Below are 57,671 nucleotides of genomic sequence, written 5' to 3' on the forward strand. Positions count from 1 at the left end.
GGCCGGGACCGTGGGGGTCCGGGCCGGCCGCGGGGCCGGTGCCGTGGGTGCTACAGCGCCGGGTAGGCGTTCTTCAGGAGTTCCTGGAACTGGGCCGAGAACCACTGGCCCGAGAGCGGTGCGTTCGGCAGTGAGCCCGACATGCTGTTCCCGTTGCGGGCGTTGCCCGTGTACGTCGGGTCGCACATCCGGTCGAAGCCCTTGCCCTCGTTGTTCGGGATCTCCATGGAGGCGCCGTCGGACTCGCCCGGGGGCTTCATCCAGACGTACGCGTCGATGCCCGCGGCGGGGGCCGCCTGCGGCCGTTCGCCGAGGCCCGCGCCGGACTGGTTGCACCAGTTGCCGAGGTGGATGCGGCGGTCGTACCGCCCGCCGTTGACGTAGGTGTCGACGCTGGTCAGGGCTCCCGGGCCGGTGGGCCGGGCGGTGCCGCCCCAGCCGTTGCGGGAGGTGTCGATCAGCATGCCGAGGTTGCTGTCGAAGCCGATGGAGACCAGCTTGGCGCGCATGGCCTGGGCGTACGAGAGCTCGTCGGTGTAGCGGTTCCAGTCGACCCACTTCGACTGGCGCACGGAGGTGCCGTTCACGCTGTCGTTGATCGTGAAGTGGTCCTCCTTGAGGGCGCTGTAGTTGGCGGTGTTGACGATGAAGCCGGTCACGTTGGAGAGCGTGGAGCCCTCGGCCGTGGCGGCCTGCTTGAACAGCTCGGCGGACGGGCCGAAGTTGTCGTCCCAGCCCAGCCAGCCGTGGTGACCGGCGTCGATGTAGTTGTAGACGTTGCCGATCGCGCCGAGCTTCTTGAGCGCGTAGCCGACGCCGGTGATGTAGTTGCCGTTGGCCTTCATGACGTCGCAGTTGGCGGTGGCCGTCGGACGCCCGGAGACGTTGGTGACCAGGTTGGGCAGCGAGTCGATCTCGACGGTGGTGACGATCCGCAGGCCCGCGTACTTCGCGTCGGCGAGGATCGCGGCGATCGGGTCGATGTACTCGGTCTTGTAGCGGTTGATCTCGGTCGGGCCCAGCTCGCCGTTGGAGGCGAGCGCGGCACAGTCGCGGCCGGGCAGGTTGTAGATGACGAGCTGGACGACGAGTTCGCCGGAGCCCTTCTGCTCCAGGGCCTTGTCGAGGTGGGCGCGCAGGCCCATCGAGGTGCCGGAGCCGTTGATGGCGGCGATCCGGTCCAGCCAGACACCGGTGGGCTGGTTGGAGACCTTGGTGCCGCCCGGCTCGGCCGCGGCCTTCGCGGACCACTCCGGGTTCACGTACACCTTGGCGCCGGCGTACGGGTTGTCGGCCTTGGTCCCGGCCGGTGGCGTGGTGGGCGGAGTGGTCGGGGGAGTGGTGGGCGGGGTGGTCGGCGGCGTCGTGGGAGGTGTCGTGGGCGGGGTCGTCGGCTCGGTGGCGCCGTTGCAGACGACCCCGTTCAGCTTGAAGGTGGCCGGCACGGCGTTGGTGCCGCTGTAGGAGCCGTTGAAGCCGAAGGAGGTGGAGCCGCCGGTGGCCAGCGTCCCGTTGTAGGAGACGTTCTTGGCGGTGACGTTCGCGCCGGACTGGGTGATGGTGGCGTTCCAGCCCTGGGTGACCTGCTGGTTGCCGCCGTAGGTCCACTCGACGGTCCACGCGGCGACCGGGTCACCGGTGTTGGTGACGGTCACGTTGGCGCCGAAGCCGGTGTTCCACTGGTTGGTGATCTGGTAGTCGACCTTGCAGCCGGGGGTGGCGGCGCCCGCGGTGGTGCCGAAGACGGTGGCGGTGGCCCCGGTGGCGGTGATCAGGCCGAGTGCCGCCAGGAGGGCGGTGCGACTGGTGCTTCTGGTGCGGCTCATGCGGGTGGGATTCCTTTCAGGGGGTGAGGTCGCGCAGGTGGTCGCGCAGCCCGATGCCGAATGCGGTGGGGGTGCCGTCGTACGAACTGATCAGCGCGGGACCGGAGTTGCAGTTCCAGGTGTTCCAGGTCCAGCCCAGGTACGAGAGGCCGCGGTCGTCGAACCACTTCATGACGCGGTCGATGAAAGCGTGTCCGCAGGTGTTCTCACCGATCTCGCCCGCGAGGAGGGGAACCTTGGCGGCTACCGGGGCGAGGGTGTTGTTCCAGCACGTCTCGTCGGAACAGGTGTTGAAGTTGTAGACGTGCCAGGCGGCGGCCAGATTGCCCGCCGGGTCCGTGGGGGCGTACGTGAGCCACTGGCTGAGGTCGTTGGAGTACGCGATGCCCGGGACGAGGACGAGGTTCTTCGATCCCGTGGCGCGGACCGCGTCCACCAGGTCCTGCATGCCGGCGACCTCGTAGCCGATGCCGGGGCAGGTGCCGCCGTCGCGCCAGCAGGACCAGGCCTGTGCCGCGGTGGAGGTCGCCCGGTCCGGATAGGGCTCGTTGAACAGGTCGAAGACGACCCGCCGGTCGTTCTTGAAGGTGTTCGCGACCGACGTCCAGAACGCCGGGGTGTACTGGGCGTCGGGCATCGGCTTCTGGCAGGAGGCGTGCACGTCGGCGCAGCCCGAGGAGTTGCCGGTGTACTGGCCGTGGGTCCAGTGCAGTTCGACCACGGGGGTCATGCCGTGGGCGAGCACCTTGGCCACCAGGTCCTTGACCGCGGCGACGTAGTTCGCGCCGCGGTACTCGGGCTTGATGTTGTCCAGGCCCAGCCAGCACTCCTCGTTGAGGGGAATGCGGACCGTGTTGGCCTTCCAGTCGGCGATGGCCTTGACCGAGGCGTCGTCGACGGGACCGTCGAAGAAGCCGTAGCCCTGGACGCACATGAACTCGCCGCCGGAGCGGTTGACGCCGAGGAGGCGGCGGGCCGCGCCGTTCTGGTCGGTGAACTTGTTGCCGGTCACGCCGAGTTCGGGTGCGCCGGAGGCGGGTGTCGGGGGAGGGGTGGTCGGGGGTGTGGTCGGGTCGGTGGGGGTCGGTGTGGGTGTCGTGGTCGACGGGGTCGGCGTCGGGGTGGGCGTGGGCCCGTCGGTGTTGCAGGGCGTGCCGTTGAGCGTGAACGCGGTGGGCGCCGTGTTGGTGCCCGTCCAGGAGGCGATGAAGCCGCCCGTGACCTTGCCGCCCGTGGCGAGGGCGGCGTTCCAGCTCTCGTTCACGACGGTGACGGACGCACCGGACTGGGACCACTTCCCGCCCCAGCCCTGACTGACGACCTGGCCGGCGGGGAAAGCGAAGCCGAGGCTCCAACCGTTGAGCGCGGCACCGTTGTTGGTGACGGTGACGGCGCCCTGGTAGCCGCCGGCCCACTGGCCGGCGACCGAGTACTCCACGGTGCAGACGGGTGCGGCCGCTGCTCCTGAGGCCGTACCCGTGACGGCGAGTGCGGTACTCGCCATCGTGAGCGCCGCTCCTGCGAGCAGCGCGGACAGACGCGGGGGATGTCGCATGAGCGAGTCCTCACAGCGAGGGCACGCCCTGATGGCGTGCCGACTGGATGGAACCGCTCCCACTGGTCGGGCAGACCGTAGCGCCAACAGCCGCCAAGGAAAAGAGGTGTTGGGTAAATTTCCCCGTCATCTGCCTTCGACTCTTCACACACCTTGACGCCGTTGCGGCTCAACTGCACAGTGGGAGCGCTCCCACTGGTTCAGGGCTTGTCCCCGCAGGCCCTTCTCGCTCTTCGCACCCCCATCCTTCCGAGCCGCGAGGAGAACCACCCGCATGCCACGACCATCCGTACGACGACCACGCCGGCAGCTGACCGCGCTGGCCGCGGCGCTCTCCCTGCCCCTCGGCCTCACGGCCGTCGGGGCCACCACGGCCCAGGCCGCCGCCGTGCAGTGCAGCGTCGACTACAAGACGAACGACTGGGGTTCCGGCTTCACCGCCGAACTCACGCTCACCAACCGGGCCACCACCGCGCTCAACGGCTGGACCCTCACCTACTCCTACGCCGGAGACCAGAAGCTCACCAACGGGTGGAGCGGCGTCTGGTCCCAGTCCGGCAGGAACGTCACCGTGACCAACGCGGCCTGGAACGGCACCCTCGCCGCCGGCGCCGCCACCACCACCGGCGCCCAGTTCACGTACAGCGGGACCAACGCCGCCCCGACCGGCTTCGCGGTCAACGGCACCACCTGCGCCGGCGCCCACCAGCCCCCGGTCGCCGTCCTGACCAGCCCCACCGCGGGCGCCGTCTACACCGAGGGCGACGCGGTGCCGCTGGCCGCCACCGCCGCCGCGGCCGACAGCGCGACCGTGAGCAAGGTGGAGTTCTACAGCGACACCACGCTCCTCGGCACCGACACCACCGCGCCCTTCGCCTACAGCGCCGCGGGCCTCGCCACCGGTGCCCACTCCCTCTACGCCAAGGCCTACGACAGCCTCGGCGCCTCCGCCGAGTCCGCCCCCGTCGGCATCACCGTCGCCGCCGGACCCGCGCTCGTCGCCTCCCCGAGTCAGCTCGGCGTCCGCCAGGGCACGACGGGCACCTTCGACCTGAAGCTGTCCACCGCGCCCACCGCGAACGTCACGGTGAGCGTCGCCCGTACCTCGGGCAACACCAGTCTCACCGCGACCCCCGCGACCCTCACCTTCACCCCGGCGAACTGGAACACCGCCCAGAAGGTGACCGTCGCCGCCGCGGCCACCGGCACCGGCTCGGCCGTCTTCACCGCGACCGCCCCCGGCCACGCCAAGGCCGAGGTCACCGTCGCCCAGCTGGCCGCGAACTCCACGTACGACGCCCGCTTCCTCGACCTGCACGGGAAGATCACCAACCCGGCCAACGGCTACTTCTCGCCCGAGGGCATCCCGTACCACTCCGTCGAGACCCTGATCGTCGAGGCCCCCGACCACGGGCACGAGACGACCTCGGAGGCGTACAGCTACCTCATCTGGCTCCAGGCCATGTACGGGAAGATCACCGGCGACTGGACCAAGTTCAACGGCGCCTGGGACACCATGGAGAAATTCATGATCCCCACCCACGCCGACCAGCCCACCTCCTCCTCCTACAACGCCTCCAAGCCGGCGACGTACGCACCCGAGTGGGACCTCCCGTCGCAGTACCCGGCGAAGCTGGACTCCGGCGTGACCTCCGGCTCCGACCCGATCGCCGCCGAGCTCAAGAGCGCCTACGGCACCGACGACATCTACGGCATGCACTGGATCCAGGACGTCGACAACGTCTACGGCTTCGGCAACGAGCCGGGGAAGTGCTCCACCGGACCGACGGCGACCGGCCCCTCGTACATCAACACCTTCCAGCGCGGCCCCCAGGAGTCCGTCTGGGAGACCGTCACCCACCCCACCTGCGACAAGTTCGCCTACGGCGGCAGGAACGGCTACCTGGACCTCTTCACCGGGGACTCCTCCTACGCCAAGCAGTGGAAGTACACCAACGCCCCGGACGCCGACGCCCGCGCCGTCCAGGCCGCCTACTGGGCCGACCTCTGGGCCAAGCAGCAGGGCAAGGGGAGCCAGGTCACCGCGACCGTCGGCAAGGCCGCCAAGATGGGCGACTACCTGCGGTACGCGATGTTCGACAAGTACTTCAAGAAGGTCGGCGACTGCGTCGGCCCCACCGTCTGCCCGGCCGGCACCGGCAAGGACAGCGCGCACTACCTGATGTCCTGGTACTACGCCTGGGGCGGCGCCGCCGACACCTCCGCCGGCTGGTCCTGGCGGATCGGCTCCAGCCACGCCCACGGCGGCTATCAGAACCCGCTCGCCGCGTACGCGCTCAGCACGTACGCCCCGCTCAAGCCCAAGTCGACGACGGGCGCGGCGGACTGGGCGACCAGCCTCGACCGGCAGCTGGAGTTCTACCGCTGGCTCCAGTCGGACGAGGGCGCCATCGCGGGCGGCGCCACCAACAGCTGGCAGGGCCGCTACGCCGTCCCGCCGGCCGGCACGCCCACCTTCCACGGCATGTACTACGACGAGAAGCCCGTCTACCACGACCCCGCGTCCAACCAGTGGTTCGGCTTCCAGGCCTGGTCCATGGAGCGCGTCGCCGAGTACTACCAGCAGACGGGTGACGCCGAGGCGAAGACCGTCCTCGACAAGTGGGTCTCCTGGGCGCTGTCCAAGACCACGATCAACCCGGACGGCACCTACCGCATACCCTCCACCCTCCAGTGGTCGGGCGCGCCCGACACCTGGAACGCGACGAGCCCCGGCGCCAACGCCGGCCTGCACGTCACCGTCGCCGACTACACCGACGACGTCGGCGTGGCCGCCGCCTACGCCAAGACGCTCACCTACTACGCGGCCAAGTCCGGCCACGCCGAGGCCAAGCGCGTCGCCAAGGCCCTCCTCGACGGCATGTGGGACCACCACCAGGACCCGCTGGGCATCGCCGTCCCGGAGACCCGCGCCGACTACAACCGCTTCGACGACCCCGTCTACGTGCCGAGCGGCTGGACCGGCGTCATGCCGAACGGCGACGCGGTGAACTCCTCGTCGACCTTCGCCTCGATCCGCTCCTTCTACGAGGACGACCCGGCCTGGCCCAAGATCGAGGCCTACCTGGCGGGCGGCGCCGCCCCCGTCTTCACCTACCACCGGTTCTGGGCCCAGGCGGACATCGCCCTGGCCATGGGCTCGTACGCGGAGCTGCTCGAATAACAGCCCGCCCCGCATGGAGACGGCTCCGCGTACGACGAGGCCGGGCGGCCCCCCGACGACAGGGGGACCGCCCGGCCTTCGGCCGTCCGGCGACGGCTCAGCTCGGGCTGCCGGCCTCCTCCACGCCCAGGTACATCACCGAGGGGCGGGCGGGGTTGAAGGCGATGGCCGAGACGCCGTCGAAGGCGTTGTGGGTCTTGGTGACCGTTCCCGTCGCCGTGTCGAGGCGGAACAGGTCCGTGCCGTAGCCCATGAAGTACGTGCCGTACTCGAAGTGGAGGACGTTCGGGTCGGTGGGGCTGGGGGCGAGCAGGGTGCTGTTGGTCAGCTTGTGCTCCGCCGTGTCGTCGAGGACCTTCGCGAAGGTGCGGCCCCCGTCGGTCGAGCGGTAGAGGTGGCGGCCCTCGCTGCCGGAGCCCGGGACCGACTCGGCGAGGTCGATGCCGATGCCGTAGACGACCTGGGGGTTCGCGGGGGAGACGGCCGTTCCGAACAGGTTCGCGGAGGCGCCGGAGGTCAGCCCGGTGGAGGCGGTCCAGGTCGCGCCGCCGTCGGTGGTCACCGCGCCGCCGCGCACCATGGCGCCGGCGACGGCGTGGTTCGGGTCGGCCGGGTCGAAGGTCACCGAGTAGACACCGGTTCCCGCGGGGAACGCCGGGGTGCCGGTGGCGGTCCAGGTGGCACCCGCGTTGCGGGAGTCGTACAGGCGGCCGTCGCCGCCCGCGAGGCGGACGTGGTTCGGGTCGGCCGGGTCGGTGCCCACGCCCACGACGGACGCGGTGGGCGAGGTCAGCGTGGTGACGGTGGAGCCGTCGATCCGGGCGAGGTAGCCGCCGTTCGGCTCCCAGGCGAAGGCGCGGGTCCCGCTGCCCGCGGTGAGTCTCGCGGACGCGCTGCCCAGTGAGGCGGCGCGGGTCCACGAACAGCCCGCGTCGGTGGAGCGCTGGAGCTCGCTGTTGTGGGTGGCGAGGAGCGTGTCGGGGGCACCGAGCGCGACCAGGCCGTGGGTGTAGCTCACGGGCTTGAGCGTGCCGGTGGTGCCGGCGAGGCTCGCTCCGAGGTCCGTGGTGAAGGTGACCGCACCGTCGCCGACGACGCGGTTGCAGGTCGGGGCCGTCCAGGCGGTGCTCGTGGCCGCGGTGGCGGCGGACGGCTGGACGAGGGCGAGGGCAGCGGCGGCCGTGATGACGGCGGTACCGGCTCGCTTCATGGGTTGCCTCCCTTGTGGGGTGGGGCGCACTAGCGCTTGTCGATCTTGTTTCTATCGACAGAAGGTGATCTTGGTCAGCATGATCATTTGCCAAATTTCTTGACTGGAAAGCTTATTGACGAAGGGTTTGCGTGAAGAGTCGGTGTATGCGGGAAGAACTTCAGGAGATCTGGCCGCCGTTCCGCCCTCGGCGCTGTCGGTCCGTTGACGCCCGGGGCCACCGCACAACCCCGCCGGGCCGCCGGACCCTTGGACCCTTCGCGACCCGCCTGGACAGCTCGTCGAACCGCCGCTTAGGGTCGGGAGCCGAATCGTCGGGCGGTCGCCCGGAACACCGGGAACCGTCCAGGAGCGCGCACGTGGTCACCCTCGCCGATGTCGCCCGCCACGCCGGGGTCTCGGCCAGCACCGTCAGCTACGTGCTCAGCGGCAAGCGCTCCATATCCGGCCCCACCCGCGAGCGCATCCAGCACAGCATCGACACCCTCGGCTACCGGCCGCACGCCGGCGCCCGCGCGCTCGCCAGCAGCCGCACCGACGTCCTCGCCCTGATGATGCCGCTGCGCACCGGCCTCTACGTGCCCGTCATGATGGAGATCGCGATGGCCGTCACCACCACGGCCCGCACCCACGGCTACGACGTCCTGCTGCTCACCGGCGAGGAGGGCCCCGAGGCCGTCCGCCGCGTCGAGGGCAGCGCCGTCGCCGACGCCATGATCGTCATGGACGTCGGCCTCGACGACCCGCGGATCCCCCTCCTCCAGGCCGCCGAACGGCCCGCCGTCCTCATCGGCCTGCCCGCAGAGAGCGCCGAGGCCGCCGACGCCACCGGACTCGACTGCGTCGACCTCGACTTCGAGGCCGCCGGAGCCCGCTGCGTCGAACACCTCGCCGCCCTCGGCCACACCGGCGTCGCCGTCCTCGGCGAACCCCCCGCCGTCCACGAGCGCGGCACCGGTTTCGCCGCCCGCACCCTCACCGGGCTGCGCGCCGCCGCCGAGGCCCACGGCGTCGGCCTGCTCCACCGGCCCGTCGACGGCACCTACGCGGCCGTCGCCGCCGCCGTCACCCGCGTCTTCGAGGAACGCCCCGGCACCACGGCCCTCGTCGTCCAGAACGAGGCCGCCGTCGAGCCCCTCCTCGCCCTCCTGCGCCACCAGGGCCGCGCCGTCCCCGAGGACGTCTCCGTCGTCGCCGTCTGCCCCGACCAGGTCGCCGTGCACGCCTCCGTGCCGCTCACCGCCGTCTCCGTACCCGCCCAGGAGATGGGCCGGCGGGCCGTCGAACGGCTCGTCGCCCGCCTCGCCGGACAGGACGCGCGCGGTACGGAACTCATCGCGCCCCGGCTGACCGCGCGCGCCAGCACCGGCTCCGCCGCACCCGCCCCCCGCGCCGAGGACCGCCGTGGTCACGACGGACGCTGACACCGGCGACAGCGCGACGGAGTTCCGGGCCTTCTTCGAGCGCCACTACGCCGAACTCGCGCGCCTCGCCCACCTGCTGACCGGCGAGACCGACGCCGCCGACGACCTCGCCGCCGACGCCATGCTCGCGCTCTGGCACCGCTGGGACCGGGTCCGCGCCGCCGAGCACCCCGCCGCCTACGCCCGGGGCGTCGTCGCCAACCTCGTCCGCACCCGCATCCGCGGCACCGTGCGCGAACGGCGCCGCATCGCCGCCTTCTGGGACCGGCGGCCCGAGCACACCGAGGACCCGGACGTGCCCGCCGTCGTCGACGTCAGGGCGGCGCTGCGCGCCCTGCCGTTCCGCAAGCGCGCCTGCGTCGTGCTCCGGCACGCCTTCGACCTCTCCGAACGCGACACCGCCCTCGCCCTGGGCATCTCGGTCGGTACGGTCAAGAGCCAGACCGCCAAGGGCATGGCCGAACTCCAGCGCCTGCTCGGCCCCCGGGCCGCCACCGAACTCGCCGCGGGGAGGCGCTGATGGACGAGACCCGGCTCCGCCGCGAACTGAAGGACGCGGCGCTCGCGCACCGGCCCGACCACGCCCGCATCCTCGCCCGGGTCGAACGGGGCATGGCCGAACCGTCCCCGGCCGGCCGGCGCACCCGGCCGCCCCGCCGGTGGACCGGCCGCCGCTGGGCCGTGGCCGTCGCCGTCACCGCGGCCGTCGCCGGGGTCGCGGGCATCGGCGGCCTCGCGGCGACCACCCTGGGCGACCGGCCGCCCGGACCCGCCGCCACGCTGCCCGCGCCCGGTCCGACCGCCCGCGCCGCCGGCACGATCGACCCCGGCAGCAACCGCTGGTGGGCCCAGAACGACCTCGCCCTCACGACGGACTCGAACGTCTCCGGGCTCACCGTCGAACTGCGCGTCGCCCGCACGCCCGGCGTGGTGAGCACCGGCCACTGGCGCACCCGCCCCGCCGAGGACTTCACGGTCACCGTGACCGAGGAGCCCCGCGCCCTCGTCTACCGCTGGGCCCTCAAGCCGGGCCGCGCGGTGCCGCCCGGTCCCCACACCTTCGCCGCCCAGTACAACCACGCCGAGGGCGTGCGCGACGCCTCGGCCGACACGTACACCGTCCTCCTGACCGGCCCCGACGGCGGCCGCACCACCCTCCGGGGCGGCTTCGGGAGCCCGGGCGGTTCCTGACCGACTTGCGGTTGACGCGGCGTCAACTCCTACGGTCCTCGTACGGGGTCGGAGACACCGGCCCCCGGCGAAGGAAGGACACCGTCATGGCCTGGTCGATCGCCGAGGTGGCCCGCCTGTCCGGGGTGACGTCCCGGACGCTGCGGCACTACGACGAGATCGGCCTCCTCGCACCCGCGTGGACCGCGAGCGACGGGCACCGTCACTACGAGGAGCCCCAGTTGCTGCGCCTCCAGCAGATCCTGCTCATGCGGGAGCTGGACCTCGGTCTGCGCGAGATCCGGGACGTCCTGGACAGCGGGGCCGACCGCGTGGCCGTCCTGCGCGAGCACCACGCCCGGCTGCTCGCCGAGCGGGACCGGCTCGGCACACTGGCCCGCACGGTCGCCCGCACCATCGCCGAACTCCAGGAGAGCGAGGACCAGGACATGGTGAGCGTCAACCGCCCCGAGAACCTCTTCGAGGGCTTCCGGCCCGACCCGGAGATCGAGGCCGAGGCACGCGAGAAGTGGCCCGAGGCGTACGAGCAGTCCCGGCGGGCCGTCGAAGGGATGTCCCCCGAGACCACCGAGCAGTGGCAGCGGGAGGCCACCGCGCAGATGATCCGTTTCGCCGAGCACATGGCCGCCGGCACGCCCGTCGCCGACCCGGCGGTCCAGGCCGAGGTGGAGGCCCACCACCAGGGCGTCTGCCGCTTCTGGACCCCGAACGCCGAGGCGTACCGGGGTCTGGCCCGGACCTACGCCGAAGACCCGCGCTTCCGCGCGAACTTCGACAGGATCGCCGAGGGCCTCGCCGCGTACCAGTGCGAGGCGATGACCGTCTACGCGGACACCCGGCTGAGCTGAGGCAGGCCGAGCTGAGGCCGCGCCGAGCCGAGGCTGCGCCGAGCTGAGGCCGGGCCGAGCCGAGGCCGCGCTGAGCCGAGGCCGGGCGGGGCCCGTCGAAAGGCCCGCCCGCGACTCCGGGCCGACCCCCTCTCGCCCGCGCGGCGGAGGGGGTTCGGCCCGGCGGGCGATCCGCGGGCGGTACGCGGACGGGATCGTCGTCGGTGACGGGCCGACCACCGGCCCACCGGCACCGAGGACCGTGCGATGAAGACGCTCTCCCGCACCGAAGACCGGGTACCGGCCGCTCCGGGCCGGCTCCGTGCCGCCTGGCGCGCCGCGCACGCCCCCGTCCCGGGCGTCTCGCGCCGCACCCGGGCCCTCGCCTACGCCGTGCCGTTCACCGTCCTCCCGGCCGGACTCTGGCGCCTCCCGGCGGCCTTCGACGCGGGGATCGGCATCGGCGAGCGGGTGTACATCGTCTTCCTCTCGCTCTTCTCCGAGGCCGTCGCGTTCACCGCGATCGGGCTCGTCGCCCGCTGGGGCGAGGTCGTCCCCTCCTGGGTCCCGGCCCTGCGAGGGCGCAGGATCCCTCCGGCGGTCGTGCTCGTCCCCGCCGCCCTGGGCGCCGCGGCCCTCACGCTCCTGTGGACCGTGCTCGCCCTCGCCACGGAGATCATGGGCACCACCATCAGGGGTGACGCCCTGCCCGCCGACTTCCCCAGCGAGCAGGGCGGTTGGATGGCCTTCTCCTACTACGCCTGCTACGCCCCGCTCGTGCTGTGGGGCCCGCTGCTCGCGGTCCTGACCGTCGCGTACGGCAGACGGCGTGCCCGCGGCGAGACGCCGTGACCAGCCCGGCCCTCACCTCGTGCGACTGCGACTGCGACTGCGACTGCGACTGCCACTACGACTATGTCGACGGCGAGTTCGCCGACCGGGCCGACGACCACGCCCCGCAAGTCGTCCGCCTCGTCCCTGACGGGAGCCGCGAGCGGCAACCCTTCCCCCCGCGGCGGCGACCTAGGGAGAACCAGCCCGCACGCCGTCGAAGGAGCCGCATCCCGATGAGCCCGTACGGCACCCCCACGCCCCCGCTCCGCCGCCGCACCCTCCTCGGTGCGGCGGCCGGAACCGCGCTCGCCGCCGCCGGGGCACTCGCCCCCGCGACCGCCGAGGCCGCCGGGTTCGGCTGGAGCGACGACGGCACGCAGTACGTCCTCGACACCGGCGCCGGACTCGTCCTCTGCCTCGACCTGCTGCCCTGACGCCCCCGGCGACTGCGCCCGGCATTGACACCGGCGGCGTGTGAATCGTCGTGATCCTGGTGTTGGTGCCGGTCGGAGGCGCGGTGAGAAGCTGCGCCCATGGACATCTTCAAGACGACCAGCGGCGCGGTACGCGGCTTCCGGGCGTCCGCCGGCGTCGTCGCCGTACTCGGAATCCCTTACGCGGCACCGCCGTTCGGCGTCCACCGGTTCAGGGAGCCCGCCCCCGCGCCCGCCTGGACCGGGGTGCGGGACGGCACGGCCTTCGGCCCGATCGCCCCGCAGTCGGCGGAGCTGCCCGGCGCGCCCGTGTGGTCGCCCGGCGACGAGGACGTCCTCACCGTCAACGTCTGGACGGCGGCGCCGGACGGCGGCTCCCTGCCCGTCCTCGTCTGGATCCACGGCGGCGCCTACGCCTTCGGCTCCTCGGCCCAGCCCGACTTCGACGGCGACGCCCTCGCCCGCGCCGGGCTCGTCGTCGTCACCCTCAACTACCGCATCGGCTTCGAGGGGTTCGGGCACGTACCGGCGGCCGGGGAGGACGCGTACCCGGACAACCGCGGCCTGCTCGACCAGGTCGCCGCCCTGCGCTGGGTCCGGGACAACATCGCCGGCTTCGGCGGCGACCCCGGCAACGTCACGATCGCCGGCCAGTCCTCCGGAGCCGCGTCCGTCGCCTGCCTGATGGTGGCGGACCGCGCCCGCGGCCTGTTCCGCCGGGCCATCGCCCACAGTCCCGCAAGCCCCTGCCACACACCGGAGATCGCGGCCGCGACGACCCGCGAGGTCGCCGCCGCGGCCGGCCTCCCCGCCACGGCGGCGGGCCTCCGCTCGGCGAGCCCCGAAGCCCTGGTCGCCGCCTCCGACCGCGTGGTCGACGACTACCGGCGCGACCCCGCGTCGGGCTCCCGCCACTACGACCCCTCGCTCTACGCCCCCGTCCTCGACGGCGACGTCCTGCCCGCCGACCCCCTCGCCGAGTCGACCGTCGGAGCCGCCCGGGGCGTGGACCTGCTGGTCTGCCACACCACCGAGGAGTACTGGCTGCTCGACGCCGTCGGCAGCAGCGCGAAGGTCACCACCGAGGAGCGACTGGCCCGGTTCGCCCGGGACTTCGGCCTTCCCGACGGCCTGGTCGCCGGCTACCGCGCCGAACGCCCCGACGCGCCGGTGCTCGACGTCTACCTCGCCGTCTTCGGCGACCTCCTGTTCGGGGCCTACGCCGACCGGCTCGCCGAGCGGCACGCCCGGGGCGGCGGCCGGACGTACCTCTCGCGCTTCGACCGGCGGCGCACCGGTCCCGACGGCCCGGTGCGCGCCTGGCACTGCGCGGACGTCCCCTTCGCCTTCGGCAACCTCGACGAGGACTGCGTGGCCTTCCTCGTCGGCGGCGCCCCCACCCCCGCCGACCACGAGCTCTCCCACCGCATGGTCCGCGCCTGGGCCGGCTTCGCCGCCGACGGCGACCCGGGCTGGCCGCCGTTCGACGAGGCCACCGGCATCGCCAGGGTGTGGAGGACACACGATCACGAGGACGACGATCACGAGGACGACCGCCACGAGGACGACCGCCACCAGGACGCCGAGCCCGGGGCCGCGCCCTCGGACGCCGGCATCGCCGACGAGGGCTCGCGCGACGATCTCACGGCCCACGACCGGGTCGCCGTCCGCGCGCTCTGGGCGCCGGTCCGCTTCCCGCTCCTGCGACCGTGAACGCGGAAGCCACCCGGGCCCCCGACCGGGGCCCGGGCGGTGCGTCCGCCCCGCCCGTCAGGCGCAGGGCCGCCGGGGGGTCCAGTCGCCCAGATACCCCGCCCGGGTCGCGGACGCGGCCTCGGCAGAGGTGAGTCGGGGACGGTTCTCCGGCTCCGTGATCACGGCCCCGGGGCCGGTGTTGCGGTACTCGGCGAACCGCTGCGCCTGCCACGGGTACGCCTCGCGCATGTTCGCGTAGGGGGCTGCGGCGTCGATCCCGGGGCCCAGGACGCTGTCCCGGACGACGAGCGAGGGCCAGGCGGTGGGGTCCGAGCCGGGCACCCAGGGGCGGGCCAGCTTGTAGAAGCCGTCCGGTGCCGCGCTGGTGATCCGGCAGCGGGCGGCGAGGAAGCCGGAGGCGTTGGTGCGGGCCGTGGACGGGGCGAAGACGAAGCCGTGCGGGGCCGCGGCCAGGTCGGGGCGGAGCAGAGTGCGGAAGTGGCAGTGCTCGAAGACCGCCCTGGCCCGGCCGAAGACGAAGTCGACGTCACCTTCCACGTGGCAGTGGGCGAAGTACTGGCGGGCTACGGCGGCCAGGGACGCCGAGTCGGCGTACAGGGTGTCCTGGTGGCCGAGGAAGCGGCAGTGGAAGAACGCCGACCGGTCGCCCTGCACCTTCAGCGCGACGGCCTGCGTGCCCGGGTTCCCCGGGAGGTCGGTGCGCAGGAAGTCGTTGGCGAAGGTGATGCCCTGGGCGGTGAAGCCGTCCGCCTGGACGGTGGTGGTCGCCGAGCCGGTCGTGCCGTAGGTGCCGCCCTCGGGCCGGGGCGTGCCGGCCGCGTTGGCGTACACCACGACGACGTCCCGGGGGTCGCCGGTCGCGCCGATCCACGTCATGTCGGTGCGGGCCGGGCTCACGGCGACCGTCTCGCGGTAGGTGCCGGCGGCGAGGACCAGGGTCCAGCCGGTGCCGGCCGCCGCGGTGACCGCCGCCTGGACGCCGGTGTGGTCGCCGAGACCGCCGGGATGCACGTACAGGGTCCGCTCGGTGAGTCGGCCGGAGGGCGAACCGAACCGGCCGAAGGGAGCCGGGGGAGCGGCGGTCGCGGTCCCGGCCGGCAGCGCCGGGGCGAGGGCGGCGCCGAGGCCGGCGGTGAGCAGGGTGCGGCGTCCGGGGCCTCCGGCCCCGGTGGGGTGTGCGGGCATGCGGGTCCTCCCGGGGGTCTCAGCGGAGGCGGCCTGCGCCCGCGTGGTGGTCGACGAGGGCGGGCACGGCCCTCGGGTGGTCGACCCGGGTGCGCAGGACCGGGGTCCAGCCCGCGTCGGCGCGCAGCGTCTCGGCCGGGTACTGCTCGTTGTGGACGGCGAGCAGGTCGACCGGGGCGCCGTTCACGTGGTTGCCGGCGACCGTGACGGGCGCGTCCTTCCACTTCTTCAGGATCTTCCCGGCGGGGACGCCGGCGGCGAGCGTGAACGCGTTCTTCTCGGCGACCAGCTGGGACTCCTGGCCGATGCCGAGGCTGTACACGTACGACCCGTCCGGCACCACGAAGTGGTTGTTGTACGCGTCGACCCGGCCGAAGCGGACCCGCGGCGCGCGCTCCACGACGTCCTCGAAGAGGTTGTGGTGGAGCGTGACGCGCAGCTTGCCCCGGTCGGTGGCACCGGCGCTGTCGCTGTTGCCGATCATCAGCGTCTTGTCGTGGTCCGTGAAGACGTTCCAGGAGGCGGTGACCAGGTCGGCGCCCCGCACGACGTCGAGCTCGCCGTCGTGCTGCTGGTAGACCTCCCCGTAGTACGAGGGCAGCGAACCGTCCGGGTGGGCCCCGTCGGTGAACGTGTTGTGGTCGATCCAGACGTGGGTGGAGCCGTACACGACGAGGCTGTCGTACTCGGAGTTCCACGCCCCGGTCGCGCCGTCCGTCGGGTCCCACTGCGGGAAGCAGTCGAGCGGGCTCTCCAGGGTGAGGTTGCGGATGATGACGTCGTCCACGCCCTGCACCTGGAGGCTGCCGCCGGTGATGCCCGCGTGCCGGCCGACGCCGGTGATCGTGGTGTTCGCGGGCACCTTCACCTTGATCGCCTCGCCCTGGGCGGTGGCGGAGGCCGCCCGCAGGTCCTCCTGGGGGCCGCTGACCTCGTTCTCGTACCCCCAGACGGCCGGGTCGTAGTCGGCGAGGTAGCGGGCGAAGTCGTAGCCGGGGGCCTCGAAGGCGGCGCAGCCGGCGGCGGTCGCGTCCAGGGTGCCGACCACCCTGACGATCCGCGGCTCGGTGCCGGCGACCGCGAGCGCGGCCCGGAACTCCTCCCAGGTGGTGACGGTGAAGACCCGGGAGGCCGCCGCGGCGGAGCCGCCGGTGGTGCCGGTGCCGTCGGAGGCCCAGCCGTCCCCGGCCGGCAGGGTGGCGCGGGCCGGGTCGGCGCCCGGCCGGTGACCGGCGTGGGCACCCGCCGCAGGGGCGGTGACGGTCAGGGCGAGGGCGGTCGCGGCCACCACTCCCAGTCGCTTGCGTCGGTTCACGGTCAGCTCTCCTCGGAAACGGGCCAGGTGATCCGGTCGGTGGGTATCCCGTCGTCCAGGCGGCGGAGTTCGCGCGGCGCCAGGACACGGGTGCGCAGGAGCTCGGCGGCCACCAGACGGGCCACCTCGATCGCCCCGGGCGGGTTGAAGTGCGTGTTGTCCTGCTCGGTCGCGGTCCAGTTGAAGTACGTCTTCGTCGCCTCGGGGCCCAGTTCCTGCCACAGGGCCAGCGACAGCGCCTCGATGTCCAGCAGCGGCACGTCCGCCTCGGCGGCCGCCTCCCGCATCGCCGCCGGATACGCGCCGTGCGTGCGCAGGGCCGTCCCGTCGGCGGCGAACTTCCGCCGCTCCACGGAGGTGGCCAGCACCGGAAGCGCGCCCCGCGCCCGCGCGCCCTCGACGAACACGCGCAGGTTGTCCTGGTAGGTGGTCCAGGGGTCGGTGTGGCGGGCCGGGTCGGCTGCCTTCTCGTCGTTGTGGCCGAACTGGATCAGGAGCAGGTCGCCGGGGCACAGCGCCGCCGCGATCGGTTCGAGCCGGCCCTCGTCGAGGAAGCTCTTCGTGCTGCGCCCGTCGACCGCGTGGTTGGCGACCGCGATCCCCCGGTGCAGGAAGAACGGCAGGGCCATCCCCCAGCCGGTCTCGGGCGCCGCGTCGGCGTACTTCTGGGCGGCCGTGGAGTCTCCCGCGACGAACAGCGTCCGTTCACGGGGCCGGCCCTGCGCCCGCGCCGCGGGGGCCCCGGCCAGGGCGAGCGCGAGGCCCGCCCCGGCCGTGACGACCGCGCGGCGGCCGAAGCTCACTGGGTCTGCTGCTTCCACTCGGCCTGGGCGGCGTTCAGCTGCTCGGCGAGGTGGTCGAGGAACTCCTTGGCGGTGGACTTGCCGAGGAGGACCTTCTGGAACGCGGGCTCGTTGTCGGCCTTGGAGATGGTGTTCCAGTCGGGCAGGTAGTACGGCAGCTCGACGATGGCGGCCTTGCCGCTGAAGAGGACCTCGGCGCCGAGCTTGGTCGGCTCGGCCTTCGCGAGCCACGGGTCGGAGGCGGCCTCGGTGTTGGCGGGGATGGCGCCGGCCGACTCGTTCCACTTGCTGTTGGACGCGTGGGAGGCGGCGAACTCGATGAACTTCCAGGCGGCGGCCTTGTTCTTGCTCGACGAGAAGAGGCCGAGACCGTCGACGGGGTTGGAGACCTGCACGCGGGTGCCGTCGTCCAGCGTCGGGTTGGGGATGCCGCGGAACTTCTCCGTGCCGAGCGCCTTCACGTGGTCCTTGTACGAGCCCAGGTTGTGGTTCAGCATGCCGATCTGGCCGCTGTCCCACTGGGCGACCATCTTGGTGAAGTCGTTGTTGACGTCGGCGGCCGGGGTGGTCCGCTTGAACAGGCCGGCGTACTTCTCCAGGGCGGCGACGTTCTTCGGGTCGTCGACGGTGGTCCTGTCGCCGTTCCAGAAGGACGTGATGCCGCTCTGGCCGTACATGGCGTCCAGGGCCTGGGCGATGGAGCCCGCGCCGCCGCGGATCGTGTAGCCGAAGCGGTTCTCGTCCGCCGCCGTCAGCTTCTCGGCCGCCGCGTAGAACTTCGACCAGGTGGCGGGCTCCTCCAGACCGGCCGCCGCGAACAGGTCGGTGCGGTAGTACAGCACGCCGTTGCTGGCGGAGGTGGGGACGGTGAACAGCCTGCCCCGGCCGCCGGCCGACTTGACGCTCGCGACCATGCCGGCGTTCAGCTTCCCCTTGAGGGAGCTGCCTTCGATCCGGTCGTCGAGCGGTTCGAGCGCGTCCTGCGCGGCGATTCCGGCGAGCATCGCCGCGCCGACGCCGCCGACGTCCGGCAGCGCGCCGCCCTGGATGGCGGTGTCGTACTTCGACTGGACCTCCTTGGAGGCGATCCCGACGTACTCGACGTCGATGTCGGGGTTCGCCTTCTCGAAGTCCGCGATGATCTCCTTCCAGACCTCGGTGCGGACACCGCCGTTGTTGTCCCAGAAGGTGATCTTTCCCTTGCCCGATCCCTCGGTGCCCTTGTCGCCGCCCGTGCCGCTGCCGTCGTCACCGCAGGCGGTGGCGGTCAGGGCGAGGACGCCGGACAGGGCGAGGGCGAGGGCGGCTCTGCGCCGCCCGCCGGGGAAGATGGTCATCGTCGGCTCTCTTCTCTCGGGGTGTTGCGGGGATGGGGATGTGGGGGAGCTCAGGGGGTGGCCCTCGGCGAGGGCGCCGGGGAGGTGACGCGGAAGGCGGAGAACACGGCCGTCCCGGCCTGCCCCGCGCCCACCGGGGCGCCCGCGAACAGGCCGAGGAGCGCACCGACCCACCGCCAGGGCGTGGCCGCGAACTCGGGGCCGAGCCGGACCGGTTCCGCGGCGTCGCCGGAGGCGTACGAGAAGCGGCAGCGCGCGTCCGCCGTGACCTCGATCCGCAGCCGGACCCGGTCCCCGTCCAGGGGCCGGGAGCGCGCCGCGTCCCGCTCGGCTCCGGCGCCGGCCGGGGCGAAGCGGTGGACCAGGCGGACGGTGCCGTCGGGGGCGCGTTCGAGTCCGATCCACGCATACGCGTCGCCCAGGACGACCAGCCCGGCGCGGGCACCGGGCGCCCCGCTGTCGAGCCGCAGCCCGACCTCGACGACGCGGGCACCGGCGGGCAGCCGCTGGGTGAGGACGTGCGGCACGCTCCGGAGGTCGTCCAGGCGTTCCGTACGGACGCAGCCGAGGCGCAGGCCGTCACCGGCGTGGTGCGTGGCCCACCCCTCGTCCGGGTTGGCGGTCCACTGCCACTGGCGGCCGTAGCGCCCGCCGGGGAAGGTGTCGTCGACCGCCGGACGCGCGACGGGCTGCTCGGGCAGCTCCGGCTTGCGGTGCACGCGGACCGGGGCACCGTCGTCGCCGAGCACCGGCCAGCCGTCCCCGTCCCAGCGCATCGGCTGGAGGTGGACGACCCTGCCGTGCGCGCCCGCCTGCTGGAAGTGCAGGAACCAGTCCTCGCCGTGCTGGGTGCGGACCCAGCCGCCCTGGTGCGGGCCGTTGACGTCGGTGTCGCCCTGCGCCAGGACGATCCGCTCCTCGTACGGGCCGGCGAACGACCGCGACCGGAGCGCGCCCTGCCAGCCGGTGGCCACGCCGCCGGCCGGGGCGAGGATCCAGAACCAGCCGGCGTGCCGGTACAGCTTGGGCCCTTCCAGGGTGAACCAGCCCGGGATCCGGTCGGCGTCCACGAGCACCCGGCCCTCGTCGAGGAGCTTGGTGCCGTCCGGGCTCATCCGGTGCCCGACCAGCCGGTTGCTCACCCCGGCGCGGGACTTGGCGAGGGCGTGCACGAGGTACGCCTCGCCGGAGGCGTCGTCCCACAGCGGGCAGGCGTCGATCAGTCCCCGGCCGGCCTTCACCAGGTGCGGGGTGGTCCACGGGCCGCGCACCGAAGGGGAGTTGACCTGGTAGATCCCGTGGTCCGGGTCGCCCCAGAAGATCCGGAACCGGCCGTCGTGGTGGCGCAGCGACGGCGCCCACACCCCGCGGTCGTGCTGCGGGTCGGTGAACGCGGCGGCCGGTTCGAGCCGTTCCAACGCGTGGCCGACGAGCGTCCAGTTGACCAGGTCCCGGGAGTGCAGCAGCGGCAGCCCGGGGGCGCGGCCGAAGCTGGACGCGGTCAGGTAGTAGTCCTCGCCCACCCGCAGGACGTCCGGGTCCGACCAGTCCGCCGCCAGGACCGGGTTGCGGTACGTGCCGTCGCCCAGGTCGCCGGTGATGGCCGCCCGACCCGCGACCGGGTCCGCCGCGGGGCCGCCGGGCCGACGGCCCCCGCCCGCCCCGGTCACGAGGCCACCGCCTTGCGGACCAGCGCCGCCGCCCCGGACCGGTCGAGCCCGCCGTCGGCGACGACGGTCACCACCCGCCGTACGAAGGTCTCCCCGGCCGGCACCGCGAGGCGCCCGGCGTGGGCGAGCGAGGAACCGACACCGGGGTACTCGGCGGCGCGCACGAACCAGGGGTCGCTGCGGGTCTGCGCGGTCGCCCCGGCGAACACCAGGGTCCAGCCCTCGCCCGCGAGGGCCACCCAGTCCGCGGCGAAGCCGTGCACGGCCGCCTCGCCGTCCGCGCCCGAGCCGCGCTCACCGGCCGCGGCGGGGCCGCTCGCACCGCCTCCGCCGCCCGGGCCGAACACCGTCGGCGTCGTGGCCTCCTTGGGCGCGCGCCAGAAGAAGCCGCCGTACGCGGCGCCGGGACGGCCGTTGGTCGCGGGGCTGCCGAGGGAGAGGTCGCGGCCCGCGGTGTTGGTGAGGGAGAAGGTGAGGTCGAGGGCCCAGGCGGAGTCGGTGAGGGCGGTGGCCGCCACGGTGCGGTGCTCGCGCAGGAGCCGCTCGCCGCCGGCCGTCCAGCTCAGCTCCTCGACGAAGCCGTCCGGGTCGCACAGCTTGAACCCGTCGTGCCGCTGCACGCCGTGGTCGTCGAGCTCGACGGAGCCGCGGTCGCGGACGAAGGTGCGCCCGCCCCAGAAGTTGCGGCCGGCGACGTCGGCGACGGCGATGCCCGCTCCCAGGTGGTGCGGGTGGTCGTCGGGCAGGGCCTCGGTGACCACGCGGCCGGCGAGGGTGGTGACGGGGTGCAGATAGGGGCGCGGCGCGTGGTCGGGGGCGAGATCGGGCCGGGTGGTGTAGCGGGCGACGGTGCGGCCCGCGCAGCGCAGCAGGGTCGGCGGCTCGGTGCTCATCGGACCTCCGCCCGGTGCGACGGCGCCCAGGCGGCGCCGAGTTCGGAGAAGAGCCGCAGCCCGTCGGCGCTGGCGTCGACCAGGGCGTCGACGCCGTCGACGACCCGGCGCGGCGCGCTCTCGCCGGGCTCGGCGTGCCAGTGCGCGTCGGGGATCGCCAGCGGGTCCGGCGCGGTCCGCACCGCCTCGACGACCCGCATGAACGCACCGGTCGCCGCCGGCGGCACCCGCAGCGGCTCGCCGTCCGTGACGTGCGCGACGAGGTTCTCCAGGAGGTCGGTGCGCCCGTATTCGGTCTCCTCGGGGCCGTGCCCCGCGCGCTGGACGAGGACCCGGTCCTGCCGGTACCAGAAGGTGATCCGCCCGCGGGCGCCGTGGACGATCACGTACGGCTCCGAGGACTTCTCGGCGCAGAGCGTGACGGCGACCGTGACCTGGGTGCCGGCCGAGGTCACCACCCGTACCGCGGAGGTGTCGTCGGACTCGATCGCGTGCGCGTGGAGGAGCTCGGTCTCGATGTGCTCGACGTCCTCCGCGCGGGTGGAGCCGGAGAGCGCGAGGGCCGTGGCGACGGCGTGGGCGAGCGGGTTGGTGAGCGCCCCGTCGACGACGTCGGCGCCGTCGAGCCGCCGGTGTCCGGCCCAGGGCACGCGGCGGAAGTAGGCCTCGTCGCGGACCCAGGCGCCGGCCGCGCCGACCCCGAGGAGTTCGCCGATGGCGCCGTCCCCGATCAGGCGGCGGATCGCGGGCACGGCGTGCGAGCCGAGCGACTGGAAGCCGATCTGGCAGGCCACGCCGGCCGCCTGGACGCCGTCGGCCATCCGGCGGAACTCCGCGTACGACGGGGCGGGCGGCTTCTCCAGGAGGACGTGCGCCCCGTGCCGGGCGGCGGCGAGCGTCATGTCGGTGTGGGTCTGGATGGGGGTGGAGAGCACGGCGATCCGGGCGCCGGTGGAGGCGAGGAGCGCCTCGAAGTCGGCGGACTGCTCGGGGTCTCCGATGCCGTCCAGTTCGGCCGCGTCCAGCGGGCGCAGCTCGCAGACGCCGGCGAGCCGGACGAGCCCGCGCTCTTCGAGGCGGCGGATGTTGAGGAGGTGGCTGCGGCCGTGGCCGCGGGCGCCCGCGAGGACGACCGGCAGCGGGGTGCGTGCGGGGTTCATGTCTTCCTTGTCCGTGGGGGTGCCGTTCATCCCTTCACCGCCCCGGCGCTGAAGCCGGTGACCAGCCACTTCTGGATGAAGGCGAACACGACGACGACGGGGACGGCGGCGATGACGCCGCCCGCGGCGAGCGCGCCGAGGTCGACGCTGTCGGCGCCCATGAGGGTGTTGAGGCCGACGGGGATCGTCTGCTTGTCCTGGCTGCTGAGGAACATCAGGGCGAAGAGGAAGTGGTTCCAGGCGTGGACGAAGGCGAACGAGCCGACGGCGACCAGGCCGGGCCGCAGGAGCGGCAGGACGACGATCCTGAAGGCGTGGAACCGGTTGCAGCCGTCGACCCAGGCCGCCTCCTCCAGGGAGTACGGCACGTTCCTGATGAAGCCGCTGATGAGGATCATCGACAGCGGGAGCTGGAAGACCGTCTCGGCGATGATGACGCTGCCGAGCGAGTTGATCATCCGCAGCTCGGCGAAGATCTGGAAGAGCGGCACGAGGAGCAGCGCGCCCGGCACGAACTGGGAGCACAGCAGGGCCAGCATGAAGCCCTTCTTGATCCGGAAGTCGAAGCGGGCGAGGGCGTATCCGCCGGCCAGCGCGACGACCGTCGTCATCACCAGGACCGCGACGCCGATGAGCAGGCTGTTCTGGAAGAAGACGCCGAAGCTGCGCTCGTTCCACACCTTCTCGAAGTGCGCGGTGGTCACCGGCCACGGCACGAGCGAGGTGGAGCCGGCGGGCCGGAGGGCGAAGAGCAGGATCCAGTAGAAGGGGACGAGGGTGAAGAGGAGGTAGATCCCGAGCGGCAGGTAGATCTGCCAGCGGGGCACCTCGTCCCAGGCCCGGCGCCGGCCGCGCGGGGCGGCGGGCGGGGTCCGGTCGGGCGGCGGGGCGGCCGCGGGGGCGGCCGGGGCCGCGCTCAGGGTGGACTCGGCTGTCACTTGCCGTCGCCTCCGAACTTGCTCAGGCGCAGATAGACCATCGAGCAGAAGAGAAGGATCACGAACGCCACCGTGGTGAGGGCGGAGGCGTATCCGAAGTTGTGGGCGTCGACGCTGGTGTGCGCGATGTACAGCGGCAGGGTGGTCGTCTCGCCCGCGGGGCCGCCGCCGGTCAGCGTGTACAGCAGGTCGACGTTGTTGAACTCCCAGACCGCCCGCAGCAGCGTCGACAGGACGATCGCGTCCCGGATGTGGGGGAGCGTGATGTGGACGAACTGGCGGATCCGGCCCGCCCCGTCGACCTCGGCCGCCTCGTACAGGTCCTTCGGTACGGACTGGAGGTCGGCCAGGATGAGGATCGCGAAGAACGGCACCCCGCGCCAGAGGTCCGCGACGATCGCCGCCGGGAACACGGTGGAGGTGTCCGAGAGCCAGGACGTGCCGTACGTGCCCAGGCCCAGGTCCGCCAGGTAACGGCTGATGCCCGTCTGGGAGTTGTAGAGCAGCACCCAGATCGCCGAGGTGAGCACGCCCGAGACCGCCCACGGCGAGAAGACCAGGGCCCGGCCCAGGGCGCGGCCGACGAACGTCTGGTTCACGATGAGGGCGAGCGCGAGCCCGAACAGCAGCTGGAGCGTCACCTCGACGACGACCCACTTCAGGCTGAAGGTCAGCGTTCCCCAGAAGTGCGGGTCCTCGGTGAAGATCCGCGTGAAGTTGTCCAGGCCCGCGAACCCGTTCCGCCAGGGCTTCGTGGGGTTGTAGTGCTGGAGGCTGTAGTAGAAGACGCTGAGCACCGGGTAGGCGATGAAGCCCAGCATCAGCAGTCCGGCCGGGGCGATCAGCAGGTACGGAAGTCGGCGGGGGCTCGCTCCCGTGCGGCGGCGTGCCCGTGCCGGTACGGCCGGGGGCGGTGGGGTCACAGCTGAGGCCATGACGGCGGCTCCGTTCTCGGTGAAGCGCTTCGCGAACGACGTTCGAGATCTCGGACAGGCGGGACGCGGTGCGGGACGGACGGTCGGACGGCCGGGGCCGCCGGGCGGGGCTCAGCCCGCGTACGGATCGGGGGTGGTTCCCGGCCGGGCCAGGAACGCGAAGTCGCAGCCGGTGTCGGCCTGGGAGACCTGCTCCATGTACAGCGCGCCGTAGCCCCGCTCGTACCGGGCCGGCGGCGGTGTCCACGCGGCCCGACGGCCGCTCAACTCCTCCTCCGTGAGGTGCAGATGGAGGGAGCGTGCCGCGACGTCGAGGGTGATCGTATCGCCCGTGCGGACGAGGGCGAGGGGTCCGCCGACATGGGACTCCGGCGCCACGTGCAGCACGCACGCCCCGTAGCTCGTCCCGCTCATCCGGGCGTCGGAGATCCGGACCATGTCCCGCACCCCCTGCTCCAGGAGGTACCGGGGGATGGGCAGCATGCCGTACTCCGGCATCCCCGGACCGCCCTTGGGGCCCGCCCCGCGCAGCACGAGCACGTGGTCGGCGGTGATGCCGAGGGCCGGGTCGTCGATGGTCCGCTGCATCGTCCGGTAGTCGTCGAAGACGACCGCCGGGCCGGTGTGCTTCAGCAGCCGGGGCTCGGCCGCGATGTGCTTGATGACGGCGCCGTCCGGGCAGAGGTTGCCGCGCAGCACCGCGACCCCGCCCTCGGCGGCCAGCGGCCTCGCCCGGTCCCGGATCACCTCCTCGTCGTGCACGAGCGCGCCGGCGAGCTGCTCGCGCAGGCTCCCGTGCGAGACGGTCGGCCGGTCCAGGTGCAGCACGTCGGTGAGCCGCGACAGGAACCCGGTCATGCCGCCCGCGAAGTGGAAGTCCTCCATCAGGTACCGCCCGCCGGGCCGCAGGTTCGCCAGCACCGGCACCGTCCGGGCGATCCGGTCGAAGTCGTCGAGGGTGAGCTTCACCCCGGAGCGCCCGGCCATGGCGATCAGGTGGATGACGGCGTTCGTCGAGCCGCCGAGCGCCAGGACCGCCGCGACCGCGTCCTCGTACGCCTCCCGGGTCAGCAGCTCCGACAGCCGCAGGTCCCGCCGTACGAGCTCCACGATCCGCAGGCCCGAGGCCGCCGCCATCCGGTCGTGCCCGGAGTCGACCGCCGGTACGGAGGAGGCGCCCGGCACCGTCACGCCCAGCGTCTCGGCGGCGGCGGTGAGCGTGGACGCCGTACCCATCGTCATGCAGTGGCCCGGGGAGCGGGCGAGTCCGCTCTCCAGCTCGGCCATCTCGCAGTCGCCGATCAGCCCGGCCCGCTTCTCGTCCCAGTACTTCCACATGTCCGTGCCGGAGCCGAGCGTCTCGCCGCGCCAGTGGCCGGGCAGCATCGGACCGGCCGGCACGAACACGGTCGGCAGGTCGACCGAGGCGGCGCCCATCAGGAGCGCCGGCGTCGTCTTGTCGCAGCCGCCCATCAGGACCGCCCCGTCCACCGGGTACGAACGCAGCAACTCCTCCGTCTCCAGGGCGAGGAGGTTGCGGTAGAGCATCGGCGTCGGCTTCTGGAACGTCTCCGAGAGGGTGGAGACGGGGAACTCCAGCGGGAAGCCGCCCGCCTGCCACACGCCCCGCTTCACGGCCTGGGCCCGGTCGCGCAGATGGACGTGGCAGGGGTTGATGTCGGACCAGGTGTTGAGGATCGCGATCACCGGCTTGCCGAGGTGCTCCTCGGGCAGATAGCCGAGCTGCCGGGTCCGGGCCCGGTGGCTGAACGAGCGCAACCCGTCCGTGCCGTACCACTGGTGGCTGCGGAGCTCTTCGGGCCTGCGGAGCTCTTCGGGCCTGCGGCCCCCGCCGTCGGGCTCGGGGCTCATATCGGCCACCCGCCGACGATCGCCGCGACCTCGGCCCGTGCCGCCTCCGGGAGTTCGCGGCTCGGCGGGCGGATCGCGCGGCGGCACAGGCCGAGGGAGGCGAGGGCCTCCTTGACCACCGTCACGTTGTCGGCGCTGCCGTTCGCCGCGCGCAGCTCCTCGAAGCGGCGGATCCGCTCCCACACCTTCATCGCCGTCGGGTAGTCGCCGGCCCGCAGCGCGTGCAGCATCTCCAGGGAGAGCCCGGGGGAGACGTTGACCAGTCCGGAGGTGAAGCCGGTCGCGCCGCTCGCGAAGTACGCCGGGGCGTACGGCTCGGCCAGGCCCGCCACCCAGACGAACCGGTCGAGGCCCGCGTCCCGCGCGAAGCCGGCGAAGCGGGCCGCGTCCGGCACCGCGTACTTCACGCCGACGACGTTCGGGCAGGCGGCGCCGAGCTCGGCGAGCCGGGCCCCGCCCAGGAGCGGGTTGCGGATGTAGGGGACGACGCCGAGTTCGGGGACGGCCTCGGCGATGGCGCGGTGGTAGTCGACCCAGCCGCTCTCGGAGACGTACGGGTGGACGGGCTGGTGGACCATCACCATGTCGGCGCCGGTGGCGTGGGCGTGCCGGGCGGCTTCGACCGCGGTCGGCACGTCGTGGCCGACGCCGACCAGGATCACGGCCCGCCCGCCCGCCTCCTCGACGGTCGCCTCGGTGACGGTGCGGCGCTCCTCGGGGGTGAGGGCGTAGAACTCGCCGGTGTTGCCGTTCGGCGTGAGGGTGCGGACCCCTCCGTCGAGCAGCCGCCGCAGCAGCGCGCGGTGGGCGGCCGTGTCGACCGAGCCGTCCTCGGCGAAGGGGGTGACCGGGATCGCCACGACGTCGGCGAGGGCGGCCCTCATTGTCTCGAATTCCATGGTGCCTCGCAGTTCGTTCCCGGGCCGGAGCCCACGGGGTGGGCGCCCGCCCGCTGTTCACGGGGGAAGGGGGTGTCGGCATCGGCATCGGCGCGGTCGCGCCGGTCCTCGCGGTCGTCTTCGGCCGGTCCCGGTGACCGACGGGCGGCGCGCCGGGTCCGGCCGGCGGGGCGGCCGATACGGGAGGCGCCTATGACGGGAGGCGCCTGCTACGGAAGGCGCCTGCCAGGGACGGCGCCTGTGACGGGAAGGGGCCCGCTACGCGAAGAAGCCCGCTGGGGAGAGCGCCTGCTACGGGAGGCCCGCTAAGGGAAGGCGCGCTCGACGAAGGAGGCGATGTGGTCGTGTACGGCGCGGCCGGCCCCGTCGACGTCGCCCGCGACGGCGAGCCGCAGGATCTCCTCGTGCTCCGCGGCCTCGCGTTCCCAGGAGGGGACGGCGGCCCAGGCGACCGTGGAGACCAGGGCGGCCTGGTCGCGGACCTCGTCGAGCATCCGGCCGAGCAGCGGATTGCCGCAGGGCAGGTAGAGCGCGCGGTGGAACTCCCTGTTGGCCAGGGAGCGTTCCGCCGGGTCCTCGGCTCCGGCGGCCCGGCGCAGCGCCTCGTGCGCCGTGTCGAGCGGGGCGCCCGAGGCGACCGCGCGGCGGACCGCCTCGGGCTCCAGGAGCAGACGCACGTCGTAGACGGCGCGGGCCATGTCCGCGTCGACCATCCGGACCGTGACGCCCTTGTACTGGCTCATCACCACGAGCCCGCTGCCCGCGAGGGTCTTGAGCGCCTCGCGCACCGGGGTCTTCGACACCCCGAAGCGCGCGGCGAGTTCGGTCTCCACGAGCGCCTGCCCGGGGCTGAGGCCCCCGGTGAGGATGTCGTGCTTGATCGCTTCCAGGACGTACTGGGTGCGGGACGGGATGGGGCTGGGGGCGAAGGCCATGGAGCACTCTCAGATCTCGTGTATCGCGTCTCATATATGACGTACGAAGTGCAACGGGCATGAAGTTAGGGGGGTGTTCGTGTTTCGTCAATGCTTCGCACAGGGTTCGTGAAAGCGTTTTCTGTCGTGCGGGGTCCGAGGGGATCCGAGGGGTGACGGGGCTGGTTCGCCGTTTTGTTTTCTGGGATAACTATTGGGGGCTCCGCGGAGCCCCTCCGCCCCCTCCCCAAGGACCCGCATGAAGTTCACCGACGGCTTCTGGCTCATGCGCGAAGGCGTCCACGCCTCGTACGCCACCGAAGTCCGCGACCTGCGCACCGAAGCCGACCGCTTCACCGCCTACGCCTCCGTCAAGCGGGTCCTGACCCGCGGCGACACCCTGAACTCCGCCCTCCTGACCGTGGAGTGCCGCGCCCGCGCCGAAGGCGTCATCGGGGTCCGCGTCACCCACCACGCCGGAAAGGCCCGCCGGGGACCGGACTTCGCCCTCGCGGACGGCGGACCGGCCACCGGAGCGGTGCACGAGGACGGATCGGTCGTCGAACTCGCCTCCGGGCCGCTGCGGCTGCGCCTGGACCGCGCCGCGCCCTGGACGCTGAGCTTCACGGACGCCGACGGACGACTCCTCACCGAGGCGGGCCGCAAGGGCACCGCCTTCGTCACCACCCCCGACGGCGGCCACCACATGGCCGTCCAGCTCGCGCTCGGCGTCGGCGAGCAGATCTACGGCCTCGGCGAACGCTTCACCCCCTTCGTGAAGAACGGCCAGAGCGTCGACATCTGGCAGGCCGACGGCGGCACCAGCAGCGAACAGGCCTACAAGAACATCCCGTTCTACCTCTCCTCCCGCGGCTACGGCGTCTTCGTCGACCACCCGGGACGCGTCTCCTTCGAGGTCGGCTCCGAAGCCGTCGGCCAGGTCCAGTTCAGCGTCGAGGACCAGACTCTGGAGTACCTCGTCGTCGCCGGCCCCACCCCCAAGGACGTCCTCGCCCGCTACACCGCGCTGACCGGCCGCCCCGCCCTGCCGCCGCCCTGGTCCTTCGGCCTCTGGCTGACCACCTCGTTCACCACCCGCTACGACGAGGCGACCGTCACCTCGTTCGTCGACGGCATGGCCGAGCGCGGCATCCCGCTCTCCGTCTTCCACTTCGACTGCTTCTGGATGCGCGAGTACCAGTGGTCGGACTTCCGCTGGGACCCCGAGACCTTCCCCGACCCCGCCGGGATCATCACCCGCCTCAAGGAACGCGGCCTGCGCGTCGGCCTCTGGATCAACCCGTACATCGCCCAGAAGTCCGAACTCTTCGCCGAGGGCGCCGAGCGGGGCCTCCTCGTCCGCCGACCCGACGGCGACGTCTGGCAGTGGGACCTCTGGCAGCCCGGCATGGCCCTCGTCGACTTCACGAACCCCGAGGCCAGGACCTGGTTCCAGGACAAGCTGCGCCCCCTGCTCGCCCAGGGCGTCGACTGCTTCAAGACCGACTTCGGCGAGCGCGTACCGACCGACGTCGTCTGGCACGACGGCTCCGACCCCGCCCGCATGCACAACTACTACGCCCAGCTCTACAACCGGACCGTCTTCGAACTCCTGGAGAAGGAGCGCGGCACCGGCGAGGCCGTCCTCTTCGCCCGCTCCGCGACCGCCGGCGGCCAGCAGTTCCCCGTCCACTGGGGCGGCGACTGCTGGGCCTCCTTCGAGGCCATGGCCGAGTCGCTGCGCGGCGGCCTCTCCCTCTCCCTCAGCGGCTTCGGCTTCTGGAGCCACGACATCGGCGGCTTCGAGGGCACCCCCGACCCCGAGGTCTTCACCCGCTGGCTCGCCTTCGGCCTCCTCTCCTCCCACAGCCGCCTCCACGGCAGCGACTCCTACCGCGTCCCCTGGGAGTTCGGCGCCGCCGCCGTCGAGGTCGCCCGCCGCTTCACCCGGCTCAAGCACCGGCTGATGCCCTACCTGTACGGCGCCGCCGTCGAGGCCCACACCACCGGCGTCCCCGTCATGCGCCCCATGCTGCTCGAGTTCCCCGACGATCCCGCCTGCCGCACCCTGGACCGCCAGTACATGCTCGGCCCCGACCTCCTCGTCGCGCCGGTCATGCACCCCGGCGGCGCCGTCGAGGTGTACGTGCCCGCCGGCGAATGGACCCACCTCCTCACCGGCGAGACGGTCACCGGCCCCGCCTGGCGCCACGAGACCCACGACCTCCACAGCCTCCCGCTGTACGTCCGCCCCGGCGCCGTCCTCCCCCTCGCCGCCGACGACTCCCGCCCGGACGGCGACTGGCTCGACGGCCTCACCCTCCTGGTGGCCCCCGGCACCCCGCCCGGCACCACGACCACCGTCACCGTCCCCGACCACCGCGGCGCCCCTGCGGCGGTCTACCGGGTCACGCGGACCCCGAACGGCCCCCGCGTGGAAGTCACGGGCACCGACCTGCCGTACGAGGTACGGACCCTGGGGCCGGGAGACCTGGCCGAAGGCCCGGGCCGGTTCGTCCTGGACGACGGCACCGCATAGGCGGCCGGCCGCCGTGCGGTCATGGGGCCGGCCAGGTGGCGCCGTCGGCCCCGTCGGCCGAGAGTGGCCGACCGCCACGTCCCCGGCCCGTCCCGCCCGGCCACCCGACCCGCACACCCGGCCCGGGCCGCCCGTCCCGCCCGCTCGGGCACCCGAACCGACCAGGGCATCGACGTGGCCGGCTTCCGCGAAGCGGCACGGTTCTCCCCGCCCCGGGCCGCGCGGGGTGGTCGGTCGTGCGGGGCCGGCCCCGAGGGGATGCCCGACTGCTCCGAGTGGACTCCTCGACTGGTGGACGGCGCCTGCACGAGCTGAGGCTGGCGCTACGCGACGCCTGCCCCCGACCTGCGTCCGGTGGCGGAGCCACGCGGTGTCGTCCCGGCCGGGCCGGGGCCGGGAACGCAAGAGAGACGGGATCACATGACGGAACAAGACATCGGTCCGAGGGGCCCGCGGTCCGTGGGAGGGACGGGCGGGGCGGTACGGGACAGGGCGAGGCGCCGGTCCGCACGGCGACGCCCCAGAGGTGCGCGCACGAGGACGGCGGCGCTTGTCGCGGCCGGTCTCGCTGTCGTGGGCGCGGTCGGCTCCGCGCCGGGGAGCTCCCCGAAGCCACCGGGCGACGAGCACCGGCCGGGGCATTCGGCGCGGTTCGTGCCCGGTCCGTGCCCGAAGGCGCCGGAGCCGATTCCCGGGCGGTGCGGGTTCCTGGAAGTGCCTGAGAACCGCACGCGCAAGAAGACGCGGACGATCCGGACGGCCGTCGCGATCATTCCGGCCACCTCGGCGAAGCCGACCGGGGACCCGGTGGTGTTCATGGAAGGGGGGCCCGGTGGAGACGCGATCGGGGCCATCCCGTTCCTGATCGCCTCGCAGGTGAACAGGGACCGCGATCTGATCGTCATGACCCAGCGCGGCGCCCTCTATTCGCAGCCGAACCTCGCCTGCCCGGAGATGGACCGGTTCAACGCGACCGCCGTGGGCCTGCCCTACGACGCGCCGTCGACCGGACGAGGGCTGGTGCGCGCGGCGAAGGAGTGCCGGGACCGGCTGACGGCCGAGGGAATCGACCTCACCGCCTACAACACCACGGAGAACGCAGCGGACTTCGCCGACCTGCGCAAGGCCCTGGGCATCAAGAAGTGGAACGTCTACGGCTACTCCTACGGCACCGACCTGGGCCTCACCTACCTGCGCCGGCACCCCCACGGCATCCGCTCGCTGGCGATCGACTCGGTCGTGCCGCCGCAGACCGTGAGCCTGCCGTGGGCCTGGGACAGCGCCCAGGAGGGGATCAACGCGATCTTCGCGGCCTGTGAGGCTCAGCCCGCATGCGACGCCCGCTACCCGAACCTCTCCCGCACGCTCACGGAGCAGGTCCGGCGGCTGGAGGCGAACCCCCTGAGGCTGACCGTGCCGCCGCCCGGTGGCGGAACCCCGGTCAAGGTCGTCCTCGACGGGGGCGCACTGGTGAACCTGCTGGTCGCCAACGGCCGACTGGTCCCGTCCGCCGACGTCCCCGCGGCGCTCTACGAACTCGCCACCGGTAATCCGGAGCGCCTCGCCCAGGCCCAGGCCGCCGGCGCGACGCCCGCCATCGGCGAGTTCGCCCACGGGCTGACGCACTCGGTGGCCTGCGCCGAGTGGGAGCCGGGCTTCTCGAAGCGCGACGTGCTGAAGGCGGGCCGGCGGGCTTTCCCGGGCTGGCCGGACTCCGTGCTGGCGCACGCGCCGCAGCTGCCCTTCGAGCACGACCTGTGCCGCGCCTGGAACGTCCCGGACCGCACCGAGGTCCAGCGGATCGCGACCCACAGCGAAGTGCCCGCGCTCATCATCAGCGGGACCTTCGACGCGAAGACCGGCGCGAGCTGGGGGCCGTTCGCCGGCCGTACGCTGCCCCGCTCGACCGCCGTGGTGATCCCCGGGATCACCCACTGGGTGGTGCCCCAGGAGCCCTGCGCCGCGTCGGTCCTGGTCTCCTTCCTGGCTCGGCCGACTGCGCCCGACATCGGCTGCGTGGCGGGTGTCGTGCCCAAACCGTTCACCATCATCCCCTGATCCGGAGGACGCACGATGTCCCCTCGCCCGACCTCCCGCCGGTGCACCGCGCGACAGCTCCCGGCCGCGCTGGCCGGAGCCACGGCCGGCGCCCTCGTCGTCGGCCTCGCCGCGCTGCCCGCACACGCCGAGTCCGGCACCGACGGCCCGATCGGCACGGTCGCCCGCACAGTGGGCGACGCCCACTTCGAACCGGGCCCCTGCCCACGGACGGCGGACCCGATCCCCGATCTGGCGCGCGCCCGCTGCGGCACCCTCACCGTGCCCGAGAACCGCTCCCGGTCCGAGGGACCCAAGGGGCCCAGGGCCCACGAGGGACGCAGGATCACGCTGGGCGTGGCGATCATCCCGGCGGCCACGAAAAGACCCGTACCCGACCCGATCGTGTGGCTCGCCGGCGGACCCGGCGACGACGCGGTCTCCGAGATCCCGATGGCGCTCAAGGGCAACCTGAACCGCGACCGCGACGTGATCTTCATGTCCCAGCGGGGGACCTACTCGGCCGTTCCGGAGGTCACCTGCCCGAACATCGACGAGTTCAACGCGCGCGCCCTCGCCCTCGTCTCCAACGCGCCGTCCACCGGGCGCCTGCACGTCGATGCGACGAGGGAGTGCCGCGACCGGGTGGAGGGCCAAGGGGCCGACCGCAGTGCCTACAACGACATCGAGAGCTCGGCCGACTACGACGCCCTGCGCAAGACGCTGCACGTGAAGAAGTGGAACGTCTTCGGCATCTCGTACGGCACCCACCTGGCGCTCAACTACATGCGCCTGCACCCGAAGGGCATCCGGTCCGTCGGCATCGACGGCGTCCTGCCGCCCTCCCTGGGCGGCGGGGCGGTGACCTGGAAGGCCGCACGAGAGGGGTTCGACGGGCTCTTCAAGGCCTGCGCGGACCAGCCCGCCTGCAACACCCGCTACCCGAACCTGAAGGCCACCTTCCTCCGCCTCGTCAGCGAGCTGGAAGCCCACCCGATCACCACCACCGTCACCGTCCCGGGCCGCCCCGAGCCGGTGAAGGTCGTGCTGGACGGGGCGAACCTGGTCACCTGGCTGACCTCCGCCACCCACGTGGCGGCCGGGGTGCCCCGCTCCCTCGACGAACTGGCCCACGGCAACCCGCAGCGGATCGCCGAGCAGATCGCCGGCGGCAAGTACAGCCCGGAGGCCATGGGAAGGGTCGCCCACGGGCTCGTCTACGGCATCTTCTGCAGCCAGTGGACACCGTACGAGAGCCGGGCCGACATCGTCCGGGGCGGGCGCAGCGCGTTCCCGTCGTTCCCCCGCTCCATGCTGGCCAACGCCCCGCAGCTCGCCTGGCTGCACGCCGACTGCCGTGCCTGGGACGTCCCCGCGGCACCGCCCTGGATCCGGGACGTGACCCGCAGCGACATCCCGACCCTCACCCTGAACGGCGGGTTCGACGCCCAGACCGCGCCCAGCAACGGGGCGTACGTGGCCCGTACGCTGAGCCGCTCCACCAACGTCACGATCCCCTACGTGGCCCACGTCGTCTTCGCCGACTCCCGCTGCGCGCAGACCATCACCACCTCGTTCTTCGCCAAGCCGACCGCACCGGACACCCGGTGCCTCGCGGGTCTCCAGCCACCCGAGTTCGAGATCGCGCCGTAGTCACTACCGACCGCACAGGCAGGCCGGCACCCGCACCGCGGGAGCCGGCCTGCCTGTCCGTCGGATGCCCGGCGGCAAGGGGCGGCCGGATGACGCTTCAGGCGAGGTCTCATGAAGGTCGCAGGGACCGAGGCACGTCGTCCGACCGGAGGGCCGTGCGAACTCCGTTGACCACCACGGTCAGGCACAGGGCGATGGCGGTCTCGGCCCACAGGAAGGCGAGCCAGTCCAGCGCGCAGCCGATCGGGGGCGAGCCGGGCGCGGTGTTGCGGAACGCCGCGAGGGCGTCGAAACCGCGCGCTCCGACCTAACCGTCATCGAAGTGCGGCCGGCTCCACCCTGGCTTGTCCGTGGCTGCGACGCACTCCGTGCCGAGGAGCAGCTCCATCACGGCCTCATCGGCCGACGACGTCAGCCACGGTTCACGCCCGAGCGCGTCGTCTGCCGATCGCCTTCTAGGACACGACCTGACCACCTGTTCTTCGGCGACCGGGTCGGGCGCGTGCGGGACCCGCTGGGCAACCTGTACTGGATCCAGACCCGCGTGGGGGACCTGAGCTCGCAGGAGCGGGAACACCGCCTCGGCGAGCCGGAGTTCACCAAGGCGATGGAGTACGTCCAAAGCGCCGACTTCTTCCCCGGCCGAGACTCCGGTCTCGGCTGAGCAGCCACCGTGCTGCCTGCTGTCCCGGGGTGAGCAGGGGGTGCCCGAGATCGTCGTGTGACGAACGAGAACCGCTGACCGCACCGTTCGCGAAGATCGACGATGGGCGGGCGTCGAACTCCCCTACCCGGTCGGGACACTGGGACCCAGCGGCGTCCGGGACGGGAACTGATCCACGACATGGCCGAGATACGGCGACGAGACACGGAGGGCCGACGTTACGATCCTCAAGCCCGCCGGTGCGCTGCCGTGGGGCGGCTGCGGCGGTACCTGCGCGGACCCGGACGGCGACGTCCGGAGTCTCGGCTGCGGCGCCCCCGGGATCCGGCCGTTCGGAGCGGCCGTCGGAGCCGGGCGGGAGCGATCCGCGGCGAACCGGCCGACCAACAGGAGGAAGACCATGAAGTTTCTGTCCCACGTCGAGCCGCCGGAGCGGATGCGGGGCCTGGAAGTTCCGCCCGAGGTGGTGGCCGCGCTCGGCGGAGGCGCGCGCCCGCCGGTGACGATCACGGTCAACGGCCATTCCTGGAAGAGCCGGGTCGCCATCATGCGAGGCCGCCACCTGCTCGGCCTCAGCAAGGCCAACCGCGAGGCCGCGGGTGTCGAGACCGGCGAGGAGGTCGAGGTCGAGCTGGAGCTCGACACCGAGCCGCGCGTCGTCGTCGAGCCGCCGGACTTCGCCGCGGCCCTGGACGAAGACCCCTTCATTCGCGCCGCATACGACAGTCTCTCCCACACCCGCAAGCGCCAGCACGTGCTCGCCATCGAGAGCGCGAAGGGGGCCGACACGCGCCGACGGCGCATCGAGAAGGCCGTCGACACCCTCCGCGGCTGAGAAGGAGAAGCGAGGCGCACCCGACGTCCATGCAGCGCGCGGTCACGGTGAGCCAGGGCTCCGACCCGGGGGCCCGGCCGTGCCGTAGACCGGCGTGAGGGTCACGGCTGACGCCGTCACGGCCGCTCCCGGCCGTTCACGCCGGGGCGGCTATCCGCCGGCGAGGTCGATCACCGAGACGGTGCCGTCGCCCCTGTTGGCGACATAGAGGCGATTGCTGTGGGGCTCGACGACCAGGCCCTCCGGCTGGGATCCGACCGGAATCGCCGCACTCGTACTGCTCGACTCCGCGTCGATCACCCTCACCGCGCCGTCGGACAGGCTCACGTACGCGTTCCCCTTCGTGTCGACGGCCACGGCGACCGGATGCGAAGCGACGTCGACGTCGTGGACCGCGCCGGTCGTCATGTTGATGATCGACACCGTCGTGAAGCCGGAGTTGGCGACGTAGGCACGACGCTTCTGGGCGTCGATCGCGATACCGGTGGGTCGGTGGCCCACGGAAAACGTCGCCGTGACCTCGTGGGCCACGGGATCGACCACCGACACCGTGTCGAGATCCGGTTGCGTCACGTACGCGACGTGCTTCACGGTATCGATCGCGATGCCCAGGGGGCCCGGGACTTCCATGGCGAAAGGCCAGACGAGGGGAGGGTTGGCACTGGTGTGGATCGTCGACATCCTGTGGCCCACGTGTTGGGTCACGTAGGCGCGGCCCGGAATGTGATCGACGGCCACCCTCACCGTGCCGGGCGGCGGCCCGGAGGGGCCGCCCAGGTCGAGGGTCGCGAGGGGATGGTTGAACCTGTCGATCACGGACACGGTGCTGCCGACGGCATTGGCCACGAAGACGCCGAACTGCGGATCGGTCGCCACGCTCACCGGCCCGAACCCGACCCCGATGGTGGTGGTCACGGTATTGGTCGTCGATGTGACCACCGACACCGTGCCGCTTGCGCTGTTCGTGACGAACACCTGGTTGTGGACGTCCACCGCCACGCCGACCGGGCCGACCCCCACGGGAATGGTGGCCCCGACGTGCAGGATTTCGGTGTGGAATGTTTCACTCATGGCTCGACTTACGGCTCGACTTGTCGCGACGGTCAGCCCCGGTGGTGCCGCACTGGTGCGGACCCCTCGCGAGGGGGAGGGGCGGTGCAGGACTGAAGGCGGCGGCGACTCGGCGGTCATCAGCACGGCAACACCCACGACAAGGGGGTTGTCTCCAGCGCCCCATGACACTCGCCCACTCCCTTCCAGTACACACCCCCTCTGCGAGCCGCGCATTCCGTGTGGAAGGACCTGCGCCGGGCGTCGCAGGTGGACGCCTTCGCCGTCAGCCCCGGAAGTCCAGGCGGGCGAGTCGCACCGACCCGTGGAGCATGACGCGAAGGTCCGTGACGTCCTGGGCGTCCAAGGGCGCGTTCAGGGTGCGGTACGCGTACGGGCCGCCGGTGTCCGGCACTTCGACGCGGACCGGGCGGCCGGAGGGGAGCGACACCTCGATCGTGCCTTCGCCCGCGGCGGTGACGGCCACCTCGGTGATGCCGTCGGCGAAGTCGCAGGAGTGGTAGACGAGGGTGCCGGGCTCGTCCGGTGAGGACGGGGTCACCGCGTCGCCCGAGGTTGTGGTGCGGTCGACGATCACCGTGCCGGACTGGTCGTCGTAGTCGGCGGCGGCGAGGCCGCCGGTGACGACCGGGCGAGGGCTCGGGGCCGTGCCGGCGACCTCGACGCCGACGGTGCGGCGGATGTCCGTGCTGGAGGCGCCCGCCTGGATCTCGTACGCGCCGGACTCGACGACCCAGCGCCCGTGGGCCACGTCCCAGTGGCCGAGGGCGGTCACGGGCACCTCGAAGGAGAGGGCGGCGGAGGCGCCGGGGGCGAGGTGGGTGCGCCGGTGGGAGACGAGTTCGCGGTGGGGGCGGGGGACGGAAGGGGTGACGGCGCGGGCGTAGATCTGGACGACCTCGTCGGAGGCGACGGGGCCGGTGTTGGTGACGATGCAGGAGATGCGGACGGTCTCCCCGTCGTCGTCGACGGCGGCGGTCAGGTCCGCGTACGCGAAGGTCGTGTACGAGAGGCCGTGGCCGAAGGGGAAGAGGGGCGTGCCGTCGAAGTAGAGGTAGGTCTGGCGGCTGCCGATCACGTCGTAGTCGAGCATGTCGGGCAGGTCGTCGTCGGAGGCGTACCAGGTCTGGGGGAGACGGCCGGCCGGTGAGAGGTCGCCGGCCAGGACGCGGGCGAGGGCCGTGCCGGCCGCTTGGCCGCCGTGGGCGGTCCAGAGGAGGGCCGGCAGGGCCGCGGCGGCCCCGGGGACCGCGTACGGGTAGGCGGAGACGAGGACGAGGACCGTCCGCGGGTTGGCGGCGTGAGCGGCGCGCCACAGGCGGTCCTGGTGGGCGGGGAGGGCGAGGGTCGTGCGGTCCTCGGTCTCGCGGCCGTTGATGTGGGGGTCGTTGCCGGCGACGACGATCACGACGTCGGCCGCGGCGGCGGTGCGGGCGACCGCGTCCTCGCCGCGTTCGACGGTCTCGACGGTGAACGTCTCGGCGGATGCGCGATCGGCGGCAACCTTCACGCCCGCGGTGGCGACAGAGACGTAGCCCCCCGTCCCGAGGTGCACAAGGAGGTGCCCGTCCCCATGGGCTTCGAGCCGGAACGTCTCCTGGACGACCCAGCCGCCGGGTTCGTCCGCCGACGCGCGGACGAGGCCGTCGTCGGCGACCGAGAGGTACCGGCCGTCGGGCGCGCGCAGGGTCAGGACTCCGCCGCCCCAGTCGATCAGGGCCAGTTCGGAGCCCTCCGGGTCGGTGGTCAGCGGGGGGAGGTCGGTGCGGCCGGCGACCAGCGCCGGGTCGAGGGCGCCGGCGGAGCCGCGTACGGGCTCCGCGTCCCGGGCGTCGGGGACCCGCAGCCGGGCGCCGGACGCGGTACGGAGACGGATGCGGTCCACGCCCTCGGCGAAGTCCACGCGGTCGGCGTCGAAGCGCTCCCGCAGACCGTCCAGCGGGGACGAGCGGTGGAGCAGGCCGCCGCTGTACCAGTCCGACTTGCAGGCGTCGCCGAGGAGTCCGACCACCGCGATGCGGAGGCTCCCGTCGTCCGCGAGCGGCAGCAGCGGACCGACGCCGGCGGAGGTGTTCACGCGGGTCGCGCCGTCGGCGTCATCCGTTCCACTGGTTCCACCCGCGCCGTCCGTCTCACTCTCCCGACCCGCCCCACCCGCGTCATCCGTTCCACTCACCCCACCGGTGCCACCGGCGCCGTCCGCACCGCGGACAGTCGCGGATACCGCCGGCTCGTTCTTGAGCAGCACCACCGCCGCCTCCGCCGCCTCGCGGGCCAACTCGCGGTGTTCGGGGGTGTCGAAGCGGTCCTCGGCGGCGTACGGGCCGGAGTCGGGGTCGAACTCGCCGAGCAGGCACCGCACGGTCAACTGCCGCCGCACCGCCCGGTCCACGTCCTCGTGGTCGATGAGCCCGCGCTCCAGGGCTCCGCGCAGCCGGCCCAGGACGATCGAGGCGTCCGTTCCGTGGTCGGTGAAGGAGTCGACGCCGGCGCGGAGCGCTGCGGCGACGGCCTCTTCGTGGGTGGCGAAGTAGCCCTGCGAGTCGGCCAGGTTGGAGGGGGCGCCCGCGTCGGAGCACACGAGCAGCTCCTGGTCCGTCCAGCCGCGCAGCTCCGTCTCCAGGTGGGGAGAGAGGTGGTTCGGGCGGCCGTTGACCAGGTTGTACGCGGGCATCACCCCGGCGACCGCGCCGGCCTCCACGGCGCCCCGGAAGGACCGCAGGTCGTACTCGTGCAGCACGCGCGGCCGGACGGAGGCCGACGAGGTGTCGCGCGCCGCCTCGTTGTTGTGCGCCAGCCAGTGCTTGAGGACGGGGGCGGTGCGCCAGTGGAGCGGGTGGTCGCCGCGCAGCCCCAGGGTGAACGCGGTGGCGATGGCGGACGTCAGGACCGGGTCCTCGGAGTACCCCTCCTCGCCGCGCCCCCAGAGCGGGTTGCGCAGCAGGTTCACGGTCGGCGCCCACACGTTGAGGCCGACCCGGTCGTCCTTGGCGCGCATGGCCCGCGCCTCGCGGGACACCGCCTCGCCGACCCGGTGCACGAGGTCCGGGTGCCAGGTCGCGCCGAGGCCGACGGCCTGCGGGAAGACGGTCGCCGGTCCCATCCAGGCGACGCCGTGCAGGGCCTCCTGGCCGGTGCGGAAGGCGGCGAGGCCGAGGCGCTCGACGCCGGGCGTGAACTGGTGGAGGAGAGCGAGGCGTTCGTCGGCGGTGAGGCGGTGGAGGAGGTCGTCGACGCGCCGGGTGACGGGGAGCGCGGGGTCGCGGAAGGGCGGCCGGTCTGCGGTCACGGGTGGGTCCCTTGGCAGAGGAGGGGAGGGAGGAGGTTTTCGAAGCGCTTCGATGCTCCGGGTGCGGGGAGGAGGTGTCAAGGCGTGGTGGCGGGCCACTTCCCTTGCGGAAAAGGGGTCTTGGCGTGCCGGGGAAGTGGCCGGAACGTCGAGAATCTCGGAAACGACTCTTGCCGCGCCTGTGACGTTCACTTAACCTCGCAGCCATATCGAAGCGCTTCGACTCGATGGTCGACGGCGCCGGGGATCACGCCCCGCCAGATCCATCTCCACCACCGCAGCCGGGCGGCGACCCACTCGGTCGCCGTATGCCCTGGCGCGTGCCATGAAGGGTTGACGCAATGACGCCGAACGCCGTCTCCACGGGCTCCCGGAGATCCGCCCCGAGTCGGAGGACGTTCCTGTCGGCCACCGCCGTGGCCGCCGCGGTCGCCGGCGGCGCACCGCTGCTCTCGGCCTGCGGCGGGGGCGGGGACACGGGGAAGAAGGACGGCACCACCACGGGCAAAGACGCGGCGAGGATCCTGCCCGCGTTCGTCGCCGGCACCGTCGTCGCCCCCGACATCGCACCGAGGAACGGCTCCGCCGCCGGCTTCACCCGCGCCATTCCGAGCGCGGAGCTCAAGGCCTCCGTGCCCGCGAAGAGGGGCAAGGGCACCGCCCTCACGGTCATGGCGCCGCTCTGGGGCACCCCGCCCGCCCCCGGCAACCCGTACTACAAGGCCATGAACGAGGCCATCGGCACCGACGTGACCTGGCAGAACCAGGACGGGAACGTCTACGACCAGAAGCTCGGCGCCGTCCTCGCCTCCAGCGAGATCCCCGACGTGGTCGTCATTCCCGGGTGGAACCTCGGCGGCAGGATACCCACCGCGATCGACGCCAAGTTCGAGGACCTCGGCCCGTACCTCTCCGGCGACAAGGTCAAGGCGTACCCGAACCTCGCGGCGATCCCCACCGACGCCTGGCAGCGGTCGATCTTCGGGGGCAAGCTCCGCGGCCTGCCGATGCCGGCCTCGTACGTCACCAACATCGCGCCCTTCTACCGCAAGGACGTCTTCGAGGCGAAGGGCTGGCAACTCCCCGAGAGCGCGGACGAGTTCCTCGCCCTGGCCAAGGAGATCACCAGCGCCAAGGCGAAGGTGTGGGCCTGCGGGGACATGACGTGGACCGCGTACAACATGTTCGGCGTGCTCTCCGGCAGCGACAAGGCGCTCGGCTGGCACCTCGTCGACGGCAAGCTGATCAACCGCATCGAGACGCCGGAGTACCTCGAAGCCCTGGAGTGGACCCGCAAGCTCTTCGACGCCGGGGTCGTGCACCCCGACGACAAGGCACAGAACCAGGGGGACACCGGCAACCGCTTCACCGCCGGCCAGGTCCTGATCTACAACAACGACCTCTCCCACTGGTACGCCAAGACGTCCGAACAGGCCTCCCAGAACCCGTCGTTCGCGATGGGCGCGATGGACATCCCCGGCCACGCCGGCGGCGCGCCGAAGCTGTGGGCCACCAACCCCGCCAACATCTGGGCCTTCGTCCGCAAGGGCAGCTCCAAGGCGGTCATCGAGGACGTCCTCGCCGTCGCCGACTTCACCGCCGCCCCCTACGGCACCAAGGAGCGGATGCTCACCGACTACGGCGTCGAGGGCGTCCACCACACCGTCGAGGACGGCCTGCCCGTCAAGAACGACGCGGGCAACCTGGAGGTCAGCAGCTCCTGGATGTTCGTCGCCAGCCCCGCCCCGTACATCGCCCACCCCGACACCCCCGAGGTCACGAAGGCCATGGTCGAGTGGCAGCAGCGGATGGGCGCCGTCACGAGCAAGTCGTCCTTCTACGGCATGACGATCACCGAGCCGTCCCAGTGGACCGGCCTCATGAACGACTTCGAGCAGCTGGAGAAGGACGTCGTCCGCGGCCGCAAGAAGGTCTCCGACATGCAGCAGGCGGTCTCCGAGTGGAAGAGCAAGGGCGGCGACCGGCTGCGCGACTGGTACCGGAAGCTCCTCGACACCACCGGCTCCGCGGCGAGCTGACCGTGAGCACGCTCGACACCGAGACGACGGACCCGGGCGTGGAGCGGGGCGCGGGCCGCACCGCGCACCCCCGCCGCGCCCTCCGTCGGCGAGCCGGCGGAGGCCGGGTCCGGGTCCGGGGCCGGGGTCGCGACCGCGGGCCGGACCGCCGGACCGGGAGGATCCCCCTCGGCCGGCGCCTCCGGCGCGACCGCGCCCTCCTCCTCATGACCGCGCCGGCTCTCCTCCTCGTCCTGGTCTTCCACTACATCCCGATCCTCGGGAACGTGGTCGCCTTCCAGGACTACGACCCGTACGTCTCCACCAACGGCGTCACCGCCATGCTGGAGAGCCCCTGGGTCGGCCTCGCCCAGTTCGAACGGGTCTTCTCCGACCCGGGGTTCCGGCACGCCGTCGAGAACACCTTCGTCCTCTTCCTCCTCCAGCTCCTCCTCTTCTTCCCGGTGCCCATCGCGCTGGCCCTGCTCGTCCACAGCGTGCTGCGGCCCCGCGTCCGCGCCCTCGTCCAGGCGATCCTGTACCTGCCGCACTTCTTCTCGTGGGTGCTCGTCGTCACCGTCTTCCAGCAGATCCTCGGCGGCGCCGGCATCATCGCGCAGACCCTCAGGGAACACGGCCACGAGGGATTCGACCTCATGACCGACCCGGGGATCTTCAAGTTCCTCGTCACCGCCGAGGGCATCTGGAAGGACGCCGGCTGGGGCGTCATCGTCTTCCTCGCCGCGCTCGCCGCCGTCAACCAGGACCTGTACGAGGCCGCCGCCATGGACGGCGCCGGCCGGTGGCGCCGCATGTGGCACGTGACCCTGCCCGCCCTCCGGCCCGTGATCGCACTGCTCCTCGTGCTGCGCGTCGGCGACGCGCTCACCGTCGGCTTCGAGCAGCTGCTGCTCCAGCGCGACGCCGTGGGACCCGGGGCGGCCGAGGTCCTCGACACCTTCGTGTGGTGGACCGGTCTGCGCAGCCAGGACTTCGGTTACGCGGCCGCCGCCGGACTCGTCAAGGGAGTCGTCGGCCTCGTGCTGGTGCTCTCGGCGAACAAGGCCGCCCATCTCCTGGGCGAGCAGGGGGTGTACCGCAAGTGACCCAGCACACCACGACCCGGCCCACCGGACGCCGGCCGAAGCCCGGGCGGCCGCGGCCGGGCGGCGGCCGGTGGTCGGCGCCCGCCCGGCCCGTCTGGGAGGAGCCGCCCGGCCGGGCCGGCCTCGCCGCCAAGGGCGCCCTCCTCGGCGGGGCCTGCCTCGCGGTCCTCTTCCCGCTCTGGATCGTCGTCGTCACCAGCCTGTCGTCGAAGAAGACGATCACGGAGACCGGCGGTCTGGTGATCGTCCCCCGGGACCTCACCTTCGTCGCCTACCAGGAGCTGCTGAGCGGCGGCCAGGTCACCCGGGCGGCGATCGTCAGCGTCCTGGTGACCGTGACCGGGACGGTGTTCTCGATGACGGTGTCGATCCTCTGCGCGTACGGCCTGTCCCGGCCCGGCTCGCTCGGTCACCGCTTCATCCTGCTCGCCCTGATGGCCACCATGTTCTTCGGCGCCGGCCTGATCCCCACGTACCTGCTCGTGCAGACCCTCGGCCTCACCGACACGTACCTCGCGCTGATCCTGCCGAGCGCGGTGAGCGTCTTCAACATCCTCGTGCTGCGCGGCTTCTTCATGGGGATCTCGCCCGAACTCGTCGACAGCGCGCGCATCGACGGGGCGGGCGACCTGCGCATCCTCTGGCGGATCGTGATGCCGCTGTCGAGGGCGGTGATCGCCGTCATCACCCTCTTCTACGCGGTGGGCTACTGGAGCGCCTGGTTCAACGCCTCGATCTACCTCAGTGACCAGAACATGATGCCGCTGCAGAACGTCCTCATCCAGCTCGTCCAGAAGCAGGAGATCCCGGTCGGCCTCGGCCAGGCCGTCAAGGCCGGGAACCTGTCCGGACTCGCCGTGCAGATGGCCGTCATGGTCCTCGCCCTGCTGCCGGTCGCCGTCCTCTCGCCCTTCGTCCAGAAGCACTTCAGGAAGGGCATGCTCACCGGCGCCGTCAAGGGCTGAACCCCGAAGTCCCCACCCCCTACGGAGAGTCAGATGCCGAGCCTCGACGACGTGACCCGGCCGCCCGGCCGGTCGCCCCGCATCCTGTACGGCGGCGACTGGAACCCCGAGCAGTGGCCCGAGGAGACCTGGACCGACGACCTGCGGCTCATGCGCCGCGCCGGCGTCGGCACCGTCACGCTCGGCGTCTTCTCCTGGTCACGTCTCGAACCGTCCCCAGGCGTGAGGGAGTTCGCTTGGCTCGACCGGCTGATGGACCTCACGCACGCCCACGGCATCGGGGTCGTCCTGGCCACCCCCACCTCCTCGCCCCCGCCGTGGATGGGGCGGCTCCACCCCGAGACCCTGCCCCGCGACGAGGACGGCCGCACCGAGTGGTGGGGCTCGCGCCAGCACTTCTCGCACTCCAGCGAGGTCTACCGGCGGCACGCGGCCGCGATCACCGAGGACCTCGCCTCCCGCTACGCCGAGCACCCCGCCCTGACCATGTGGCACATCAACAACGAGTACTGCACCCACGACTGGGGCGACGAGGCCGCCCGCACCTTCCGCCGCTGGCTCCGGGAGCGCCACGGCACCCTCGACGCCCTCAACACCGCGTGGGGCACCGACTTCTGGGGCCAGCGGTACGGCGACTGGGACGAGGTGCTGCCACCGCGCCGCGCCCACTACCTGAGGAACCCGGCACACGTCCTCGACTTCCGCCGCTACACCTCGGACCTGCTCCTGGAGTGCTACCGCGCGGAACGCGACATCGTCCGGCGCCACACCCCGCACCTCCCCGTCACCACCAACTTCATGCCCTTCTGGTCCGGCCAGGACGGCTGGGCCTGGGCGGCGGAGGAGGACGTCGTCTCCGTCGACGTCTATCCCGACCCCCGCGACCCGGACGGCGGCCGCTACAACGCGATGATCGGCGACCTCACCCGCTCCCAGGCCGGCGGCCGGCCGTGGATGGTGATGGAACAGGCCGCCGGCGCCGTCAACTGGCGGGGCGTCAACCACCCCAAGCCGTACGGCCTCAACCGGCTCTGGGCGCTCCAGTCCGTCGCCCACGGCGCCGACGCCGTCTGCTACTTCCAGTGGCGCCAGTCCCGTCAGGGCGCCGAGAAGTTCCACTCCGGCATGCTCGGCCACGCCGGCGAACGCGGCCGCGCCTTCCGGGAGACCGTCCGCATCGGCGAGGACCTCGCCCGGCTCGGCCCCCGGGTCGCCGGCACCAGCGTCACCACCGACGTCGCCCTCCTCCACGACTGGGACTCCTGGTGGGCCGGCGACCAGGAAGGGGCCCTCTCGCGGCGGGTCGACCACGCCGGCCTCGTCCGCGCCTGGCACAGCGCCCTCTTCGACGCCCACCTCCCCGCCTCCTTCGCCCACCCGCACCACGACCTCACCGGCCACCGGCTCGTCCTCGTCCCGCACCTCTACCTCCTCGACGACACCGCGATCGAGAACCTCGTCGCGTACGTCCACGGCGGAGGCACCCTCGTCTGCGGCTTCCTCACCGGCGTCGCCGACCGGGACGACCGCGTCAGGCCCGGCGGCATGGACGCCCGGCTCCGCGCCCTCCTCGGCATCGACCTCGTCCACGAGTGGTGGCCGCTCGACGAGGGCGAGCACGTCGACTGCGGCGCCTTCCGCGGCACCCTGTGGTCCGAGGAACTCGCCCCCGCCGACGGCGCCGAGACCGAAGCCGCCTACCGGGGCGGAGAACTCGACGGCCTGCCCGCCGTCCTCCGCAACGGCCGCGCCCGGTACCTCTCCACCCTCCCCGAACCCGCCGCCCTGAGCGGGCTGCTCGCCACCGCAGCCCGCGAGGCGGGCGTGCGGCCCGTCCTCGACGCCCTCCCCCCGGACGTCGAGGCCGTCCGCCGCGGCCGGCTGCTCTTCCTCCTCCACCACGGCCGCGACCCGGTCACGGTGCCGCTGCCCGGCCGCCACCGCGACCTCCTCACCGACACCCCGGTCGAGGGGACGCTGAAGCTGGACCGGTTCGGGGTCGCGGTCCTGGAGGAGCACCCGACCGAGGTCTTGGAGGGGAATCCGACCGACGTCCCTGAGGAACGCCCGACCGAGGTCCTGGAGGAGCACCCAACCGACGTCCCTGAGGAGCACCCCGCCGTCCTCGCCGAGGAGCGTCCGTGATCCACGGCACCTGGGAACCCGGGCCCGCCGCCCGCTGGGAGGACGCCTTCCTCGCCGGGAACGGCCGGCACGGCGCCCTGGTCGACGGCGACCCCGAGGACGACCGGGTGACCGTCACCCACCACACCCTCGTCCGGCCGAACAACGCACCCGCCGACACCGCGCCGCCCCGGCTCGCCGCCCGGCTCCCCGCCCTCCAGGACGCCCTGCTCGCCGGGGACGCCACCGCGGCCGAGTCGTTCACGGACGGCCGCCCGCTGTGCTGGGTGCAGCCCTTCCACCCCGGCTTCGCCACCCGACTCCGGCGAACGCCCGCAGCCGGGCCGCTCCCGGTGCGCCGGTCCGTGGACTTCGCCACCGGGGTGGTGACCGGTGTGTGCGGGGAGCGGCGCTCGGAGGTCTTCGTCTCCCGCGCCGACGACGTCGTCGTGCAGTACGTGACCGCGCCCGGTCCGTCGGTCGAGATCGACCTCGACCACCGGCTGCCCGGCGCCCCCGCCGGCCTCGGGATCGGCCGGGGCGTCGCCACCGCCCGCGGCGAGTGCGTCCTCACCCTGTGCGCCCGCTACCCGGACAGCCCCCTCGGCTACACCGGCCTCACCCTCCTGGTCACCGACACCGGACGCACCACCCTCACCGCCTCCGGCGTGCGGATCGAGGGCGCCGGCCGGCTGCTCCTCCTCACCCGCGTCCGCCGTCACGCGGGCGACTTCGACCGGGACGGGGAGACGGAGGCACTGCGATCACTGGCCGCCGGAGCCGGTACCGGTACCGGCACCAGAGCCGGAAGCGGAAGCGGAAGCGGAAGCGGCACCGCGGGCGCCGTCGGAGAGGGCGCCGGAAGGGCGACCCGCTTTCGAGCGGGGGCCGGAACCACGGATCCCGCCGCCGTCCACGCCTGGCTGCTCGCCCGGCACACCGCCCTGCACGAGCCGGCCTACCGGCGGGTCACCCTCGACCTCGGGGCCGACGCGACCGAACGGGCCCTCCCCGGCTCGGCGCTCCTCGCGCGCCCCGAGAGCCCCGCCCTGCTCGAACGCCTCTTCGCCGCGGGGCGCTACCACCTCCTCTCCTCCTCCGGGATGCTGCCGCCCAGGCTGCCCGGGCTGTGGACGGGGGACTGGAACACCGCATGGTCCGGGGCGTTCACCACCAACGCCAACCTGAACCTCCAGACCGCCTCCGCCGTCGCCGCCGCCCGGCACGCCCTGCGCGCCGCCGACCGCGCGCCGGCCGCCGACGCGGCACGCTGGCGGGCGCTCGCCGACCGCCTCCCGCCGTACCGGGTCGACGACGACGGGGCCCTCGCCGAATGGGCCCGGCCCGGCCTCGGCGACCACTACCGGCACCGGCACCTCAGCCACCTCCACCCCGTCTGGCCGCTGGACGAGATCAACCCGTACGACACCCCCGGCCTGGCCCGTGCCGCCCACCGCGCCCTCGAAATGCGCCGCAGCGAGAACGACTCGGCCCACGGCCACCTCCACCACGGCCTGGTCGCCGCCCGGCTGGCGGACTCCGCCCGCGCCGGGGACGCCCTCCGGCACGTCCTCACCGGGGACTACTTCCACGACTCCCTGATGAGCGCGCACCATCCGGCCCGCGACGTCTACAACGCCGATGCCGCGCACGCCCTGCCGGCCCTGCTGATCGAGTGCCTCGTGCAGTCGACGCCCCGGCGGCTGGTCCTGCTGCCCGCACCGCCGGACCTCTGCCCGCGCGGTCACGTCGCCGGCGTGCGGACCCGGTTCGGTGCCCGCTTGGACCTGACCTGGTCCCCGGGGGCGTACCGCGCCGTCCTCCGGCCCGACCGCGACGCCGACATCGAGGTGCGGAGCCCCGCGGGGGCGTCCCGGCTCGTGCTGCGCCGGGGCGAGGAGAGCGTGGTCGGCGGCTGAACCCGGTGGCCCGGAGGGCGGGACGACCCGCGCGGGGATCGGAGTGTCCGTCCCCGGGAGTGCCGTCCGCCGGGGACGCCGTCCGTCGGGACGCCGTGCGGCGCGCCGTCAGTTCCCGGGCGCGCGGGGCGGCGGAGGGCCGGAGCTGTCCCGCACGGTGAGGACGGGGGTGAGGAGCTCGACGCCCGCCGCTCCCTCGCCGTCGGGCCGGCCGGCGAGGCGGGCGATCAGCCGCTCGACGGCCCTGCGGCCCAGCTCCTGCGCGGGGATCGCCACCGAGGTGAGGGCGACCGATGCCTGGGCCGCGATCTGGTCGGCGCAGACCGCGACCACCGACACGTCCTCCGGTACGGCGCGGCCGGTCCGCCGCAGCAGGGCGAGCAGGGGTTCCACGGCCGTCTCGTTCTGCACGACGAAGGCGCTGACGCCGGGGCGTTCGTCACAGACGCGGGCGAGTACCCCCGCCACGGCGTCGTGGCCGCCCTCGCAGGGCCGGTGCAGCAACCGGACGTCGAGCTCGGCCGCGCGGGAACGCAGTCCGCGCAGGGTCCGTTCGGCGAAGCCCGTGTGCCGGGCGTACACCCCGGGAGACTCGCCGATCACCGCGATCTCGCGGTGGCCGAGCCCGGCCAGGTGGTCCACGCACAGCTCCCCGGCCGCCCGGAAGTCCAGGTCGACGCAGTTCAGGCCGGCCGGATCGGCGGGCAGCCCGACGAGGACGGCGGGCGGGCCCGCCGCGCGGAGGACGGGCAGCCGTTCGTCGTCGAGCTGGACGTCCATCAGGATCACCGCCTCGGCGAGTCCGCTTCCGGTGACCCGGCGAAGCGCCGAGGGGCCCTCCTCGCCGGTGAGCAGCAGGACGTCGTAGCCGTGGGCGCGGGCGGCGGTGGCGACGGCGACCGCGATCTCCAGCATCACCGGCACGTACATGTCGGTGCGCAGCGGCACCATCAGCGCGATGATCCGCGAGCGGCTGCTGGCCAACGCCCGGGCGCCCGCGTGGGGTTGGTAGCCGAGGCGCTCGATGCTCGCCCGCACCCGCTGCCGGGTGACGGCGGAGATGGGCCGCTTGCCGCTGAGGACGTAGCTCACCGTGCTGGCCGACACTCCGGCGTGCCGGGCGACCTCGGCAAGGGTGACCATCCGCTCTCCCTGCGGGCCGTGACGGGGTGAATCGCTTCGACGAGGTTCACCGCTTGATCGTTGCGGCGACCCGAGCCGACCGTAACGCGGGGGAGTTGACGTGTCCAGACCGATGGCGAGGGAAAGTCGAAGCGCTTCGACGGCGGGTCGGTGACACCTGTGGACCGAACCGTTCAGTCTTGACAATGAACTGGTCGGTGTAGTCCAGTCCTCCCTGGGACGGCGCGGACCGCCGTTCCCGGGGCGGCGCCGACCGCCCGCTCGGACGAGGGAGGCGGAGAGATGTTCGCTGTGGTGTACCGCTGGCGCGTGCGTCCGGACCGGGAGCAGCTGCTCGTCGACGGCTGGCACCGCGTGACCCTGGCGATCCATCAGGAGTGCGGCAGCTACGGCTCCCGCCTCCACCGCGCCGACGACGGCACCTGGGTGGCGTACGCCCGCTGGCCCGACCGGGAGACGCGGGAGAAGTGCGGCACCCCCGACCCGGAGGGCGAGGCGATGATGCGCGAGGCCATTGCCGAGTACTTCCCCGAGACCCGCCTCACCCTCGTCGACGACCTGCTGGCCGAGCCGGTCGCGGACTGAGGAGCGAGCCGGGCCTCGGCCGACGGGCGCGGTGACCGGGGCCGTGACGCGGTCTTGGCCCCGCGTCGCGGCCCCCGGCCCCGCGCGGGACCGTCAGGCGGTGTCGGACGGGAAGCGGACGAGCGGCCCCGCGTCCCGGGAGCCGGGCGGGGACATGCCGCCGTCCGCGCCGTGCCGGGCGAGCAGATCCAGGACGAGCCGGCCGCGCCGGACGCGCTCACGGGCGGTGGCGAGGGCGTGCTCGCGCAGGTGGGCGCCGTAGGGATAAAGGCCGGCCGCCCCGCTCAGGCCGAACTTCAGGTAGAGCGGCGCCCCCGGCGGATCAACTCCGCGGCCTCGTACATCCGGACGTGGCCGCCGAGGTCGTCCGGCGCCTCGACGTACAGGTCCATCGGAGCCCGGCTGACCCGCCGGATCTCGGTGAGGTGGGCGAGGGTCAGATCGGCGGGCACGTTCAGCGAGTCGGCGCCGAGCCGCTCGTGGACCGCGTACGCGGCCGGGTTGACCGGCCCGATCAGCGCGGACACCTTGAACGTCGTGTCCGCCGGCAGCACCCCCGCCGTACGCAGCCGGTGCAGCGTCCAGAGCACTCCCTCGTCGGCGACCAGCAGGCACCGGACACCCAGCCCGGCGGCGCGCAGGGCGTCCTCCACGCAGCCGGCCAGCCCGTCGTGACCCCGGGCGCGCGGACCCGCCCCGCCGGAGTCGGTCCGGGTGGCGGCACCGGTGTCCCACGTGCCGCGCGGCCCCGTGAACAGGCAGAGCTCGACGGCCCGTTCGCCGCAGGCGGCGACCATCTCGGAGATCTCGCCGTCGGTCAGCATCCAGACGCCGCTGCCCTGGCTCACCCTGTGCACGGGCAGGTCGAGCCGCTCGCTCTCCGCGAGCACCGCCGCCAGCGCCTCCGGGCCCTCGACGGGCGGGACCTCGGTGCGCCACCGCCCCCGTCGGGGAAGGCGTGCGGCGAGGCGTCGGCGGGATCGACGGCGGGCGAAGGGTGGCCGATGCGGCGGAGCGCGTCGCCGCCGGGACGTCGGGGAGCCGTGCGGAGGGTCATCGGAATCCTCTGTTCGGTGGGTCGGACGCGGTACGGGAATCGGGTGTGCGCAAGCCTCGGGCGGTGGACGGAGCGCCTCGCTCAGGGCCGGAGGAGGACCTTGCCCGTCGCCGGGTCGCCGCCGCCCACCAGGGCGAGCGCCTCGCCGAACCGCTCCAGCGGGAAGGTGTGGGTGACGAGCGGAGCGGGATCGAGCAGCCCCAGGGCGAGCGCGCGGACCGCGTCCGCCCAGGCGGCGGAGGACGCGCCGAAGACGCTGCGGACCTCCAGCTGGCTGACGGAGAGGTGCACCGGGTCGATGCCGGCGGCCCCCGCCGTGAACATGCCGGTGAGCACGACCCGGCCGCCCCGGCGGGCGAGGAGGCACGAGGAGGCGGCCGTGGTCGGCGCTCCCGCCGTCTCCACGACCAGGTCGAAGCGCCCGGTCCCGCCGTCCGCGTCCGGCGGGGTGAGGGCCCGGGTCGCACCGAACGCGAGGGCCTGCGCGGCCCGTTCGGACCTCGGGTCGACGACGGTCAGCTCGGCCGGGGAGGAGGCGGCGAGCCACTGCACGGCGAGCAGGCCGAGCGTGCCCGCGCCGACGACGGCGATCCGCTCGCCGGGCCGCGGCCGGCCGGCCCGCACCGCGGCGGCGACGACCGCGGCGGGTTCGAGGAGCGCGGCGGCCCGCAGGTCCGCTCCGTCGGGCAGCGGATGCAGCAGGCGGGCGGGGACCACCAGGTGGTCGGCGAAGGCGCCCGGCTCGGTGAAGCCGGTCTCGGCGTACCCCGCCGTGCACAGGCTGGTCTCCCCGTACTGGCACCGCTCGCACGTCCCGCAGGACCGGAAGCCCTCCGCGACGCACGGCCGGCCGACGAGCGCGGGGTCGACCCCGCCGCCCACGGCCTCCACGGTCCCGGACCACTCGTGGCCCGGCACCACCGGGTAGCGGACGTAACCGGGGGCCCGGCGGCCCTCGTACAGCTCGCGGTCGCTCAGGCAGAGCCCGGCGGCGGCGACCCGGACGAGGACTTCGCCGGGGCCCGGAGCGGGCAGCTCCCGCTCGACGAGCCGGTGCGCGCCGGGCCGGTCGACCACGACCGCGCGACTGGACACGGTGCTCACTTCGGCTGCCTCCGCTCCCAGCCCTCGGCCCACAGGTCGAACCGGGCGCGCTGCTGCGGGAACTCGGCGGCCGCGTCGACGTCGAGCTCGACGCCGAGCCCCGGCTCGTGGGAGAGCGCGAAGCACCCGGTGTCCGGGTCGACCTCGGGCGCTCCGCGCACGACCTTCTTGATCTCCGCGTCCGCGAAGTCATCGAAATGCTCCAGGATCTTGAAGTTCGGTGTGCAGGCGGCGAGTTGGAGCGATGCGGCGGTGAGCACGGAGCCGCCGACGTTGTGCGGGGCGACGAGGACGTAGTGGGTCTCGGCGGTGGCGGCGAGCTTGCGCGCCTCCAGGATGCCGCCGATGTGCCCGACGTCGGGCTGGACGATGTCCGCGGCCTGGGACTCGAAGAGCTCGCGGAACTCGATCCGGTCGTGGATCCGCTCGCCGGTCGCGATCGGCAGGTCCACCTTGTCGGCCACCTTCCGCAGGGCCTTGAGGTTCTCCGGCGGCACCGGCTCCTCCAGCCACGCGGGGCGGAACGGGGCGAGTTCACGGGCGAGGCGGACCGCCGTCGCGGGGGAGAAGCGGCCGTGCATCTCCACCATCAGCTCGGTGTCCGGCCCGATCGCGTCCCGGACGGCCTCGATCAGCGCGACCGCCTCGCGCGAACGCCCGGCGTCCAGCTCGTAGTGGCCGTTCCCGAACGGGTCGATCTTCAGGGCCCGGTAGCCGCGCTCCACGACCCCGCGGGCCGCCGCGTGGTAGGCCTCGGGGGTGCGTTCGGTGGTGTACCAGCCGTTGGCGTACGCCTTCACCCGGTCGGTCACCTTCCCGCCGAGCAGCTGCCAGACGGGCACGCCGAGCGCCTTGCCCTTGATGTCCCAGCAGGCCGTCTCGACGACCGCGATGCCGGACATGACGATCTCGCCGGCCCGCCCGAAGTCGCCGTACTTCATGCGCCGGACGAGATCCTCCACCGCGAACGGGTCGGAACCGGCGATGTGGTCGGCCTCCGCCTCGCGGAGGTAGCCGATCAGCGCGTCGGTGTGCCCGAGCATCCGGGTCTCGCCGACACCGGTGAGCCCCTCGTCCGTGTGGACGAGGACGTACGTGAGGTTGCGCCAGGGCGTGCCGACGACATGGGTGGTGATTCCCTTGATGCGCACGGTGGTTGCTCCGTTCGGAATCTTGAACACCGTTCGGTGGGGCGGCGGCGTGACCGTAGGCAGCGGCCCGCGGGGGTGTCAACGGGACGGTGCCCGCGCTACTCTCTGTCCGCGATTTCGGTCGTGGTACGGCATGTCGAACAACACGAGGGCGAGGTGGGGGCCATGGGGCGACTCGTACCCGCGGTGACCAGGGCATTCGATGTACTGGAGCTGTTCCTCCAGGGCGACGGCACCCTGTCCGCCCCCGAGATCACCCGCAGGCTCGGGTTGCCGCGCACCACCACCCACGAACTGGTCAGTACCCTGGCCGCCCGCAACTACCTCGTCCCGGTCCCCGAGCAGCCCGGTCGCTACCGCCTCGGCGTGCGCACGTACCAGCTCGGCAGCCGATACGCCGAGCAGCTCGACCTCGCGGCCGAGGGCCGCCAGGTCGCCCACGAGGTCGCCGAGAGCTGCGGCGAGACCGTCCACGTGGCCCTCCTGGAGGACACGGACGTCATCTACGTCGCCAAGGTCGACTCCACCCACGCGGTGCGGATGGTCTCGGCCGCGGGGCGCCGGCTCCCCGCCCACTGCACCGCCGTCGGCAAGATGCTCCTCGCCGTCCTCCCCGAGGCCGAACTCGACGAGCGCCTCGAAGGCCGCGAACTGGTCGCCATGACGCCCCGCAGCCTCACCGACCCGGACGTCCTGCGCGCCGCGCTCGCGGAGATCCGCATCCTCGGCGTCGCCCTGGAGCGGCAGGAGTCCAACCCCGACGTCAGCTGCGTCGCCGCCCCGGTCCGGGACCGCTCCGGCCGCGTCGTCGCGGCCCTGTCCATCTCGGTGCCGGTGCACCGCTGGACCGAGGACCGCGAGGACGAGCTCACCGCCCTCGCCGTGAAGGGCGCCGGCGAACTCTCGGCCCGCCTCGGCCACCGGCCCGCCGCACGCTGACCCCGGCGCGGGCTTCTCAGGACCCCGCATCCGCCTGCCCCGCACGCCGGCCGTCCCGGCGTTCGCGGGGCTGGCGCATGCGGCTGACCGGGCCGAAGACCTCGCGGTCGTCGAGGAACCCCTCCAGGGCGAAGGCCGCGGCGCCCCGGGTGACGGCGTTGTGCGGGACGGCGCTGCGCCGCAGCGTCGCGGCCCGGTGGGGCAGCGGCAGGGCGTGCCGGGTGACGGCCTCGTAGGCGGCGGTCAGGAGCCGTTCCCCGAGCAGGTCGACGACCTGGTTGCCGAGCACCAGCACCCGGGGGTTGAGCAGGTTGACCAGATTGGCCACCGCGGCGCCGAGGTAGCGCCCGGTCCGGTCGATGACGGCCGCGGCCACCGGGTCCCGCTCCGCCGCCGCGCGCGCCAGGGCCGCGACCGTGGCCGCGTCGTCCGGGCAGGTGGCCCGCTCGTCGCCCGGGGCGAGTTCGCGCCAGGTCTGGGCGATCCCGCGGGTGCTGACGTACGCCTCCACGCAGCCCCGGTTCCCGCAGGTGCAGAGCCGGCCGTCGAGCGCGAGGCAGGTGTGGCCCCACTCGCCCGCGCTGTTGGTGAACCCGCGGTAGAGCTGGCCGCCGATCGCGATCCCGGCGCCGACGCCGGCCCGCAGCGTCAGCACCACCAGGTCGTCCACCTCCCGGCCGGCGCCGAACCACAGCTCCGCGACCGTGCTGGCCCGCAGCGGGTTGTCGAGCCAGAGGGGCAGCCCGAGGCGTTCGTCGAGGAGCGCCCGCAGCGGCACCTCGTGCCAGGACCAGTACGGGGAGAAGGACGAGACGCCGCCCTCGCGCTCCACCATGCCGGGCACGCTGACGCCGGCCCCGAGCACCCGTTCGCGGGGCACCCCGGAGCCGTCGAGCAGTTCCTCGACGCAGGCGGCGAGCTGTTCGACGACGTCGGCGGGCCGGACGTCGCCCGGCGGGAGGGGGCGCTCGACGGAGTGGCGGACCTCCAGGGCCAGGTCGAAGAGTTCGGCGTGGACCGAGGTCTCGGCGATGTCGATGCCGATGAGCGCGCCGCGCTCGGCGTTGACGGCGAGCCGGGCGCGGGGGCGGCCGCCGCTGGAGTCCTCGTGGCCGGCCTCGACGAGGACGCCGGCCTCCAGGAGTTCGGCGGTCAGGTTGGCGACGGTGGCGAAGGAGAGTCCGGTGGCGGCCGCGAGGTCCTGGCGGCTCATCGCGCCGGTCCCGGCGTAGAAGCGCCGCAGCACCTCGAAGCGGTTGAGGCGACGGATGTCCTGTGATGTCCGCTTGATCATCTGTGCTGTCCTCCGCTAGGGGCAGACGGGAATGTGACGACAGGCCCCAGGGGTCGTCCCGTCCGTGACGATCTTATTCAAAGGGTTGGAAGAAGCGGGCGCCGGGTTATTTACAACCGTTAGACGAACCCGTAGCTTTTTTCGTACCGCACCCGCACCGCACCCGTGGTCGACCGAGGAGGCCAGATGCAGCACCTCAGGGCCGTGCCCTGCTCCCCCCTGCCCGGACGCCTGACGGAAGGGCCCGTCTGGGACCCCCGGCGCGGCGAACTGCTCTGGGTGGACATCCCCGACGGGCTCGTCCACCGGGCCGCCCTGACGCCCGGCGGACCCGGCGACACCGGCGACCACCTGCCCGACCTCGCGCCCGTCGCGACGCTCCGGCTCGACCGCCCCGTCGGCGCCGTCGTGCCCTGCGCCTCCGGAGCCCTGCTCGCCGCCGCCGGAACCTCCTTCCTGCACCTGGCCGAGGACCGCCCGGTCGCCGACGCCGTCGAACTCGCCGCACCCGCCCTCCCCGACGACGGCCTGCCCCGCCGGATGAACGACGCCGCCGTCGACCCCGTCGGCCGCCTCCTCGCCGGCACCATGGCCTACGACGAGAGCCCCGGCGCCGGCGCCCTCTACCGCCTCGACCGCGACGGCCTGGTCACCCTCCTCGACTCCGTCACCATCTCCAACGGCCTCGCCTGGAGCCCCGACGGCACCCGCCTCTACTACGCCGACAGCCCCACCGGCCGCGTCGACGTCTTCGCCTACGACCCCGGTACCGGCGCCCTGAGCGACCGCAGGCCCTTCGCCGTCCTCGACCGCGGCGTCCCCGACGGCCTCACCGTCGACAGCGAGGGCCGCGTCTGGGTCGCCGTCTGGGGAGGCGGCGAAGTCCTCGCCTTCGAGGCCGACGCCACCCTCCACGCGCGCGTGGAGGTCGCCGCCTCCCACGTGACCAGCTGCGCCTTCGCCGGACCCGGACTCGACGTCCTGGTCATCACCACGGCCACCGAGGGCCTCGACGAGGAACGCCTGGCCGCCGAACCCGACGCCGGCCGCCTCTTCGTCTGCCGCCCCGGTGCCACCGGCCTGCCCACCACCCCGTACGCCGACCGCTGAGCCGCACTCCGACAAGGACCTCCCCATGACCACCCCGCACGAGGGGCTGTTCGCCGCCCTGGCGGCCGCCCCCGTCATCGCGATCCTCCGCTCCACCTCCGCCGACCGCTTCGCCGAGGTCACCGACACCCTCGTGGCGTCCGGCGTCCGCGCCGCCGAGTTCACCCTCACCACCCCGGGCGTGCTCGACGCGCTCCGCGAGTACGCCGCCGACGCCCCGCCCGGCCTCGCGCTCGGCGCCGGCACGGTCACCACCCCCGCCGAGGCCCAGGCCGCCGTCGAAGCGGGCGCCGCCTACCTCATCACCCCGACCACCTCCACCGAGGTCATCGCCGAGGCCGCCCGCCTCGACGTGCCGGTGCTCCCCGGCGCGTACACGCCCACCGAGATCCTCACCGCCTGGCGGGCCGGCGCCACCATGGTGAAGCTCTTCCCCGCCGCCACCGGCGGACCCGAGTACCTCCGCGCCGTCCGCGCCCCCCTGCCCGACGTGCCGCTCGTCCCGACCGGGGGCATCGGCGCCGCCGACGCCCCCGCCTACCTCGCCGCGGGCGCCGCCGCCCTCGGCATCGGCAGCCCCCTCGTCGGCGACGCCTGCGAGGGCGGCTCCCTCGCCGCGCTGACCGACCGCGCCGCCGCCTTCCTCGACGGGATACGCCGATGACGCGCCCGCCCGAGCCCGGGACACCGGCACCGCCCGGCCCTCCCGCACCAGCCGCCAATCCCGCACCGGCTTCCCCTCCCGCACCGGTGGCCGCCCCCGCCCCGGCCGTCGCCCACGCACCGGCGGCCCCCCACACCCCCGCCGCCGCCCACGCACCGGCGGCACCCACCCCCGTCCCGGCGGCACCCCCGCCCGCGCTCTTCACCCTCGGCGAGGCCATGGCCGTCGCCGCGGCCCTCCAGCCGGGACCGCTCGCCAGCGGCGCGCCGCTCCGCCTCGGCT

At 73.2% G+C, this 57,671-nt stretch carries 45 protein-coding genes and 1 pseudogene (1 of these 46 running past the window's edge); 23 read left to right on the forward strand and 23 right to left on the reverse strand.

The window, feature by feature from the left end; translation table 11 throughout:
* Positions 1–50: 50 nt before the first annotated feature.
* Both ACFCY7_RS12875 and ACFCY7_RS12880 read right to left on the reverse strand, forming a co-directional pair.
* Positions 51–1,826, reverse strand: a complete 1,776-nt coding sequence (locus tag ACFCY7_RS12875; RefSeq protein WP_376483933.1) for a glycoside hydrolase family 6 protein — start codon at positions 1,824–1,826, stop codon at positions 51–53.
* Between the two features lie 16 nt (positions 1,827–1,842).
* Positions 1,843–3,381: a cellulase family glycosylhydrolase gene (locus tag ACFCY7_RS12880; protein WP_376483935.1), complete on the reverse strand. Its 1,539-nt coding sequence runs from the start codon at positions 3,379–3,381 to the stop codon at positions 1,843–1,845.
* Between the two features lie 274 nt (positions 3,382–3,655).
* On the opposite strand from ACFCY7_RS12880, the gene ACFCY7_RS12885 reads away from it, so the two are divergent.
* The gene (locus ACFCY7_RS12885) at positions 3,656–6,565 is read left to right on the forward strand and encodes a glycoside hydrolase family 48 protein (RefSeq protein ID WP_376483936.1); all 2,910 of its coding nucleotides are present in this window, start codon (positions 3,656–3,658) and stop codon (positions 6,563–6,565) included.
* A 97-nt stretch (positions 6,566–6,662) separates the two neighbouring features.
* On the opposite strand, the gene ACFCY7_RS12890 is transcribed toward ACFCY7_RS12885, so the two are convergent.
* A complete protein-coding gene (locus ACFCY7_RS12890; protein ID WP_376483938.1) occupies positions 6,663–7,775 on the reverse strand; it encodes a dispase autolysis-inducing protein in 1,113 nt (370 codons plus the stop codon).
* A gap of 359 nt (positions 7,776–8,134) precedes the next feature.
* Here ACFCY7_RS12890 and ACFCY7_RS12895 point away from each other — a divergent pair, with 359 nt between their 5' ends.
* From ACFCY7_RS12895 to ACFCY7_RS12925, 7 genes are all read left to right on the forward strand, one after another.
* Complete coding sequence (locus tag ACFCY7_RS12895) at positions 8,135–9,199, forward strand: LacI family DNA-binding transcriptional regulator (protein ID WP_376483939.1); 1,065 nt, start codon at positions 8,135–8,137, stop codon at positions 9,197–9,199.
* Positions 9,180–9,719 (forward strand): SigE family RNA polymerase sigma factor, encoded by a 540-nt coding sequence (locus tag ACFCY7_RS12900; RefSeq protein WP_376483941.1) that lies wholly within the window; start codon positions 9,180–9,182, stop codon positions 9,717–9,719. Before ACFCY7_RS12895 ends, ACFCY7_RS12900 begins: the two co-directional genes overlap by 20 nt.
* Positions 9,719–10,390 carry a hypothetical protein gene (locus ACFCY7_RS12905; RefSeq protein ID WP_376483942.1) on the forward strand — a complete coding sequence of 224 codons (672 nt, stop codon included), beginning with the start codon at positions 9,719–9,721 and terminating at the stop codon, positions 10,388–10,390. Before ACFCY7_RS12900 ends, ACFCY7_RS12905 begins: the two co-directional genes overlap by 1 nt.
* Positions 10,391–10,476: 86 nt before the next feature.
* Entirely contained in the window at positions 10,477–11,238 is a 762-nt protein-coding gene (locus ACFCY7_RS12910; RefSeq protein WP_376483943.1) for a MerR family transcriptional regulator, read from the forward strand.
* A 246-nt stretch (positions 11,239–11,484) separates the two neighbouring features.
* A complete protein-coding gene (locus ACFCY7_RS12915; RefSeq protein WP_376483945.1) occupies positions 11,485–12,069 on the forward strand; it encodes a hypothetical protein in 585 nt (194 codons plus the stop codon).
* Positions 12,066–12,485, forward strand: coding sequence for a hypothetical protein (locus ACFCY7_RS12920; protein WP_376483947.1), 420 nt, complete (start codon positions 12,066–12,068; stop codon positions 12,483–12,485). The genes ACFCY7_RS12915 and ACFCY7_RS12920 overlap by 4 nt, the downstream gene beginning before the upstream one ends.
* A 99-nt stretch (positions 12,486–12,584) precedes the next feature.
* Positions 12,585–14,198 carry a carboxylesterase/lipase family protein gene (locus ACFCY7_RS12925; protein WP_376483948.1) on the forward strand — a complete coding sequence of 538 codons (1,614 nt, stop codon included), beginning with the start codon at positions 12,585–12,587 and terminating at the stop codon, positions 14,196–14,198.
* Positions 14,199–14,255: 57 nt separating this feature from the next.
* Here the strand turns inward: ACFCY7_RS12925 and ACFCY7_RS12930 are convergent, their stop codons facing one another.
* The 12 genes from ACFCY7_RS12930 to ACFCY7_RS12985 form a co-directional block, all read right to left on the reverse strand.
* Positions 14,256–15,386 (reverse strand): pectinesterase family protein, encoded by a 1,131-nt coding sequence (locus ACFCY7_RS12930; RefSeq protein WP_376483950.1) that lies wholly within the window; start codon positions 15,384–15,386, stop codon positions 14,256–14,258.
* Positions 15,387–15,405: 19 nt separating this feature from the next.
* The gene (locus tag ACFCY7_RS12935) at positions 15,406–16,701 is read right to left on the reverse strand and encodes a polysaccharide lyase family 1 protein (RefSeq protein ID WP_376483951.1); all 1,296 of its coding nucleotides are present in this window, start codon (positions 16,699–16,701) and stop codon (positions 15,406–15,408) included.
* 2 nt (positions 16,702–16,703) lie between these two features.
* Complete coding sequence (locus tag ACFCY7_RS12940; protein WP_376483952.1) at positions 16,704–17,504, reverse strand: rhamnogalacturonan acetylesterase; 801 nt, start codon at positions 17,502–17,504, stop codon at positions 16,704–16,706.
* A complete protein-coding gene (locus ACFCY7_RS12945; protein WP_376483954.1) occupies positions 17,501–18,841 on the reverse strand; it encodes an ABC transporter substrate-binding protein in 1,341 nt (446 codons plus the stop codon). Before ACFCY7_RS12945 ends, ACFCY7_RS12940 begins: the two co-directional genes overlap by 4 nt.
* Positions 18,842–18,891: 50 nt before the next feature.
* Positions 18,892–20,430 carry a family 43 glycosylhydrolase gene (locus ACFCY7_RS12950; protein WP_376484019.1) on the reverse strand — a complete coding sequence of 513 codons (1,539 nt, stop codon included), beginning with the start codon at positions 20,428–20,430 and terminating at the stop codon, positions 18,892–18,894.
* A 77-nt stretch (positions 20,431–20,507) separates the two neighbouring features.
* Positions 20,508–21,404, reverse strand: coding sequence for a PmoA family protein (locus tag ACFCY7_RS12955; RefSeq protein WP_376483956.1), 897 nt, complete (start codon positions 21,402–21,404; stop codon positions 20,508–20,510).
* Positions 21,401–22,564 (reverse strand): Gfo/Idh/MocA family protein, encoded by a 1,164-nt coding sequence (locus ACFCY7_RS12960; RefSeq protein WP_376483958.1) that lies wholly within the window; start codon positions 22,562–22,564, stop codon positions 21,401–21,403. The genes ACFCY7_RS12955 and ACFCY7_RS12960 overlap by 4 nt, the downstream gene beginning before the upstream one ends.
* A 26-nt stretch (positions 22,565–22,590) precedes the next feature.
* Positions 22,591–23,484, reverse strand: a complete 894-nt coding sequence (locus tag ACFCY7_RS12965) for a carbohydrate ABC transporter permease (protein ID WP_376484021.1) — start codon at positions 23,482–23,484, stop codon at positions 22,591–22,593.
* Between the two features lie 14 nt (positions 23,485–23,498).
* A complete protein-coding gene (locus tag ACFCY7_RS12970) occupies positions 23,499–24,437 on the reverse strand; it encodes a carbohydrate ABC transporter permease (RefSeq protein ID WP_376483960.1) in 939 nt (312 codons plus the stop codon).
* Between the two features lie 111 nt (positions 24,438–24,548).
* Positions 24,549–26,309, reverse strand: a complete 1,761-nt coding sequence (araD, locus tag ACFCY7_RS12975; RefSeq protein WP_376484023.1) for an L-arabinonate dehydratase — start codon at positions 26,307–26,309, stop codon at positions 24,549–24,551.
* Complete coding sequence (locus tag ACFCY7_RS12980; RefSeq protein WP_376483962.1) at positions 26,306–27,208, reverse strand: dihydrodipicolinate synthase family protein; 903 nt, start codon at positions 27,206–27,208, stop codon at positions 26,306–26,308. Before ACFCY7_RS12980 ends, araD begins: the two co-directional genes overlap by 4 nt.
* Positions 27,209–27,513: 305 nt before the next feature.
* Positions 27,514–28,143, reverse strand: a complete 630-nt coding sequence (locus tag ACFCY7_RS12985; RefSeq protein WP_376483964.1) for a GntR family transcriptional regulator — start codon at positions 28,141–28,143, stop codon at positions 27,514–27,516.
* Between the two features lie 238 nt (positions 28,144–28,381).
* Between ACFCY7_RS12985 and yicI the strand changes: the two genes are divergently transcribed.
* The 3 genes from yicI (at position 28,382) to ACFCY7_RS13000 (ending at position 34,351) form a co-directional block, all read left to right on the forward strand.
* Entirely contained in the window at positions 28,382–30,661 is a 2,280-nt protein-coding gene (gene yicI, locus ACFCY7_RS12990) for an alpha-xylosidase (RefSeq protein ID WP_376483966.1), read from the forward strand.
* Positions 30,662–31,375: 714 nt separating this feature from the next.
* Positions 31,376–32,719 (forward strand): alpha/beta hydrolase, encoded by a 1,344-nt coding sequence (locus tag ACFCY7_RS12995; RefSeq protein ID WP_376483968.1) that lies wholly within the window; start codon positions 31,376–31,378, stop codon positions 32,717–32,719.
* Between the two features lie 15 nt (positions 32,720–32,734).
* Positions 32,735–34,351, forward strand: coding sequence for an alpha/beta fold hydrolase (locus ACFCY7_RS13000; RefSeq protein ID WP_376483970.1), 1,617 nt, complete (start codon positions 32,735–32,737; stop codon positions 34,349–34,351).
* A gap of 109 nt (positions 34,352–34,460) precedes the next feature.
* Here the strand turns inward: ACFCY7_RS13000 and ACFCY7_RS13005 are convergent, their stop codons facing one another.
* Positions 34,461–34,595: a hypothetical protein gene (locus ACFCY7_RS13005; protein ID WP_376484024.1), complete on the reverse strand. Its 135-nt coding sequence runs from the start codon at positions 34,593–34,595 to the stop codon at positions 34,461–34,463.
* 258 nt (positions 34,596–34,853) lie between these two features.
* On the opposite strand from ACFCY7_RS13005, the gene ACFCY7_RS13010 reads away from it, so the two are divergent.
* Together ACFCY7_RS13010 and ACFCY7_RS13015 are read left to right on the forward strand one after the other, a co-directional pair.
* Positions 34,854–35,015 (forward strand): hypothetical protein, encoded by a 162-nt coding sequence (locus ACFCY7_RS13010; RefSeq protein WP_376483971.1) that lies wholly within the window; start codon positions 34,854–34,856, stop codon positions 35,013–35,015.
* Between the two features lie 400 nt (positions 35,016–35,415).
* Positions 35,416–35,850, forward strand: coding sequence for a YdeI/OmpD-associated family protein (locus ACFCY7_RS13015; protein WP_376483973.1), 435 nt, complete (start codon positions 35,416–35,418; stop codon positions 35,848–35,850).
* Between the two features lie 150 nt (positions 35,851–36,000).
* Here the strand turns inward: ACFCY7_RS13015 and ACFCY7_RS13020 are convergent, their stop codons facing one another.
* Positions 36,001–36,921: a YncE family protein gene (locus ACFCY7_RS13020; protein ID WP_376483975.1), complete on the reverse strand. Its 921-nt coding sequence runs from the start codon at positions 36,919–36,921 to the stop codon at positions 36,001–36,003.
* A 265-nt stretch (positions 36,922–37,186) separates the two neighbouring features.
* Complete coding sequence (locus ACFCY7_RS13025; protein ID WP_376483977.1) at positions 37,187–40,210, reverse strand: glycoside hydrolase family 3 C-terminal domain-containing protein; 3,024 nt, start codon at positions 40,208–40,210, stop codon at positions 37,187–37,189.
* A 341-nt stretch (positions 40,211–40,551) separates the two neighbouring features.
* Here ACFCY7_RS13025 and ACFCY7_RS13030 point away from each other — a divergent pair, with 341 nt between their 5' ends.
* The 5 genes from ACFCY7_RS13030 to ACFCY7_RS13050 are packed head-to-tail and all read left to right on the forward strand — an operon-like array spanning position 40,552 to position 48,342.
* Complete coding sequence (locus tag ACFCY7_RS13030; RefSeq protein ID WP_376483978.1) at positions 40,552–42,249, forward strand: extracellular solute-binding protein; 1,698 nt, start codon at positions 40,552–40,554, stop codon at positions 42,247–42,249.
* Between the two features lie 2 nt (positions 42,250–42,251).
* Positions 42,252–43,334 carry an ABC transporter permease gene (locus ACFCY7_RS13035; protein WP_376483980.1) on the forward strand — a complete coding sequence of 361 codons (1,083 nt, stop codon included), beginning with the start codon at positions 42,252–42,254 and terminating at the stop codon, positions 43,332–43,334.
* Positions 43,331–44,299, forward strand: a complete 969-nt coding sequence (locus ACFCY7_RS13040; RefSeq protein ID WP_376483982.1) for a carbohydrate ABC transporter permease — start codon at positions 43,331–43,333, stop codon at positions 44,297–44,299. The genes ACFCY7_RS13035 and ACFCY7_RS13040 overlap by 4 nt, the downstream gene beginning before the upstream one ends.
* 33 nt (positions 44,300–44,332) lie before the next feature.
* Complete coding sequence (locus tag ACFCY7_RS13045) at positions 44,333–46,444, forward strand: beta-galactosidase (RefSeq protein WP_376483984.1); 2,112 nt, start codon at positions 44,333–44,335, stop codon at positions 46,442–46,444.
* Positions 46,441–48,342 (forward strand): glycoside hydrolase N-terminal domain-containing protein, encoded by a 1,902-nt coding sequence (locus ACFCY7_RS13050; RefSeq protein ID WP_376483986.1) that lies wholly within the window; start codon positions 46,441–46,443, stop codon positions 48,340–48,342. Before ACFCY7_RS13045 ends, ACFCY7_RS13050 begins: the two co-directional genes overlap by 4 nt.
* Positions 48,343–48,450: 108 nt before the next feature.
* On the opposite strand, the gene ACFCY7_RS13055 is transcribed toward ACFCY7_RS13050, so the two are convergent.
* Positions 48,451–49,485, reverse strand: a complete 1,035-nt coding sequence (locus tag ACFCY7_RS13055; RefSeq protein WP_376483988.1) for a LacI family DNA-binding transcriptional regulator — start codon at positions 49,483–49,485, stop codon at positions 48,451–48,453.
* Between the two features lie 282 nt (positions 49,486–49,767).
* Between ACFCY7_RS13055 and ACFCY7_RS13060 the strand changes: the two genes are divergently transcribed.
* A complete protein-coding gene (locus tag ACFCY7_RS13060) occupies positions 49,768–50,070 on the forward strand; it encodes a hypothetical protein (protein WP_376483990.1) in 303 nt (100 codons plus the stop codon).
* 93 nt (positions 50,071–50,163) lie between these two features.
* Here ACFCY7_RS13060 and ACFCY7_RS13065 read toward each other — a convergent pair.
* From ACFCY7_RS13065 to ACFCY7_RS13075, 3 genes and pseudogenes are all read right to left on the reverse strand, one after another.
* Positions 50,164–51,127 (reverse strand): annotated as a pseudogene (locus tag ACFCY7_RS13065) (hypothetical protein).
* 81 nt (positions 51,128–51,208) lie between these two features.
* Positions 51,209–52,231 carry a zinc-binding dehydrogenase gene (locus ACFCY7_RS13070; protein WP_376483992.1) on the reverse strand — a complete coding sequence of 341 codons (1,023 nt, stop codon included), beginning with the start codon at positions 52,229–52,231 and terminating at the stop codon, positions 51,209–51,211.
* Positions 52,228–53,382 (reverse strand): mandelate racemase/muconate lactonizing enzyme family protein, encoded by a 1,155-nt coding sequence (locus ACFCY7_RS13075; protein ID WP_376483994.1) that lies wholly within the window; start codon positions 53,380–53,382, stop codon positions 52,228–52,230. The genes ACFCY7_RS13070 and ACFCY7_RS13075 overlap by 4 nt, the downstream gene beginning before the upstream one ends.
* 165 nt (positions 53,383–53,547) lie before the next feature.
* On the opposite strand from ACFCY7_RS13075, the gene ACFCY7_RS13080 reads away from it, so the two are divergent.
* The gene (locus ACFCY7_RS13080) at positions 53,548–54,321 is read left to right on the forward strand and encodes an IclR family transcriptional regulator (protein WP_376483996.1); all 774 of its coding nucleotides are present in this window, start codon (positions 53,548–53,550) and stop codon (positions 54,319–54,321) included.
* A gap of 16 nt (positions 54,322–54,337) precedes the next feature.
* On the opposite strand, the gene ACFCY7_RS13085 is transcribed toward ACFCY7_RS13080, so the two are convergent.
* Positions 54,338–55,615: an ROK family protein gene (locus ACFCY7_RS13085; RefSeq protein WP_376483997.1), complete on the reverse strand. Its 1,278-nt coding sequence runs from the start codon at positions 55,613–55,615 to the stop codon at positions 54,338–54,340.
* Between the two features lie 186 nt (positions 55,616–55,801).
* On the opposite strand from ACFCY7_RS13085, the gene ACFCY7_RS13090 reads away from it, so the two are divergent.
* From ACFCY7_RS13090 to ACFCY7_RS13100, 3 genes are all read left to right on the forward strand, one after another.
* Positions 55,802–56,725, forward strand: coding sequence for an SMP-30/gluconolactonase/LRE family protein (locus ACFCY7_RS13090; RefSeq protein WP_376483999.1), 924 nt, complete (start codon positions 55,802–55,804; stop codon positions 56,723–56,725).
* 25 nt (positions 56,726–56,750) lie between these two features.
* Positions 56,751–57,389 (forward strand): bifunctional 4-hydroxy-2-oxoglutarate aldolase/2-dehydro-3-deoxy-phosphogluconate aldolase, encoded by a 639-nt coding sequence (locus ACFCY7_RS13095; RefSeq protein WP_376484000.1) that lies wholly within the window; start codon positions 56,751–56,753, stop codon positions 57,387–57,389.
* Between the two features lie 86 nt (positions 57,390–57,475).
* Positions 57,476–57,671: the 5' portion of a sugar kinase gene (locus ACFCY7_RS13100; protein WP_376484002.1), read on the forward strand. The gene runs 848 nt beyond the window's last position; only the first 196 of its 1,044 coding nucleotides appear in the window; its start codon is at positions 57,476–57,478; the stop codon falls past the right edge of the window.

It is taken from the genome of Streptomyces sp. NPDC056361 (assembly GCF_042262805.1).
In the GTDB taxonomy this organism is placed as follows: Bacteria; Actinomycetota; Actinomycetes; order Streptomycetales; family Streptomycetaceae; genus Streptomyces.

Coding starts and splice junctions, on each gene's coding strand:
- ACFCY7_RS12875 (WP_376483933.1), bottom strand. CDS start 1,826: ATGAGCCGCACCAGAAGCACCAGTCGCACCGCCCTCCTGGCGGCACTC.
- ACFCY7_RS12880 (WP_376483935.1), bottom strand. CDS start 3,381: ATGCGACATCCCCCGCGTCTGTCCGCGCTGCTCGCAGGAGCGGCGCTC.
- ACFCY7_RS12885 (WP_376483936.1), top strand. CDS start 3,656: ATGCCACGACCATCCGTACGACGACCACGCCGGCAGCTGACCGCGCTG.
- ACFCY7_RS12890 (WP_376483938.1), bottom strand. CDS start 7,775: ATGAAGCGAGCCGGTACCGCCGTCATCACGGCCGCCGCTGCCCTCGCC.
- ACFCY7_RS12905 (WP_376483942.1), top strand. CDS start 9,719: ATGGACGAGACCCGGCTCCGCCGCGAACTGAAGGACGCGGCGCTCGCG.
- ACFCY7_RS12910 (WP_376483943.1), top strand. CDS start 10,477: ATGGCCTGGTCGATCGCCGAGGTGGCCCGCCTGTCCGGGGTGACGTCC.
- ACFCY7_RS12915 (WP_376483945.1), top strand. CDS start 11,485: ATGAAGACGCTCTCCCGCACCGAAGACCGGGTACCGGCCGCTCCGGGC.
- ACFCY7_RS12925 (WP_376483948.1), top strand. CDS start 12,585: ATGGACATCTTCAAGACGACCAGCGGCGCGGTACGCGGCTTCCGGGCG.
- ACFCY7_RS12930 (WP_376483950.1), bottom strand. CDS start 15,386: ATGCCCGCACACCCCACCGGGGCCGGAGGCCCCGGACGCCGCACCCTG.
- ACFCY7_RS12945 (WP_376483954.1), bottom strand. CDS start 18,841: ATGACCATCTTCCCCGGCGGGCGGCGCAGAGCCGCCCTCGCCCTCGCC.
- ACFCY7_RS12955 (WP_376483956.1), bottom strand. CDS start 21,404: ATGAGCACCGAGCCGCCGACCCTGCTGCGCTGCGCGGGCCGCACCGTC.
- ACFCY7_RS12960 (WP_376483958.1), bottom strand. CDS start 22,564: ATGAACCCCGCACGCACCCCGCTGCCGGTCGTCCTCGCGGGCGCCCGC.
- ACFCY7_RS12970 (WP_376483960.1), bottom strand. CDS start 24,437: ATGGCCTCAGCTGTGACCCCACCGCCCCCGGCCGTACCGGCACGGGCA.
- araD (WP_376484023.1), bottom strand. CDS start 26,309: ATGAGCCCCGAGCCCGACGGCGGGGGCCGCAGGCCCGAAGAGCTCCGC.
- ACFCY7_RS12980 (WP_376483962.1), bottom strand. CDS start 27,208: ATGGAATTCGAGACAATGAGGGCCGCCCTCGCCGACGTCGTGGCGATC.
- ACFCY7_RS12985 (WP_376483964.1), bottom strand. CDS start 28,143: ATGGCCTTCGCCCCCAGCCCCATCCCGTCCCGCACCCAGTACGTCCTG.
- yicI (WP_376483966.1), top strand. CDS start 28,382: ATGAAGTTCACCGACGGCTTCTGGCTCATGCGCGAAGGCGTCCACGCC.
- ACFCY7_RS13000 (WP_376483970.1), top strand. CDS start 32,735: ATGTCCCCTCGCCCGACCTCCCGCCGGTGCACCGCGCGACAGCTCCCG.
- ACFCY7_RS13015 (WP_376483973.1), top strand. CDS start 35,416: ATGAAGTTTCTGTCCCACGTCGAGCCGCCGGAGCGGATGCGGGGCCTG.
- ACFCY7_RS13020 (WP_376483975.1), bottom strand. CDS start 36,921: ATGAGTGAAACATTCCACACCGAAATCCTGCACGTCGGGGCCACCATT.
- ACFCY7_RS13030 (WP_376483978.1), top strand. CDS start 40,552: ATGACGCCGAACGCCGTCTCCACGGGCTCCCGGAGATCCGCCCCGAGT.
- ACFCY7_RS13045 (WP_376483984.1), top strand. CDS start 44,333: ATGCCGAGCCTCGACGACGTGACCCGGCCGCCCGGCCGGTCGCCCCGC.
- ACFCY7_RS13055 (WP_376483988.1), bottom strand. CDS start 49,485: ATGGTCACCCTTGCCGAGGTCGCCCGGCACGCCGGAGTGTCGGCCAGC.
- ACFCY7_RS13060 (WP_376483990.1), top strand. CDS start 49,768: ATGTTCGCTGTGGTGTACCGCTGGCGCGTGCGTCCGGACCGGGAGCAG.
- ACFCY7_RS13080 (WP_376483996.1), top strand. CDS start 53,548: ATGGGGCGACTCGTACCCGCGGTGACCAGGGCATTCGATGTACTGGAG.
- ACFCY7_RS13085 (WP_376483997.1), bottom strand. CDS start 55,615: ATGATCAAGCGGACATCACAGGACATCCGTCGCCTCAACCGCTTCGAG.
- ACFCY7_RS13090 (WP_376483999.1), top strand. CDS start 55,802: ATGCAGCACCTCAGGGCCGTGCCCTGCTCCCCCCTGCCCGGACGCCTG.
- ACFCY7_RS13095 (WP_376484000.1), top strand. CDS start 56,751: ATGACCACCCCGCACGAGGGGCTGTTCGCCGCCCTGGCGGCCGCCCCC.